This is a genomic window from Burkholderia sp. YIM B11467, from assembly GCF_052952715.1.
Window position 1 is genome coordinate 56,790 of record NZ_JBQVSQ010000005.1, and the last position, 55,383, is coordinate 112,172.

At 67.0% G+C, this 55,383-nt stretch carries 56 protein-coding genes (2 of these 56 running past the window's edge); 34 read left to right on the forward strand and 22 right to left on the reverse strand.

The features are described from left to right. Both ACTRWB_RS18425 and ACTRWB_RS18430 read left to right on the forward strand, forming a co-directional pair. A protein-coding gene (locus ACTRWB_RS18425) for an NAD(P)H-dependent flavin oxidoreductase (RefSeq protein WP_446902804.1) crosses the window boundary here: on the forward strand, nt 1-109 show its final stretch. It extends 1,082 nt beyond the left edge of the window; only the last 109 of its 1,191 coding nucleotides appear in the window; the start codon falls outside the window, past its left edge; it ends in the stop codon at nt 107-109. A 65-nt stretch (nt 110-174) separates the two neighbouring features. Beyond that, complete coding sequence (locus tag ACTRWB_RS18430) at nt 175-816, forward strand: OmpW/AlkL family protein (protein WP_129512214.1); 642 nt, start codon at nt 175-177, stop codon at nt 814-816. A 75-nt stretch (nt 817-891) separates the two neighbouring features. Here ACTRWB_RS18430 and ACTRWB_RS18435 read toward each other — a convergent pair whose 3' ends face one another. After that, nucleotides 892-1,095: a DUF1289 domain-containing protein gene (locus ACTRWB_RS18435; protein WP_006493160.1), complete on the reverse strand. Its 204-nt coding sequence runs from the start codon at nt 1,093-1,095 to the stop codon at nt 892-894. Nucleotides 1,096-1,606: 511 nt separating this feature from the next. Between ACTRWB_RS18435 and ACTRWB_RS18440 the strand changes: the two genes are divergently transcribed. From ACTRWB_RS18440 to ACTRWB_RS18455, 4 genes are all read left to right on the forward strand, one after another. Continuing rightward, nucleotides 1,607-2,701 carry a polyamine ABC transporter substrate-binding protein gene (locus ACTRWB_RS18440; RefSeq protein WP_193098457.1) on the forward strand — a complete coding sequence of 365 codons (1,095 nt, stop codon included), beginning with the start codon at nt 1,607-1,609 and terminating at the stop codon, nt 2,699-2,701. A gap of 85 nt (nt 2,702-2,786) precedes the next feature. Beyond that, on the forward strand, nt 2,787-3,947 hold the full coding sequence (locus ACTRWB_RS18445) for an ABC transporter ATP-binding protein (RefSeq protein WP_412021756.1): 1,161 nt from the start codon (nt 2,787-2,789) through the stop codon (nt 3,945-3,947). Next, nucleotides 3,944-4,870: an ABC transporter permease subunit gene (locus ACTRWB_RS18450; RefSeq protein WP_129512211.1), complete on the forward strand. Its 927-nt coding sequence runs from the start codon at nt 3,944-3,946 to the stop codon at nt 4,868-4,870. Before ACTRWB_RS18445 ends, ACTRWB_RS18450 begins: the two co-directional genes overlap by 4 nt. Beyond that, nucleotides 4,867-5,688, forward strand: coding sequence for an ABC transporter permease subunit (locus ACTRWB_RS18455; RefSeq protein ID WP_343492321.1), 822 nt, complete (start codon nt 4,867-4,869; stop codon nt 5,686-5,688). Before ACTRWB_RS18450 ends, ACTRWB_RS18455 begins: the two co-directional genes overlap by 4 nt. A gap of 96 nt (nt 5,689-5,784) precedes the next feature. Here ACTRWB_RS18455 and ACTRWB_RS18460 read toward each other — a convergent pair whose 3' ends face one another. Then, nucleotides 5,785-7,395: a ricin-type beta-trefoil lectin domain protein gene (locus ACTRWB_RS18460; RefSeq protein WP_446902805.1), complete on the reverse strand. Its 1,611-nt coding sequence runs from the start codon at nt 7,393-7,395 to the stop codon at nt 5,785-5,787. Between the two features lie 418 nt (nt 7,396-7,813). Here ACTRWB_RS18460 and ACTRWB_RS18465 point away from each other — a divergent pair, with 418 nt between their 5' ends. Together ACTRWB_RS18465 and ACTRWB_RS18470 are read left to right on the forward strand one after the other, a co-directional pair. After that, nucleotides 7,814-8,149, forward strand: coding sequence for a hypothetical protein (locus tag ACTRWB_RS18465; RefSeq protein WP_446902806.1), 336 nt, complete (start codon nt 7,814-7,816; stop codon nt 8,147-8,149). 75 nt (nt 8,150-8,224) lie between these two features. Further along, entirely contained in the window at nt 8,225-8,590 is a 366-nt protein-coding gene (locus ACTRWB_RS18470; RefSeq protein ID WP_446902807.1) for a hypothetical protein, read from the forward strand. A 54-nt stretch (nt 8,591-8,644) separates the two neighbouring features. On the opposite strand, the gene ACTRWB_RS18475 is transcribed toward ACTRWB_RS18470, so the two are convergent. From ACTRWB_RS18475 to ACTRWB_RS18485, 3 genes are read right to left on the reverse strand one after another with little or no spacing between them, the layout of a single operon-like run. After that, on the reverse strand, nt 8,645-9,451 hold the full coding sequence (locus ACTRWB_RS18475; protein ID WP_446902808.1) for a sulfite exporter TauE/SafE family protein: 807 nt from the start codon (nt 9,449-9,451) through the stop codon (nt 8,645-8,647). An 18-nt stretch (nt 9,452-9,469) separates the two neighbouring features. Next, nucleotides 9,470-11,140, reverse strand: coding sequence for a TIGR01244 family sulfur transferase (locus tag ACTRWB_RS18480; RefSeq protein ID WP_446902809.1), 1,671 nt, complete (start codon nt 11,138-11,140; stop codon nt 9,470-9,472). A gap of 30 nt (nt 11,141-11,170) precedes the next feature. Beyond that, entirely contained in the window at nt 11,171-12,055 is an 885-nt protein-coding gene (locus ACTRWB_RS18485) for an MBL fold metallo-hydrolase (protein ID WP_446902810.1), read from the reverse strand. 249 nt (nt 12,056-12,304) lie between these two features. On the opposite strand from ACTRWB_RS18485, the gene ACTRWB_RS18490 reads away from it, so the two are divergent. From ACTRWB_RS18490 to ACTRWB_RS18505, 4 genes are all read left to right on the forward strand, one after another. Then, complete coding sequence (locus ACTRWB_RS18490; RefSeq protein ID WP_446902811.1) at nt 12,305-13,687, forward strand: sigma-54 interaction domain-containing protein; 1,383 nt, start codon at nt 12,305-12,307, stop codon at nt 13,685-13,687. A gap of 82 nt (nt 13,688-13,769) precedes the next feature. Then, nucleotides 13,770-14,297 (forward strand): M949_RS01915 family surface polysaccharide biosynthesis protein, encoded by a 528-nt coding sequence (locus ACTRWB_RS18495; protein WP_193098450.1) that lies wholly within the window; start codon nt 13,770-13,772, stop codon nt 14,295-14,297. Nucleotides 14,298-14,457: 160 nt separating this feature from the next. Continuing rightward, nucleotides 14,458-15,021, forward strand: coding sequence for a DUF2975 domain-containing protein (locus ACTRWB_RS18500; RefSeq protein ID WP_446902812.1), 564 nt, complete (start codon nt 14,458-14,460; stop codon nt 15,019-15,021). Between the two features lie 8 nt (nt 15,022-15,029). Next, complete coding sequence (locus ACTRWB_RS18505) at nt 15,030-15,254, forward strand: helix-turn-helix domain-containing protein (protein ID WP_048250941.1); 225 nt, start codon at nt 15,030-15,032, stop codon at nt 15,252-15,254. Between the two features lie 213 nt (nt 15,255-15,467). Here ACTRWB_RS18505 and ACTRWB_RS18510 read toward each other — a convergent pair whose 3' ends face one another. From ACTRWB_RS18510 to ACTRWB_RS18525, 4 genes are all read right to left on the reverse strand, one after another. Further along, nucleotides 15,468-16,496: a MerR family transcriptional regulator gene (locus ACTRWB_RS18510; RefSeq protein WP_446902813.1), complete on the reverse strand. Its 1,029-nt coding sequence runs from the start codon at nt 16,494-16,496 to the stop codon at nt 15,468-15,470. 117 nt (nt 16,497-16,613) lie between these two features. Next, nucleotides 16,614-18,182: an efflux transporter outer membrane subunit gene (locus tag ACTRWB_RS18515; protein ID WP_446902814.1), complete on the reverse strand. Its 1,569-nt coding sequence runs from the start codon at nt 18,180-18,182 to the stop codon at nt 16,614-16,616. Nucleotides 18,183-18,184: 2 nt separating this feature from the next. Next, on the reverse strand, nt 18,185-21,334 hold the full coding sequence (locus ACTRWB_RS18520) for an efflux RND transporter permease subunit (RefSeq protein ID WP_446902815.1): 3,150 nt from the start codon (nt 21,332-21,334) through the stop codon (nt 18,185-18,187). After that, nucleotides 21,331-22,440: an efflux RND transporter periplasmic adaptor subunit gene (locus tag ACTRWB_RS18525; RefSeq protein WP_412021768.1), complete on the reverse strand. Its 1,110-nt coding sequence runs from the start codon at nt 22,438-22,440 to the stop codon at nt 21,331-21,333. The genes ACTRWB_RS18520 and ACTRWB_RS18525 overlap by 4 nt, the downstream gene beginning before the upstream one ends. Nucleotides 22,441-22,619: 179 nt before the next feature. On the opposite strand from ACTRWB_RS18525, the gene ACTRWB_RS18530 reads away from it, so the two are divergent. Next, a complete protein-coding gene (locus ACTRWB_RS18530) occupies nt 22,620-23,240 on the forward strand; it encodes a TetR/AcrR family transcriptional regulator (RefSeq protein WP_129514660.1) in 621 nt (206 codons plus the stop codon). 21 nt (nt 23,241-23,261) lie between these two features. Here ACTRWB_RS18530 and ACTRWB_RS18535 read toward each other — a convergent pair whose 3' ends face one another. Continuing rightward, the gene (locus tag ACTRWB_RS18535) at nt 23,262-24,995 is read right to left on the reverse strand and encodes a ClcB-like voltage-gated chloride channel protein (protein WP_446903111.1); all 1,734 of its coding nucleotides are present in this window, start codon (nt 24,993-24,995) and stop codon (nt 23,262-23,264) included. A 97-nt stretch (nt 24,996-25,092) separates the two neighbouring features. Further along, complete coding sequence (locus ACTRWB_RS18540) at nt 25,093-26,160, reverse strand: YeiH family protein (protein WP_446902816.1); 1,068 nt, start codon at nt 26,158-26,160, stop codon at nt 25,093-25,095. Between the two features lie 112 nt (nt 26,161-26,272). On the opposite strand from ACTRWB_RS18540, the gene ACTRWB_RS18545 reads away from it, so the two are divergent. From ACTRWB_RS18545 to ACTRWB_RS18580, 8 genes are all read left to right on the forward strand, one after another. Beyond that, nucleotides 26,273-27,166, forward strand: a complete 894-nt coding sequence (locus ACTRWB_RS18545; RefSeq protein WP_048250950.1) for a LysR family transcriptional regulator — start codon at nt 26,273-26,275, stop codon at nt 27,164-27,166. Between the two features lie 161 nt (nt 27,167-27,327). Further along, the gene (locus tag ACTRWB_RS18550) at nt 27,328-28,092 is read left to right on the forward strand and encodes a sugar phosphate isomerase/epimerase family protein (protein ID WP_446902817.1); all 765 of its coding nucleotides are present in this window, start codon (nt 27,328-27,330) and stop codon (nt 28,090-28,092) included. A 28-nt stretch (nt 28,093-28,120) separates the two neighbouring features. After that, nucleotides 28,121-29,113 (forward strand): sugar kinase, encoded by a 993-nt coding sequence (locus tag ACTRWB_RS18555; RefSeq protein ID WP_446902818.1) that lies wholly within the window; start codon nt 28,121-28,123, stop codon nt 29,111-29,113. Nucleotides 29,114-29,271: 158 nt separating this feature from the next. Next, entirely contained in the window at nt 29,272-30,552 is a 1,281-nt protein-coding gene (locus ACTRWB_RS18560; RefSeq protein WP_446902819.1) for an MFS transporter, read from the forward strand. Nucleotides 30,553-30,556: 4 nt separating this feature from the next. Continuing rightward, on the forward strand, nt 30,557-31,522 hold the full coding sequence (locus ACTRWB_RS18565; RefSeq protein WP_446902820.1) for an NAD(P)-dependent oxidoreductase: 966 nt from the start codon (nt 30,557-30,559) through the stop codon (nt 31,520-31,522). Between the two features lie 307 nt (nt 31,523-31,829). Continuing rightward, nucleotides 31,830-32,873, forward strand: coding sequence for a LacI family DNA-binding transcriptional regulator (locus tag ACTRWB_RS18570; RefSeq protein ID WP_419683861.1), 1,044 nt, complete (start codon nt 31,830-31,832; stop codon nt 32,871-32,873). Between the two features lie 53 nt (nt 32,874-32,926). Then, nucleotides 32,927-33,715: a YhfC family intramembrane metalloprotease gene (locus ACTRWB_RS18575; RefSeq protein ID WP_129514651.1), complete on the forward strand. Its 789-nt coding sequence runs from the start codon at nt 32,927-32,929 to the stop codon at nt 33,713-33,715. 13 nt (nt 33,716-33,728) lie between these two features. Next, on the forward strand, nt 33,729-34,091 hold the full coding sequence (locus tag ACTRWB_RS18580) for a DUF3022 domain-containing protein (RefSeq protein ID WP_048250956.1): 363 nt from the start codon (nt 33,729-33,731) through the stop codon (nt 34,089-34,091). A gap of 33 nt (nt 34,092-34,124) precedes the next feature. On the opposite strand, the gene ACTRWB_RS18585 is transcribed toward ACTRWB_RS18580, so the two are convergent. Both ACTRWB_RS18585 and ACTRWB_RS18590 read right to left on the reverse strand, forming a co-directional pair. Further along, nucleotides 34,125-34,556, reverse strand: coding sequence for a PGDYG domain-containing protein (locus ACTRWB_RS18585; RefSeq protein WP_193098439.1), 432 nt, complete (start codon nt 34,554-34,556; stop codon nt 34,125-34,127). A gap of 128 nt (nt 34,557-34,684) precedes the next feature. Continuing rightward, complete coding sequence (locus ACTRWB_RS18590; protein WP_446902821.1) at nt 34,685-35,230, reverse strand: Spy/CpxP family protein refolding chaperone; 546 nt, start codon at nt 35,228-35,230, stop codon at nt 34,685-34,687. Nucleotides 35,231-35,485: 255 nt separating this feature from the next. On the opposite strand from ACTRWB_RS18590, the gene ACTRWB_RS18595 reads away from it, so the two are divergent. Continuing rightward, nucleotides 35,486-35,950, forward strand: coding sequence for an Lrp/AsnC family transcriptional regulator (locus tag ACTRWB_RS18595; RefSeq protein ID WP_006481526.1), 465 nt, complete (start codon nt 35,486-35,488; stop codon nt 35,948-35,950). 55 nt (nt 35,951-36,005) lie between these two features. On the opposite strand, the gene ACTRWB_RS18600 is transcribed toward ACTRWB_RS18595, so the two are convergent. The 4 genes from ACTRWB_RS18600 to ACTRWB_RS18615 form a co-directional block, all read right to left on the reverse strand. Then, a complete protein-coding gene (locus tag ACTRWB_RS18600) occupies nt 36,006-37,382 on the reverse strand; it encodes a sensor histidine kinase (RefSeq protein ID WP_446902822.1) in 1,377 nt (458 codons plus the stop codon). Continuing rightward, on the reverse strand, nt 37,358-38,023 hold the full coding sequence (locus ACTRWB_RS18605) for a response regulator transcription factor (protein WP_048250961.1): 666 nt from the start codon (nt 38,021-38,023) through the stop codon (nt 37,358-37,360). The genes ACTRWB_RS18600 and ACTRWB_RS18605 overlap by 25 nt, the downstream gene beginning before the upstream one ends. Nucleotides 38,024-38,105: 82 nt before the next feature. Then, nucleotides 38,106-38,540 (reverse strand): hypothetical protein, encoded by a 435-nt coding sequence (locus ACTRWB_RS18610; protein ID WP_446902823.1) that lies wholly within the window; start codon nt 38,538-38,540, stop codon nt 38,106-38,108. Between the two features lie 38 nt (nt 38,541-38,578). Next, entirely contained in the window at nt 38,579-39,361 is a 783-nt protein-coding gene (locus ACTRWB_RS18615) for a COG4705 family protein (RefSeq protein ID WP_343492341.1), read from the reverse strand. Nucleotides 39,362-39,611: 250 nt separating this feature from the next. Between ACTRWB_RS18615 and ACTRWB_RS18620 the strand changes: the two genes are divergently transcribed. Continuing rightward, complete coding sequence (locus tag ACTRWB_RS18620) at nt 39,612-40,712, forward strand: saccharopine dehydrogenase family protein (protein WP_034181371.1); 1,101 nt, start codon at nt 39,612-39,614, stop codon at nt 40,710-40,712. Between the two features lie 101 nt (nt 40,713-40,813). On the opposite strand, the gene ACTRWB_RS18625 is transcribed toward ACTRWB_RS18620, so the two are convergent. Both ACTRWB_RS18625 and cydX read right to left on the reverse strand, forming a co-directional pair. Then, nucleotides 40,814-41,431 (reverse strand): AAA family ATPase, encoded by a 618-nt coding sequence (locus ACTRWB_RS18625; protein ID WP_446902824.1) that lies wholly within the window; start codon nt 41,429-41,431, stop codon nt 40,814-40,816. Next, nucleotides 41,428-41,586 (reverse strand): cytochrome bd-I oxidase subunit CydX, encoded by a 159-nt coding sequence (gene cydX, locus ACTRWB_RS18630; RefSeq protein WP_129514644.1) that lies wholly within the window; start codon nt 41,584-41,586, stop codon nt 41,428-41,430. Before cydX ends, ACTRWB_RS18625 begins: the two co-directional genes overlap by 4 nt. A 179-nt stretch (nt 41,587-41,765) precedes the next feature. Between cydX and corA the strand changes: the two genes are divergently transcribed. Continuing rightward, complete coding sequence (gene corA, locus ACTRWB_RS18635; protein ID WP_446902825.1) at nt 41,766-42,743, forward strand: magnesium/cobalt transporter CorA; 978 nt, start codon at nt 41,766-41,768, stop codon at nt 42,741-42,743. Between the two features lie 10 nt (nt 42,744-42,753). On the opposite strand, the gene ACTRWB_RS18640 is transcribed toward corA, so the two are convergent. Both ACTRWB_RS18640 and ACTRWB_RS18645 read right to left on the reverse strand, forming a co-directional pair. Next, nucleotides 42,754-43,041: a YciI-like protein gene (locus tag ACTRWB_RS18640; RefSeq protein ID WP_129514642.1), complete on the reverse strand. Its 288-nt coding sequence runs from the start codon at nt 43,039-43,041 to the stop codon at nt 42,754-42,756. A 305-nt stretch (nt 43,042-43,346) separates the two neighbouring features. Then, on the reverse strand, nt 43,347-43,835 hold the full coding sequence (locus ACTRWB_RS18645) for an adenosine-specific kinase (protein WP_129514641.1): 489 nt from the start codon (nt 43,833-43,835) through the stop codon (nt 43,347-43,349). Nucleotides 43,836-43,977: 142 nt separating this feature from the next. Here ACTRWB_RS18645 and ACTRWB_RS18650 point away from each other — a divergent pair, with 142 nt between their 5' ends. Both ACTRWB_RS18650 and ACTRWB_RS18655 read left to right on the forward strand, forming a co-directional pair. Continuing rightward, nucleotides 43,978-44,964, forward strand: a complete 987-nt coding sequence (locus ACTRWB_RS18650; protein ID WP_446902826.1) for a cysteine synthase A — start codon at nt 43,978-43,980, stop codon at nt 44,962-44,964. 101 nt (nt 44,965-45,065) lie between these two features. Further along, on the forward strand, nt 45,066-45,551 hold the full coding sequence (locus ACTRWB_RS18655) for an aminoacyl-tRNA deacylase (RefSeq protein WP_048250969.1): 486 nt from the start codon (nt 45,066-45,068) through the stop codon (nt 45,549-45,551). A 491-nt stretch (nt 45,552-46,042) separates the two neighbouring features. Here ACTRWB_RS18655 and ACTRWB_RS18660 read toward each other — a convergent pair whose 3' ends face one another. Continuing rightward, the gene (locus tag ACTRWB_RS18660; RefSeq protein ID WP_129514639.1) at nt 46,043-46,405 is read right to left on the reverse strand and encodes a hypothetical protein; all 363 of its coding nucleotides are present in this window, start codon (nt 46,403-46,405) and stop codon (nt 46,043-46,045) included. Here ACTRWB_RS18660 and ACTRWB_RS18665 point away from each other — a divergent pair. The 8 genes from ACTRWB_RS18665 to ACTRWB_RS18700 all read left to right on the forward strand — a co-directional run. After that, nucleotides 46,404-47,102, forward strand: coding sequence for an energy transducer TonB (locus ACTRWB_RS18665; protein ID WP_129514638.1), 699 nt, complete (start codon nt 46,404-46,406; stop codon nt 47,100-47,102). The genes ACTRWB_RS18660 and ACTRWB_RS18665 overlap by 2 nt on opposite strands. An 86-nt stretch (nt 47,103-47,188) precedes the next feature. Further along, nucleotides 47,189-48,103, forward strand: coding sequence for a MotA/TolQ/ExbB proton channel family protein (locus ACTRWB_RS18670; protein WP_129514637.1), 915 nt, complete (start codon nt 47,189-47,191; stop codon nt 48,101-48,103). A gap of 20 nt (nt 48,104-48,123) precedes the next feature. Further along, nucleotides 48,124-48,546 (forward strand): ExbD/TolR family protein, encoded by a 423-nt coding sequence (locus ACTRWB_RS18675; protein ID WP_048250972.1) that lies wholly within the window; start codon nt 48,124-48,126, stop codon nt 48,544-48,546. Between the two features lie 273 nt (nt 48,547-48,819). Then, nucleotides 48,820-49,251, forward strand: a complete 432-nt coding sequence (locus ACTRWB_RS18680) for an ExbD/TolR family protein (RefSeq protein WP_048250973.1) — start codon at nt 48,820-48,822, stop codon at nt 49,249-49,251. A 16-nt stretch (nt 49,252-49,267) separates the two neighbouring features. Next, the gene (locus ACTRWB_RS18685; protein WP_446902827.1) at nt 49,268-50,458 is read left to right on the forward strand and encodes a tetratricopeptide repeat protein; all 1,191 of its coding nucleotides are present in this window, start codon (nt 49,268-49,270) and stop codon (nt 50,456-50,458) included. A gap of 302 nt (nt 50,459-50,760) precedes the next feature. Beyond that, complete coding sequence (locus ACTRWB_RS18690; RefSeq protein WP_419683825.1) at nt 50,761-51,336, forward strand: helix-turn-helix domain-containing protein; 576 nt, start codon at nt 50,761-50,763, stop codon at nt 51,334-51,336. A gap of 339 nt (nt 51,337-51,675) precedes the next feature. After that, on the forward strand, nt 51,676-54,474 hold the full coding sequence (locus tag ACTRWB_RS18695) for a TonB-dependent receptor (protein WP_446902828.1): 2,799 nt from the start codon (nt 51,676-51,678) through the stop codon (nt 54,472-54,474). Nucleotides 54,475-54,691: 217 nt separating this feature from the next. Next, a protein-coding gene (locus ACTRWB_RS18700; RefSeq protein ID WP_446902829.1) for an extracellular solute-binding protein crosses the window boundary here: on the forward strand, nt 54,692-55,383 show its beginning. It continues 1,231 nt past the right edge of the window; the window shows 692 of its 1,923 coding nt (coding positions 1-692); the start codon lies at nt 54,692-54,694; its stop codon lies off the right edge, out of view.

The following is a 55,383-nucleotide window of genomic DNA, read 5'->3' on the forward strand; positions in this document are numbered from 1 at the left end:
GTTGCCGTTCGGCCGCGCAATCCGCAGCGTGCGCGACTTGCTCGACCTGCTGCTGACAGGCCGTGCGACCGAGCCTGCGGCAAACCGTCCCACGTTTACGCTGGCTTGACGGATATCAAGATGTCGAAAAGACCCTACGAGGAGAATGGAAACCATTCTTTGGGGGTCCGTACCATGCATAAAACGATTCGAACTTGTGTCACCGCTGCCGCCGTCGCGGCAAGCCTCGTCGCGATGCCTTCGCTGTCGCACGCAGCGTCGCCGGGCGACGGCATCAATCAGGGTGACGTACTGGTTCGACTGCGCGCGATCAGCATCCAGCCTAACGAGCGCGCGAGCGACACGCTGGGTGCGCTCAACGTCGGTGTGAACAACGCGATCGTGCCCGAGCTCGACTTCACGTACATGATCCGCGATTACCTCGGTGTCGAGCTGATCCTCGGCACGTCGCGGCACCAGCTGACGTCGAGCCTCGGCAATCTCGGCGGCGTGGGCGTGCTGCCGCCGACACTGCTGCTGCAGTATCACTTCAACCATGCGGGCAAGGTGCGTCCGTACGTCGGCGCCGGGTTGAACTACACGTACTTCTACAACAACGGGCTCAACGTCGGCGGGGAGGGCGTGTCGATCAACAAGAGCAGCTTTGGCCCCGCGCTGCAGTTCGGTGTCGACGTGCAGTTGACGAAGAAGGTGTTCATGAACGTCGACGTGAAGAAGATCTGGATGAGCACCGATGCGACGCTCGGTGACAAGGGCATCGGCACGCTGCACATCGATCCGCTGATCGTCGGCGTGGGCGTCGGGATGAAGTTCTAGACGCGGCGGGAAAAAACAGAGTTGGGGTTGGCGGCATGGCAGTCGGCATGCCGCTTTTTTTTTTGCGCGGCGGATTTACAGCTTGTCGTACTGGAAGCGCATCGCGGTGCCTTCGCGCGTGATGCGCTCCCACACAGCGCGCTTTTCGTCGTCGCTCAGGAACACCCAGTTCGATACTTCGGCGGCCGTGCGGCCGCAGCCCTTGCAGACTTCGTCGAAGAGGGTCGAGCACACGCCGATGCAGGGGCTGTCGGGCAAGTCGTGGAGATTGGAGGCCATCGGGAGGGTTCGCGCAGTTGAATCGTCAGCCGTCATTTTAATGCATCGCGGCCGCCCGGTCGGGCGGGTGCGGCCGGCATGCTGTACCGGTGCAGAGCCGTGACAGTACGACCCCACACCGGCAACGGCTGGCCGGCGGGATCGCCAGCCGGCCCCGGGCCCGGGTGCGCGCGACACGCGTCGCGATTTCACCGGCGAAACACGCGGCGTGCGCGCCCGCCGAACGGGCTGCTGGCCCGGCACGCGAACGTCGTTTTGCCACCGCCGGTTTTTCCCTGTGGACAGCCGCCGATTACCCGATAAAATTCCCCCGGAACACCCCGCCGCACGGGCGGCCTGACTGGCCGGCGGCGGGAATCTGTTCCGTTTGCGCGACACCGGCATGATTTTTTTGTGACGTAGCGCGAATGGTGGTAGTTTTCGGGGTTTTCGAGGGGCGGAGCACCAGAATGCGCCGCCATGACGAGGCAGACGGCAGCCGGACAACGCGTCCGGCCGGAGGGAGAGCGGGATGAAAGCAAAGGTAGTGGGCCGGTTCGCAGCGCTCGCGCTGTGCGTGGGTGCATCGGCGGCAGCAGCGAAGGATACGCAGCTCAATGTCTATAACTGGTCCGACTACATTGCAAAGGACACGATCCCGAACTTCGAGAAGCAGTCGGGCGTGAAGGTCCGCTACGACAACTACGACAGCGACGACACGCTGCAGGCGAAGCTGCTGACGGGCAGCTCGGGTTACGACATCGTCGTGCCGACCAGCAACTACGCGGGCAAGCAGATCGCCGCCGGCATCTTCGCGCCGCTCGACAAGTCGAAGCTGCCGAACCTCAAGTATCTCGATCCGCAACTCATGGCGCTCGTCGCCGGTGCGGACCCGGGCAACAAGTATTCGGTGCCCTGGGCGTATGGTACGACGGGTCTCGCCTACAACCTGACGAAGGCGCAGCAGGCGCTCGGCAAGGTCCCGCTCGACAACTGGGACATCCTGTTCAAGCCGGAAAACCTCGCGAAGCTGAAGACCTGCGGCGTGTCGGTGCTCGACGCGCCCGACCAGATGTTCGCGGCTGCGCTGCACTACATCGGCAAGGATCCGATGAGCACGAACCCGGCCGACTACAAGGCCGCGATGGACGTGCTGAAGAAGATCCGCCCGTACATCACGCAATTCAACTCGTCGGGCTACATCAACGACCTGGTCGGCGGCGACATCTGCTTCGCGTTCGGCTGGTCGGGCGACGTCGTGATCGCGAAGCATCGCGCGATCGAGGCGAAGAAGCCGTACAAGGTCGAGTACTACATTCCGAAGGGCGGTGCGCCGGTGTGGTTCGACGTGATGGCGATCCCGAAGGACGCGAAGAACAAGGATGCCGCGCTGCAGTGGATCAACTACATCGAGGATCCGAAGGTGCACGCGGCGATCACGAACGCGGTGTACTACCCGAGCGCCAACGCCGAGGCCCGCAAGTACGTGCGGCCCGACGTCGCGAACGACCCGGCCGTCTACCCGCCGGCCGACGTCGTGAAGACGCTGTTCCTGCTCAAGCCGCTGCCGCCTGAAATCCAGCGCCTGCAGACGCGTCTGTGGACCGAGCTGAAGTCGGGCCGCTGACGCGAGCGAAGTGAACCAGCAGTCATGAAGCCCCTGGTGCCCCCGGGGGCTTTGTTCGTCAAACGCAGGAGAGAAGCAGCACATCATGAATAGCCAGTCGGGTGCGCCGGTCGCGGGCGCGCCGTTCTCCGTTTCCTCCTCCGGCGCCGATGCGCGCGCCGAGAACTTTGTCCAGATCGTCGACGTCGTCAAGAAATTCGGCGACACCGAAGCCGTGCGCAGCGTCAATCTGACCGTGCGCCAGGGCGAGCTGTTCGCGCTGCTCGGCAGCTCGGGCTGCGGCAAGTCGACGTTGCTGCGGATGCTCGCGGGCCTCGAGACGGTCACGTCGGGCAAGATCCTGATCGACGGCGAGGACCTCGCGCAGATGCCGCCGTACAAGCGGCCCGTGAACATGATGTTCCAGTCGTATGCGCTGTTCCCGCACATGTCGGTCGAGTCGAACGTCGCATTCGGCCTGAAGCAGGAAGGCGTGCCGAAGGCCGAGCTGAGGGAGCGCGTCGCCGCGGCGCTCGAGCTCGTGCAGATGAGCAAGTACGCGAAGCGCAAGCCGCATCAGCTGTCGGGCGGCCAGCAGCAGCGCGTCGCGTTGGCCCGCTCGCTGGTCAAGCGCCCGAAGCTGCTGCTGCTCGACGAGCCGATGTCCGCGCTCGACAAGCAGATCCGCCAGCGCACGCAGATCGAGCTCGTCAACATCCTGAACAAGGTCGGCGTCACCTGCATGATGGTCACGCACGACCAGGAAGAAGCGATGACGATGGCGAATCGCCTCGCGGTGATGAGCGAAGGGCAGATCGTGCAGATCGGCTCGCCGAACGAAGTGTACGAATATCCGAACAGTCGCTTCTCGGCCGAATTCATCGGCTCGACGAACCTGTTCGACGGCGTGACCGTCGAGGATGAACCCGACCACGTGTACATCGAATCGCCGGAACTGCCGAGCCGGCTGTACGTGAGCCACGGGATCTCGGGCCCGCTCGGGATGCCGGTCACGGTGTCGGTGCGCCCCGAGCGGATCGCGCTCACGCGCAAGCCGCCCGAAGGCGCGTTCAACTGGGCGCGCGGCAGGATCAGCAACGTCGCGTACATGGGCGGTTATTCGCTGTATCACGTGAAGCTCGACGCGGGCAAGACGGTGATCGCGAACGTGTCGAGCCTCGCGATTTCCGAGCTCGACACGCCGGCGCTCGGCGACGAGATCTACGTGCGCTGGAGCGCGACCGCGGGTGTGGTGCTGACGTCATGACCACGTTCAAGTCCCTGCTCGAGTGGCCGGTGCGGCGCTTCAACCTGACGGGCGCCACGGCGGTCGTCGCCGGGCCGTTCACGTGGCTCGTGCTGTTCTTCCTCGTGCCGTTCGTGCTGGTCGTCAAGATCAGCTTCGCGGAGCTGCAGCTCGGCATCCCGCCGTACACGGAGCTCGCGTCGTACGCGGACGGCGTCGTGCACGTCGCGCTGAACCTGTCGCACTACGCGTTCCTGTTCACGGACAGCCTGTATTTCGCGACCTACGTGAATTCGGTATGGGTGGCCGCGGTCACGACGCTGCTGTGCCTGCTGCTCGGCTATCCGATGGCGTACTACATCGCGCGCTCGAACCCGGCGACCCGCAACCTGCTGATGATGGGCGTGATGCTGCCGTTCTGGACGTCGTTCCTGATCCGCGTGTATGCATGGATCGGCATCCTGAAGAACAACGGCCTGCTGAACAACTTCCTGATGGGGATCGGGCTGACCCATACGCCGATCGAGCTGTACCGCACGAACTACGCGGTGTACATCGGGATGGTGTATTCGTACCTGCCGTTCCTCGTGATGCCGCTCTACGCGCACCTCGTGAAGATGGACCTGCGCCTGCTCGAAGCCGCGTACGACCTCGGCGCCAAGCCGTGGAAGGCGTTCGTGCAGATCACGCTGCCGCTGTCGAAGAACGGGATCATCGCGGGCTGCCTGCTGGTGTTCATCCCGGCGGTGGGCGAGTACGTGATTCCCGAGCTGCTCGGCGGCGCGAACACGCTGATGATCGGCCGCGTGATGTGGAATGAGTTCTTCAACAACGCAGACTGGCCGATGGCATCGGCCGTGACCTGCGCGATGGTGCTGCTGCTGCTCGTGCCGATGGCGATGTTCCAGCATTTCCAGGCGAAGGAGCAGGGGGGCCGTCGATGAAGCCGAATCGTTACCTGCAGTTCGCGGCGCTGTTTGCCGGCTTCGCGTTCCTGTACATCCCGATCATCAGCCTGATCGTCTATTCGTTCAACGAGTCGAAGCTCGTCACCGTGTGGTCGGGCTTCTCGTTCAAGTGGTACTCGGCGCTCGTGCAGGACGACGAGCTGCTGACCGCCGCGTGGCTGTCGTTGAAGATCGGCGTGCTGACCGCGTTCGCGTCGGTGTTCATCGGCACGTGGGCCGGCTTCGTGCTCGCGCGGATGGGCCGCTTTCGCGGCTTCGCGCTGTTCAGCGGGATGATCAACGCGCCGCTCGTGATTCCCGAGGTGATCCAGGGGATCTCGCTGCTGCTGCTGTTCATCGAACTGGCGAAGTGGATCGGCTGGCCGGCCGAGCGCGGTGTCTTCACGATCTGGCTCGGCCACGTGATGCTGTGCATCTCGTACGTCGCGATCATCGTGCAGTCGCGCGTGCGCGAGCTGAACCCGTCGCTGGAGGAAGCCGCACTCGATCTCGGCGCGACGCCGCTGAAGGTGTTCTTCACGATCACGCTGCCGCTGATCTCGCAGGCGCTGATCGCGGGCTGGCTGCTGTCGTTCACGCTGTCGATCGACGACCTCGTGCTGTCGGCGTTCCTGTCGGGCCCCGGCTCGACGACGCTGCCGCTCGTCGTGTTCTCGCGCGTGCGGCTCGGGCTGAACCCGGAGATGAACGCGCTCGCGACGCTGTTCATCGTCGCGGTGACGGCCGGCGTCGTGATCGCGAACTTCGTGATGCTGCGTCAGGAGCGCAAGCGGATGGCGGGGTTCGCGACCTGACGGTTGCGTTGCCTGCGGCAATGAAAAACGCCCGGTGCCGACGATGAGTCGGGCCGGGCGTTTTGTTTGGGGGCGTTGCGTGAGCTGCAGCGCCGGTCAGTACGCGAAGCTCTTGCCGGGTGTCGTCCAGACTGCGGTGGCGGCGGTGCACGGCTGGAGGCTCAGCGTGCCGCCGGCGGCGGGCGCGAGGCAGCGGCCGGTCTGCGAGACGAGCTGCGCCGAACCCGGTGTGGTACCGGCTTTTACGCGCCATTGCTGATCGGCCGCACCGGCGGTACAGGTGCGCAGCAGCGCGCCGTTGCCCGCGCCGGATGCCTGCGCGGTGAGGCAGTAGCTGTACTTGGTCTGCAGCGTGCCGTCGCTCGCGACGACCCACAGTTGCGGATTGAAGTGCGTGCCGCCCGACGCGCGCACCGACGCGAGCGTCGGGCACGCGCCGAGCACCGCGGGATGGCCGTCGGCAAGGCCACCCGACGCAGTCAGGCACATGCCGTTCGCTTTCACGAGGCCGGCCGCCGATTGCTGCGGGCCGCCGACCAGCGTCGCGACGCCGTTCGATACGGACGCATTCGCATCGCTGGCAGGACAGGTCTTGTTGACGGTGACCGACGGTGCCGGCACGGCCACTGCGTTGCCGATTGCGTCATACGCGCGAATGTCGAACTGCGCATCGGTGTGCGCGATCGACGTGCAACTCGTGCGGCTCGAGTTCCAGTCGAAATATTCCACCCACTGGCTGATCGACGAAACCGGCATCTGCGTCTGCGTCGTGCCGACGTAGATGCTGCCGATGTCGAAGCTGTCGCCGGTCGAGCCGGGCGTCACGTCGGTGACGTTGCTCTTGAACCAGCCCGGGCCCTGGGCCGTGTCCGGCGTGATGCGGAACCGGTACGTGTGTCCGGCCTGCCAGTCGTAGCGGTAGCGGCACTGCGCGCCCGCGCTACCGTCGGTCGCCGAGCCGCTGACCGTGCAGTAGCTGCCCGCGCCGATGCCGGCGCTGGCCGGCGTGCCGGGTTTGGCGGCCGTCGCGCCCCACAGGCTGAACAGGAATTGCCGGCCGGTGCCTTCGCTGGCCGATACCAGTTCGGTCGACTGCAGGCCCGTGTAGCCGTTCAGCGAATTGACCTGGTTCGACCAGAACACGTTCGAGTTCGGGCCGGGGTCGGTCCGTGGCGTGATGAACAGATCGAGCGTGCCGACGCTGCGCACGGTCGACGGGAACCACGTGTTGCTGTACAAGCCGGGCGTGCTGCCGAGGAAACCGGACAACGTCGGCGCGGTGCTGGCGGACAGTGTCGCGAGACCGGGTGCCGGGTTGCCCGTGATCGTGAAGCTGCGTGCACCCGCCGGCGGCAGCGACGCGACGGGCGGCACGTCGAGCGTGAAGCTGAACGTGCAGGTGCCGCCGGCCGGCACGGTCGCGCCCGACAGCGCGACCTGTGTCGTACCGTCGCTGGCCAGTGCGCCGCCGCACGCGCTCATGAACCCGGTGGCGGTGAAGCCGGCCGGCATGCCGATGAACAGGCCGGCGGCGGCAGGCTCGGTGCCGGTGTTGGTGAGTTTCAGCGTCGCCTTGTCGGTCGTGCCAACCGACGGCGACAGACTGGCGAGCGTCAACGCGGCCGTGTAGGCCGGTGCGGCGAATGTGGTGAGCGGGGCGAGCATCAGCGCGGCGACTGCTGCGCGCTTGGCGGACGGAACGAGCATGGCCGGACTCCTGAATAATTATTCGTTATCGACACGCGCCGGACGAACGGGCGCGCGGCGGCGAGTCTAGCATGCGGTCCTGACAAATTCGCGACAGATGAAGGGTGTCGCGATCGCAAACTTCGTGATGCTGCGCCAGAAGCGCAAGCGGATGGCGGGGTTCGCGACGGCTGCGTAAAAGCGCGCACGCTACGCGCAGTCGCCTGAACGGGGTGATTACTCGAAAGCAGGGCCGTCCGTTTTGCTTCTCCCCCTGACTATCACGGTCGTGTCTGCTGTACGGTGCAGCGCATGACGCTGATGAATCTTGCCACTGTTCCGATGCAGTGAAGGTAATCTCATAAATTGACTTATGGAATGATTCTCGTTTAGCGTTATCGCTGTGGCCACATCAACAATCTTTCGTTATGGAGTGCAAATGATTGAACTCAAGCAAGAAGAGATCAGATGGGTTTCCGGCGCTGGATTGACTGGCGTGGTCATCGGAACTGCGGGAGGAATTGCTGCGGGGCAGGTGCTTGGTCCGGAGGTTGGCGCAGGCATCGGGGCAGTGATCGGATCCGTCGTTCCGGGAGTCGGTACCTTGGGCGGTGCATTGATCGGCGCCGGGGCCGGTGCGGCTTACGGTGCCGCCTTGGGTGGCGCAGCAGGTGGCTATATTGCGGACAAGCTACAGGAGCACGGGTGGGCCTACTTCTTCCCGAATCGAACGCCGAGATTCGAGGATTTGTGGGAGTTCACGAGCTGGTTCTGAGCTTGGTCTGACGATGTGCCGGATCTCGGGTTGCGAAGAGATCCGGCATCGCAACGACGTACGAGGTGTAACGAAATGGTTTCGACACGTGTGTTTCTCGAACGATATATTTGCCTTGTTTCGCTTTCTTTTATCGTCGTCGCATCGCTTTACTTCACGTTTGCTCCGGAACACGCAGTCGAGTATCTCGCAGGGAGTGCAGCCTGCGGGGCGTGTGTCGTTGTCGCGAAGGCGGTGTTGCCGAAGCATCGGGGTTTTGCCCGTATCCCATGGTATCGGGCAGGCCTGGCACCATCGCTGGCCATAATCGGTATCGCTTTGTCGGTCATCGGACTTGTGTCAACCATGCACGCAGGTAGCGGCGGACTCTCGTTCGTGATGCCGGGCTTGTGGGCCGCCGCACTTTACGATTACATCAGCGTCGTGACGAGCACGGATTGACACGCATCGAGAAGCTGGGCGAGCACACATCGGGTCGGGCATCAGCTTTGATCGTCACGCGCCGAATGCCGCTTTCGCCAGCAACCCGAGCGCGACGCACACGAGCACGGCCGCGAAGCCGGCCTGCACGTGCCGCGCGGCGAGGTGCCGCGATGCGCCGCGGCCGGCGGCCATGCCAAGCGCGGTCGCCACGGTGAACCACAGCGTCACGTCGAGCGGCGCGTGCGTGCCCGACACGAGCGTCGCGAACACGCCGCCGGTGCCGACCAGCGCGATCACCATCAGCGACGTCGCGACGACGCCGTGCATCGACACGTTCGTGAACTTGCGCAGCATCGGCACGATCACGAAACCGCCGCCGACACCGAGCAGCCCCGTCATCAGGCCCGTCATCGCGCCGGTCGACGCAAGCGCGACGCCGACCGGCCAGGACCATACGAGACGGCCCGTATCGGGATTCACGCGGCCGACGCACAGCGGCGACGTGTCGGCATCGGCGGGCGCGTGCCGCAGCGCCTGCCGCAGCAGGCGGCCGGCGACGACCAGCATCGTCAGCGCGAACAGCGCGAGCAGCATGCGTTGCGGCAGCACGTGCGCGAGCCGCACGCCGAGCGTGGTCAGCGGCACGCCGGCCACGGCCATCAACAGCGCCGCGCGATAGCGCACGAGCCCGCGGCGGAAGCCTTCGAGCGCGCCGAGCGCGGCGCTGCCCGCCACCGCGACGAGCGCGACGGGCGTGGCCTGCTGCATCGGCCAGCTCATGCCGACCACGAGCGCGGGCACCGCGAGAATGCCGCCGCCGGCGCCGGTCAGGCCGAGCACGGCGCCGACGAAGCCGCCCAGTACGAGGGAAATCAGCATGACGTCATCGGGCTCCGGTCAACGTGCGATCGCGGGCTTCGCGAGCCATTCGCGGCCCTTGAGCATCGCCTTCCAGTAGAGCGGCGGCAGCACGCGTTCCTTGAGCAGCCATGCGAGCCGCGACGGGCGCTTGCCGTCGATCAGCCACGCGGGGAAGGTCGGCGCGACCTTGCCGCCGTACAGGAATTCGGCGAGCACGATCTTGCCGCGCTCGACGGTGAGCGGGCACGAACCGTAGCCGTCGTACGCGGCGTCGCCGTGCGCGCGGCCGAGCGACGCGAGCAGGTTGTGCGCGACGACGGGCGCCTGCTTGCGGGCGGCCGCGGCGGTTTTCGCATTGGTCGTGTTGGTGACGTCGCCGAGCGCGTAGATATCCGGAAACTGCTTGTGCCGCAGCGTCGCCGGATCGACGTCGATCCAGCCGGCCGCGTCGGCGAGCGGGCTCGCGCGCACGAAGTCGGGCGCCTTCTGCGGCGGCACGACGTGGATCATGTCGAACGAACGCACGACGGTTTCCTTGCCGCCGTCCGGCAGCGCGCGTGCGAACGTCGCGCGGCGCGCGGGCCCGTCGATCGAGACGAGGTTGTGGCCGAACGACAGCGCGATGTCATAGCTTTTCACGTACTCCATCAGCGCGGGCACGTAGTCGGCGACGCCGAACAGCGCACCGCCCGCATTCAGGAATTCGACGTTCGCGGCGTCGAGGTGGCCCGCGCGGCGCCAGTGGTCGCACGACAGGTACATCGCCTTCTGCGGCGCGCCCGCGCACTTGATCGGCATCGGCGGCTGCGTGAAGAGCGCATTGCCGCCGCGGAACGCGCGGACGAGCTCCCACGTGTACGGCGCGAGATCGTAGCGGTAGTTCGACGTGACGCCGTTGCGGCCGAGCGTGTCGGCGAGGCCTTCGATCGCTTCCCAGTCGAGCTTGAGCCCCGGGCACACGACGAGCTTGCGATAACCGATGCGGCGGCAGCCGTCGAGCACGACCGTATGCGCGTCGGGCTCGAAGCCCGCGACGGCGGCCTGGATCCGGTGCACGCCGCGCGGCAGCAAGTCGGTGATTTGGCGCGCGGTCGTCTCGGGCCGGAACACGCCCGCGCCGACCATCGTCCAGCCCGGCTGGTAGTAGTGGACGTCGGCCGGGTCGATCACCGCGATGTCGAGCGACGCGTCGCGCGCGAGCAGGCTCGATGCGACCGCGATGCCGGCCGCACCCGCGCCGACGATCACGATGTCGTGCCGCGCGTCGACGGCCGGCGTGGCTTGCGTGCCGCCTTGAGCGATGCGCGACGCGACCGCGCGCAGGTCGTAGCCGGCTGTATTGGCCGTCGCGACGATGTCGTTCAGCGGGCGCAGGCCTGCTTGCGACAGCGCCCACAGCGTGGCCGAGCGCGTGCCGCTGCGGCAATACGCGAGCACCGGGCCTTCCAGCGACGCGACGAGTGCGCCGAACTGCGCGGCCTGGTCGTCGGTGACCTTGCCCGTATCGACCGGCAGGTAATGCACGTCGATACCGAGCGGCGCGGCGGCCGCGCGGATCTCGGCGACGGTCGGCTGGTCGGGGCCTTCGCCGTCGGGCCGGTTGCAGACGATCGCGCGGATGCCCGCCGCGTGCAGCGCGGGCAGGTCGGCCGCCGCGATCTGCGGCGAGACCGACAATGCGTCGGTCAGCTTGCGAATGGTGGTCATGTCGGGGGTCTCGGTTGGGGGCGGCAGCGCTCAGATCGCGTCGAGCGGGATCTTCAGGTAGCGCACGCCATTGTCTTCGGGCTCGGGCAGGTGGCCGGCGCGCATGTTGACCTGCACGGACGGCAGCATCAGCACGGGCATCGCGAGCGTCGCATCGCGCGCGGTGCGCATCGCGACGAAATCGTCTTCGGTCACGCCGTCCTTCACATGCACGTTCGCGCGGCGCTGCTCGGCGACGGTCGTCACGAACTGCACGTCGCGGCCGCCCGGCTGGTAGTCGTGGCACAGGTACAGGCGCGTGTCGGGCGGCAGGCCGAGCACGCGCGCGATCGAGCGGTACAGCGTGCGCGCGTCGCCGCCCGGGAAGTCGCAGCGGGCCGTGCCGTAGTCGGGCATGAACAGCGTGTCGCCGACGAACGCCGCGCGCTGCGTCGCGTCGTCGACGCAGTAGGTCATGCATGCGGGCGTGTGGCCCGGCGTGTGCAGCGCGCGGATCGTCAGCGCGCCGAGCGCGAGCGTGTCGCCGTCGTCGACGAGTAGGTCGAACTGGCGGCCGTCGTCCGCAAAGCCGGGGCCCGCGTTGAACAGCGTGCCGAACACGTGCTGCACGCGGCGCACGTGCGAACCGATCGCGATCCGGCCGCCGACCCGCGCCTTCAGGTAGGGCGCGGCCGACAGGTGGTCGGCATGCACGTGCGTTTCCAGCAGCCAGTGCACGGTCGCGCCGAGTTCGGCAACGCGGGCGATCAGCCGGTCGGCGCTGTCGGTGCGCGTGCGGCCGGATTTCGGGTCGTAGTCGAGCACGCTGTCGATCAGCGCACAGGCGCGGCTCGCGGTATCGAGCAGGAGATAGCTGACGGTGTGGGTCGCCGGGTCGAAAAAGCCTTCGACCGATAGCGTGGGGGCATGGCTCACGGTGTGTCCTCGATCGGGTTCTGCATCTGCAATCGGGATCTTTATCTCAAGAAACGTGCCAGCCGGCACCGCAACCCCGGTCGATGTGCCAGAGACTTGATTCGGCTCGGGTTTTCGGTGCGGCGTCGGCAATGCGCAGGCGTCGGCGGCACCGGGTTCAGGATATGGACTGCCATATCTGGCAGTGTCGTGGCAGAATTGGCAGTCTGCCTGGCAGTTCGTCCGGCAGCATCTTCACCGAGCGTCCGCATGAATCCGCACGACACCATCCCGATCGTTCCCGCGCCGCGCCACGACGCCATGCCCGACGTGCGCGCGCTCGTCGCGTATCTCGAGCAGGACCCGCAGCCGATGATCGTCGTCGATCCCGACTACCGCATCCTCGCGGCGAACGATGCGTACCGGCGCCAGTTCGGCGTGGCGGGCGTCGAGCACGTGGGCCGGCACTGTTTCCAGGTCTCGCATCACTACGACGTGCCGTGCGACCAGGCCGGCGAGCATTGCCCGATGAAGCAGGCGCTCGAATCGCGCGGGCTGAACCGCGTGCTGCACATCCACCACACGCCGCGCGGCCCCGAGCATGTCGACGTCGAGCTGCGGCCGATCTTCGATGCGTCAGGCAACGTGATCGCGTATGTCGAGCGGCTGACGACGGTGCGCAGCGCGTCCGCGCAGCCGAGCGCGGAGGGGCTCGTTGGCGGCGCCGACGCATTCAACGCGGCGCTCGGCGCACTGCAGCGCGTCGCGCCGTCGACGCTGCCGGTGTTGCTGCTCGGCGAATCGGGCACCGGCAAGGAGCTGTTCGCACGCGCGCTGCACGAGGCGAGCGATCGCGCGATGGGGCCGTTCGTCGTCGTCGATTGCTCGGGGATCGCCGAGACGCTGTTCGAGAGCGAACTGTTCGGCTACGAGAAGGGCGCGTTCACGGGCGCGAACCAGCGCAAGCCGGGCCTTGTCGAGACCGCGCAGGGCGGCACGCTGTTTCTCGACGAGATCGGCGACGTGCCGCTGCCGATGCAGGTGAAGCTGCTGCGGCTGATCGAATCGGGCACGTTCCGGCGCGTCGGCGGTGTCGAGGCGCTGCGCGCGGATTTCCGGCTCGTTGCGGCCACGCACAAGCCGCTGCGCGAGATGATCGACGACGGCCGGTTCCGGCAGGATCTCTATTACCGGATCAACGCGTTTCCGATTCCGTTGCCGGCGCTGCGCGACCGGCGCGGCGACGTCGCGCTGCTGGCCGAATCGATCCTGCGGCGGATCGCGAACGCGCGCACCGGCGCGGGAGACGTGAGCGCCCGGCCGTTTGTGCTGACCGAGCGTGCGCGCGCGTGTCTCGATGCGTATGCGTGGCCCGGCAACATCCGCGAATTGCGCAACGTGCTCGAACGCGCGTGCCTGTTCGCGGACGACGGGACGATCCGGGTCGAGCATCTGCCGGCGGAACTGGTCGCCGCCTCGGCGGTGCCGCAGGACCGCGCGGCGGATGTGCGCGGCGTGTCGGACGCGGAACTCGTGCGCATCGCGCGCACGTTCGACGGCACGCGCAAGGCGCTTGCCGAGCAGGTCGGGATGAGCGAGCGGACGTTGTACCGGCGAATGAAGGCACTCGGGCTCGGGTCGCGCGACCGGTAATCGGGACGGGCGCGAGGCGGAACTGGCAGCGGCAGGCGGCTTTGCCGATAATGGCGCGTTCGATCCAGCCCCCCCATCGCCCATGAAGCAATATTTCCTTTCGCCTTGCCTGTTCGTCGCAGCCGCTGCGCTGGCCAACCCGGCACCGGCCGCCGAATACACATGGACCGATGCGGCCGGCGCGCATGCGGTGACGCTCGTCAGAACCGAGTCCGGCGACGACGTCGCGCTCAAGGTCTCCGCGACGCTCGACGGCCGCCCCGACTGGACGGTGCGCGATTACGTGAAGGAATGCCCGGTCGACGTGATCCTCGACGTCGTGCCCGCGTCGATCGAAATGCGCGACCTGCTCGGCAACGGCCGCAAGCAGTTCCTGTTCGCGTACAAGATCGGCTGCCGCGGCGACATCAGCGCCGATCAGGTCAAGTACTTCCTGGTCGACGGCGGCACGAAGTACGTGATGCGCGGCGAGGAAACCGTGACGGTCAAGGGCAAGTTCACGGACGGCGGCGCGCCCCCGGTGCCGAATGCGGACCTGAAGGCCCATCCCGCGTTTCTGCACTACATGACGAAGCATTGGCGCGGGATCAGCGTGCGCAACTACGAGTAGGCGGCTGCGTGGCCGCCGCGGCGCGTGCAAAGCCGGTTCGGCTACGCGGCGAGAGTCCATTGCACGATAAAAAATCATGACGAAACGACGATTAATTATCGTTTTGCGATAATTATCGGCGTACAATCGGCGCGTGTTCAATCTCCGTCGAGGACCTCGCATGCATTCCGATCGCATCGCCCGTATCAGCCAGCGGATGGCCGCCGTCACGCTGTGGTTCATCGTCGCCATGCTGGCGCTCAACGCCGCTTGCTGGGCGTTTCCGTCGCTGAGCGCGGCCGACTCCGGGCCCGGTTTCGTATTCGGCCTGACGGACTCGGTGATGTCGAACCTGCACGTGGATGTCGCCGCATTCCCGTGGTGGCAAAAGGCGGTCGGCATCCTGCTGTCGAGCGTGCCGCTCGTCGCGCTCGCGAACGGGCTGCGTCATCTGCGCGCGCTGTTCCGGACTTACGCGCGCCGCGACTATTTCTCCGCGCAGGCGGCCGGCCATCTCGGCAAGACGGGCCGCGCGATCGGCCTGTGGGTGCTGCTGAGCCTGCTGTGCGAACCGCTGCTGAGCGTGTGGGCGACGCTGCGCGAGCCGGTCGGCCATCGCGTGGTCAGCATCGGCTTCAGCATGCCGTACGTCGTTGCGCTGTTTACCGCGGCCTGCATCGCGGTCATCGCGCACATTCTCCGGCAGGCGAGCGAGCTCGACGCCGAACATCGGCAGTTCGTCTGAGGCGCGCCATGTCGATCGTAGTCAAGCTCGACGTGATGCTCGCGACCCGCAAGGTCCGCTCGAAGGATCTCGCGGCGGCTGTCGGCATCACCGAGCAGAACCTGTCGCTGCTCAAGCAAGGGAAGGTCAAGGGCATCCGCTTCGCGACGCTCGAGGCGATCTGCCGTTATCTCGACTGCCAGCCCGGCGACCTGCTAGCGTTCAGCGATGACGGCGGCGGCGAGCCGGATTGACGCATCGTCGCGGCGCGCCGTGATACCGTCGACGCCAGGCTGGCGACGGGGATGTCGGGCGCGCGCCGCATCGACTGCCGGAACGCGCATGCAAGCGCCGGCCTTCTTGCGTTGCCGATGCCGGCACGGGATGCGTTTCGCGATACCGGCTGCAAGGGCTGACGCGGGCGGCCGGATCGGTAACCCGCATGCCGCCCGCCACGCCATTCCCGATCAGCGCGCAGGCGCAAGCTGCGCCATCGCCTCGCGCATGAAACCGAGCAGCGTCTCGTCGACCCACGTGTCCTTCGTCAGCTGCGGCTCGTTCATCATCGCGTGGCGGAATTTCGCGTGCGTGGCCGGATCGTTGCCCGCGTAACTGCAGAACAGGTCGAGCCAGCGACGCGCGAGCGCACGGCCTTCCGGCGAATCGGGCAACGCGCCCGATTCGATCGCGTCGCGCACGTCGCCCATCAGTTGCGGCCAGTCCATCGCGCGTTCGCCGTAGTGCGCCCGCATGAAGCGGATCTCGTCCGGGGCAAGATACTTCTCGAAGATCCGCATCTTCGTTTCCGAAGCCGCGCGCAGCACGTAGTCGCGCAGCGCGGTCGAAATGCCGATCTTCGACTGCATCGCGGGTTCGTGCTCGTGCATCAGGTTCAGCTTCGCCAGCAGCCGCGGGTCGTTGTTCGTGTCGCGCACGAGCATCGCCATCCAGCGACCGGCGAGCGCACGGGCGCGCTCGTCCTCGGGCGGCACGCCCGCGTCGTGCAGCGCGCGCACGTCGTCGACGAGCGCGATCCATTCCGCGTCGCCCGTCTGGCTCTTGCGGTACATCGGCATGCTGGCGAGTTCTGCCTCGGAGAAATATTTGTCGTACACGGTCATCAACTCCAGTGTGGTGAGCCAATCGGCCAGTTCCGGCTCGGTGCCCGCGGCGAGCTGCGCGTGCAGGTGCACGAGCCGCTCGCGCAGCTGCGCGGTCTGCGCGAGCTGGCGGTCGAGCGACGCGATCTGCTTCGCGACGAGATCGACGAGCGGGGCGTCGGGCTGGTTCAGGTAGTCGCCGATTTCGGTGAGCGACAGTCCGAAGCGACGCAACGCCTGGATCTGGTGGAGCCGGGCGATGTCGTGGCGGTCGTACAGCCGGTAGCCGTTGTCGGCACGCGCCGAAGGCGTCAGCAGACCGATCGCGTGATAGTGATGAAGCGTGCGGACGGTCAGCCCGCTGCGTTTCGCCAGTTCTCCCACTTTCAGTCGCATTCGTTCCTCCGTTCGGTACGCACACTGGAGTCTCGAACGTTACGCTACGTGAGGGTCAAGCGGAAGATCGAAAATCGGGCGCGCCGGGGATTGCGCGCGCCCGATCGAAAGGCCGGCTTATTGCGGCGAAGGCGGGGTGTCGGGCGTGGCGGCGCGCGCTTCCTTGCCGGTTGCGCTGTCGCCGGCCGCCTGGTCGGCGGTTTTGCCGGCTTTGTCGGCCTTGCCGGCCGGCGGCGTGCCCATCGCCTGATAGAGCCGCGCGGTATCCGCGAACCGCGCACCGGTCGCGCGGATCTCGTCGAGCCGCGCGTTGCGGTACTGCAGTTCGCTGGCGCGCGCGGCCGACGGCGGCAGCGCGCCGAGTCGCACGCGGGCGGCCGCGTCGTCGTACGCGCCACGGGCGGACAGCGCGGCGCGGGACGACGCGTCGAGCGCTTCGGCATCGTGTTCGAGCGCCGCAAGCGAATCGGCAACGTTCTGGAACGCGCCGAGCACCGCCTGCTTGTACTGGTCGACTGCGGCTTCGTAGGTGGCCTTGGCCGCGCGGCGCTGCGCGAACAGCGCGCCGCCGTGGAAGATCGGCTGGCTCAGCGACGCGCCGACGTTCCAGATCGCGCCGGCGCCCGACAGCATCGTCGGCCAGCTGAAGCCGCCCTGGCCCATCGCCGCCGACAGCGACAGCTGCGGGAACATCTGCGCGGTCGCGACGCCCACTTCGGCCGCGGCCGCCTTCAGCCCCGCGTCGGCCGCCTGGATGTCCGGGCGGCTTTGCAGCAGGTCCGACGGCACCACGACGGGTACCTGTTCGGGCAGGTGCAGATCGGCGAGCGTGAGATCGGCCGGCGGTCGGTCGGGCGTGCGGCCGACCAGCACCGCGAGCGCATGGCGCGCCGAGTCGCGCTGCTGGCGCAGCGCGGGCAGGCTTGCCGCGAACGTGTCGGCGCTTTGCCGCGCGGTCAGCGCGTCGCTGCGCGACGCCGAACCGAGCGCATAGCGGCGTTCGGCGTCGTGCGCCTGGTCGTTCGAAAGCGCGACGAGCCGCTCGGTCGTATTGATCTGTGCGTTGAGCACCGACACCGTGATCGACGCGGTGACGATGTTCGCGGCCAGCGCGCGCCGCGCGGATTCGAGCTGGAACGCGCTGACGTCGACGCGTTTCGCAAGCGCGCGGTTCGCGAAGCGGGAGACGCCGAACAGATCGATTGTGTAGCTCGCCTGCAGTTGCCCGACGAACGTGTCGTACAGCAGCGTCGGCGCGCCGAGCGCGGGAATCGGCACGCCGAGCGCGCGCTGGCGCGTGGCCTGGCCGACCGCGTCGATCGACGGCAGCATCGAGCTGCCGATCTGCCCGCGCAGCTGTTCGCGCGCGGCATCCAGCGAGTGCGACGCCGCACCGAGCGTCGGGCTGTTGCGCAGCCCTTCGTCGACCAGCGCGTTCAGCGAATCGGAGCGGTACTGCTTCCACCAGTCGGGCACAGGCTGCGCGCCGACCTCGAACTGCTGCGCGACGCCTTGCGCGGACACGGTCTGCTGGATTTGCGGCGTCGTGCCGTAATGCGCGGGCGACGGCATCGCGGGCGGCTCGCCGCTCGGCGCGAACCACGCGCAGCCGGCGAGCGGGCCGGCGAGGCTCGCGGCCGCGAGCGCCCGCACGGCTTTCGTTTTCAGGTTCATCGATACGTCCATGATCAGGCTCCCGACGGCGCGGCCGGCGTGCTGCCGCCTGGCGGCGGACCGTCCTGCGGGTCGCGTTCGTCGCGCTTCACGCGGAACCACGTCGCGTACAGCGCGGGCAGGTAGAACAGCGTCAACACGGTTGCGCTCGTGATGCCGCCCATCAGCGCGGTCGCCATCGGCCCGAAGAAGTTCGAGCGCAGCAGCGGGATCAGCGCGAGCACGGCGGCCGCGGCCGTCAGCGTGATCGGGCGGAAGCGCCGCACGGTCGCGCCGATGATCGCGTCGACCCGGCCGTGGCCGACCGCGATGTCCTGCTCGATCTGGTCGACGAGGATCACCGAGTTGCGCATGATGATCCCGAACATCGCGATCACGCCGAGCATCGCGACGAAGCCGAACGGCTGGCCGAACAGCAGCAGCGTCGCGACCACGCCGATCAGTCCGAGCGGCGCGGTCAGCACGACCATCAGCACGCGCGAGAAGCTCTGCAGCTGGATCATCAGCAGCGTGAACACGGCGATCGCCATCAGCGGCATTTGCGCATTGATCGACGTCTGCGCCTTCGCGCTTTCCTCGACCGAGCCGCCGATGTTGATCTGATAGCCGACCGGCAACTGCGCGCGCAGCGCGTTCAGCTTCGCGTCGATCGCATGCGTGACGTCGATGCCCTGCGCGCCGGCGCGCACGTCCGACTGCACGGTGATGGTCGGCTGGCGATCGCGCTCCCACACGACGCCGTATTCGAGCGTCGGCTTGAAGCGGCCGAGCGAGCCGAGCGGCACCGGGCCGTTCGGCGTCGGCAGCGCGAGGCCAGCAAGCTTCGCGGGGTCGACGCGATCGGCCCGCGGCGCGCGCAGGTCGACCGCGATCAGCTTGTCGCGCTCGCGGTACTGCGTGACGGTCGTGCCGGACAGCGTCATCGCGAGGAAGCTCGACACGTCCTGCGACGTAATGTTCAGCTCGCGGGCCTTCTTCTGGTCGATCTCGAAGCGCACCGAGCGCTCGGCGGGTTCATCCCAGTCGAACTGAACGTTCACGGCACGCGCATCGCCGCGCATCGTCGCCGCGACCTTCTCGGCGATCGAGCGGACCGTCGCGATGCTGTCGCCGCTCACGCGGAACTGCACCGGATAACCGACCGGCGGGCCGTTCTCGAGTCGCGACAGGCGCCAGCGTACCGCCGGGAACTGGTCGCGCAGCGTGGTTTCGAGCCAGGTCGCGAGCTTTTCGCGATCCTCGACCGATTTCGCGGTGATCACGAACTGCGCGAAGTTCGGCAACTGCAGCTGCTGGTCGAGCGGCAGGTAGAAGCGCGGCGCGCCGCTGCCGACGAAGTTCACCGAATGATCGATCTCGGGGCGCTTGTCGATCACCTTCTCGAGGCGTTCGGTCTCGCGCAGCGTCGCCGCGAACGACGCGCCCTCGGGCAGTCGCAGGTCGACCAGCAGCTCGGGCCGGTCGGAACTCGGGAAGAACTGCTGCGGCACCAGCGAGAAGCCCATCAGCGCCACGACGAACAGCGCGCCCGTGATCAGCAGCACGACGAAGCGCCGCTCGATGCACCAGTCGATCCAGCCGCGCAGCCGCCGGTAGAAGCGCGTGTCGTAGATGTCGTGCTCGTGGTCGTCGGGCAGGTGGGCCTCGTGCGCGTGCCGCTTGCGCTCGGGCAGCAGGTGATAACCGAGCAGCGGGATCAGCACGACGGCCGCGAACCACGACGCGATCAGCGCGATCGCCGACACCTCGAAGATCGAGCGCGTGTATTCGCCGGTGCTCGATTTTGCGAGCGCGATCGGCAGGAAGCCCGACACGGTGACGAGCGTGCCCGTCAGCATCGGGAACGCGGTGCTGGTGTACGCGAATGCGGCGGCGCGCGCGCGGCTGTAGCCCTGTTCGAGCTTTACGGCCATCATCTCGACCGCGATGATCGCGTCGTCGACGAGCAGCCCGAGCGCGAGCACGAGCGTGCCGAGCGACACCTTGTGCAGCCCGATGTCGAACAGGTACATGAAGAGGGCCGTCACCGCGAGCACGACGGGAATCGAGATCACGACGACCATCCCGGTGCGCAGGCCGAGCGACACGAGGCTCACGACCAGCACGATCGCGACGGCTTCTGCGACGGCTTCGAGGAAGTCGTCGACCGAATGCGCGACCGCGTGCGGCATGCTCGACACCAGGGTCAGCTTGAGGCCGGCCGGCAGTTGCGCCTGCAGGTTCTTCGATTCGGCGTCGAGCGCCTTGCCGAGCCGGATCACGTCGCCGCCCGGCTGCATCGTCACGCCGATGCCGAGCACAGCCTTGCCGTTCGAACGCATCTGCGTGATGACCGGATCGTCGTAGCCGCGCCTGACCGTCGCGAGATCGCCGAGCCGGAATGTGCGGCTGTTGATGCGGATCAGCGTATCGGCGATCGCGTCGACGTTGTCGAACTGGCCGCTCGGCCGCACGAACACGCGATCGTCGGCGGTCGTCAGCACGCCGGCCGACGAGATGTCGTTCTGCGCGTTGATCGCCTGCCCGAGCTGCTGCGGCGAGATGCCGAGGCGCGTGAGCTGCGCGTTGTTGACCTCGATGAAGATCCGCTGGTCGGGGTCGCCGAAATAGTCGACCTTGCCGACGCCCGGCACGCGCAGCAGCACGGTGCGCAGCTGGTCCGCGTAGTCGTGGAGCTGCGCGGGCGAGAAGCCGTCGCCTTCGAGCGTCCAGATGTTGGTGTAGACGTCGCCGAATTCGTCGTTGAAGAACGGGCCCTGCACGCCGGGCGGCAGCGTGTAGCCGATGTCGCCGACCTTCTTGCGGATCTGGTACCAGGTATCGGGCACGTCCTTCACGGGCGCCGAATCCTTCATCGTGAAGAAGATCAGCGATTCGCCGGGGCGCGAGTAGCTGCGCAGGAAATCGATGGCCGGCGTTTCCTGCAGCTTGCGGCCGATCCGGTCGGTCACTTGTTCCTGCACCTGCCGCGCGGTCGCGCCGGGCCAGAACGTGCGGATCACCATCACGCGGAACGTGAACGGCGGGTCTTCGGATTGGGCGAGCCGCGTATACGCGAGGATGCCCGCGAGCGTCGCGAGCGCGATCAGGTAGACGACGAGCGCCTGGTGGCGCAGCGCCCACGCCGACAGGTTGAACCGGCCTTCTTCGTGGGGGGTGCTCACGATGCGAAGTCCTCCGGGTGCAGCGGCGCGATCGGGCGCACCTTCTCGCCGGCGCTGACCGTATGCACGCCCTGCAGCACGACGCGTTCGCCCGGCTGCAGCCCGTGCGACACGGTCACCGTGCGTTCGTTGAAGCGCGCGACGTCGACGCGGCGCAATTCGAGCGTGTCGTCCTTTGTGCGCACGACCCACACGGCCGGTTGCGCGCCGTCGTGGAACAGCGCGGTCGCGGGCAGCGTGATCGGTTGCGCGTCGCCGGCGGCCGGCGCGCCGTCGAACGCGACGCTGGCGGTCATCCCGAGGCGGATCGCCGGATCGGGCGCGGCGAGCGTGAGCTTCACGCGATAGGTGCGGCTTTGCGGATCGGCGGCCGGCGCGATTTCACGCACCTTCGCGGCGAACTGGCGGCCCGGCAGCGACGGCAGCGTGACGGTCGCCGCGTGACCGGGCGCGAGCGACGCGAGCGCGGCCTCGGGCACGTCGCTGACGACATCGACGTCGCCGGACCACGCGAGCTGGTAGACGGCCTGGCCGGCCGACACGTTCTGGCCGGTGTCGGCCTGTTCGGCGGTGATGGTGCCCGCATGATCGGCGACGAGCGTCGCGTAGCGGAGCTGGTTCTTCGCGAGCGCGAGCTGCTGCTGCGCCTGGTCGCGTTGCGCGAGCGCCGACGTGTAGCTGTTCTCGGTCTGCTCGAGCTGAGCGGTCGCGATCAGGTTTTCGCGTGCCTGCGCGCGATCGCGGTCGAGCTGCTGCTTCGCGAACGCGAGGCTGTGCGTCGCGGCATCCAGCTGCGCCTGCGCGCTCGCGGCGTTTTTCTCGACGTCGGACGGATCGAGCAGCGCGACGACCTGGCCGACCTTGACCGTATCGCCGAGGCGCACCTTGCGCTCGACGATCTTGCCGGCGATGCGGAACGACAGCGGCGTCGCGTAGCGCGGCTGGATCTCGCCGGGGAGCGTGCGCGCGGCCGCCGCGTCGTCGGCGTGCGCGGGCAGCGCGACGACGGGGCGTGGCGCGGGCGGCGCGGATTCTTTCGGATGACAGGCGGCAAGGACAAGCGCGGCGCCGATCAGCAGCGCGGCGCGGGAACCGGAGCGATTCACGAAACCCCCAGGTGAGGTGGAGCGGAACGAAGCCGGCAAGCGCGGCGGGCGCTTGCCCCAAGCGGCGCCGGCACGGGCGCGCGGACAACATCTTTCGGAAACTGTGGCGGATTCTAATACACACCTGTATCTGAATGCAAAGATGAATCCGAAAGGGAATTGGTGCTAGACTGCGCGCCATGAAACCACAGCGCTTAACTCGCGAGCAGAGCAGGGACCAGACGCGTGAACGTCTGCTGAAAGCCGCGCACCGTATTTTTCTGAAGAAAGGCTATGTGGCCGCGAGCGTCGAGGACATCGCGGCAGCGGCCGGCTATACGCGCGGCGCGTTCTACTCGAATTTCCGCAGCAAGTCGGACCTGCTGCTGGAGCTGCTCGAGCACGACCACGCGTCGGTGCGGGCCGATTTCGAGGCGATCTTCGAAGGAGGCGGGCCGCGCGAGCAGATGGAATCGATGGCGCTCGCGTACTACCGGACGCTGTTTCGCGACGACGAATACTCGCTGCTGTGGGGTGAGGCGAAGCTGCAGGCGGCGCGCGACGCGAAGTTCCGCGTGCGCTTCAACCAGTTCCTGCACGGCAAGCGCATGCAGATGGCCGAATTCATCCAGCGTTTTGCCGAGCGCGCGGGCACGCCGCTGCTGCTGCCGGCGGACACGCTCGCGTTCGGGCTGATGTGCCTGTGCGACGGCGTGCAGTCGTATTACACGGCTGATCCGCAGCACGTGTCGGCCGACACGGCCGAAGCGGTGCTCGCGGGGTTCTTCGCGCGGGTCGTGCTGGGGCGCGCGCCGGACTGACCGGGGAAGCGGGCTCGCGCGTCAGCGCTCGCCGGTCATCCGGCGGTACGCGTCGAGCAGCGACGTCTTGTAGACCACCCCCGCGAGCGTCGGCTCTGCCTCGCTTTCGATCACCGGCAGCCGTTCGCCCTGGAATGCCATGAAGCGTTCGAGCGCGGTGGCCAGCGGCATGTCGGGCGTGAGGAGCGGAAACGGCGTATGCGCGTAGTGCGCGGCCGTCTTGTCGGTCGTGTCGCGCTTGTCGAGCAGGTCCGACGTGATGTCCTTCAGCGCGACCGCGCCGCGGAAGCGTCCGGCGTCGTCGGTCACGTACAGGTACTTCACCGGATATTCGAGAAACACGCGCGTCATGTCGGCAACGCTCGCCGTGAGCGGCACGACCGTCTGCGCGGGCTGGATCAGTTCGCGCATCTGCGTGGTGCGCAGCCGCAGCCGTTCCTGCGCGTCCTGGTAGTGGTGCAGCGTGATCTCGTACATCGACGTCGTGCCCGTCGCGCGGGCGACGAAATACGCGAACACGCACGACACCAGCAGCGGCAGCACGACCTGGTAGCTCAGCGTCATCTCGAAGATCATCAGGATCGCCATCAGCGGCGCCTGCGTGGCGCCCGCCATGAACGCACCCATCCCGACGATCGCGTACGCGAAATACGCGGACGTATGGCCGGGCCACAGCGCTTCCATCGCGAGCCCGAACAGCGAACCGAACACCGCGCCGACGAACAGCGTCGGCGTGAAGACGCCGCCGATCGCGCCCGAGCCGACCGTTGCGGAAGTGGCGATCACCTTGAACACGAGCACCGCGACCAGCGCCTGCCAGGTCCACGGCGAATGCAGGATGTTGTTCACGACGCTGTAGCCGTTGCCCCATACGTCCGGCGTCCACACCGAGATCACGCCGACCACGAGGCCGCCGAGCGCGAGCCGCATGGGCAGCGGCATCGGCAGCCGCTTGAACTGGTTCTTCGATGCGTCGAGCAGATGCAGGAACTGCGGCGCGAGCACGCCGCACAGCGCGCCGAGCACGACGAACAGCAGCACCTCGGGGCCCGTGACGGCCGGGAACACCGGCATTTCGTACGGCGGCCGGTAGCCGGCGAATTCGCGCATCACGATGTTCGCGACGACCGACGCGACGACCATCGGCCCGAAGCTTTCCATCGCGATCGTGCCGAGCACGATTTCCGACACGAAGAACGCGCCGGCGATCGGCGCGTTGTAGGCGGACGTGATGCCGGCGGCAGCCCCGCAGGCGACCAGCAGGCGCAGGCGCGGCGGGTCGAAGTGCACGAAGCGGCCGACCAGCGACGCGGCGAGCGCCGCGAGCTGCACCATCGGGCCTTCGCGGCCGATCGAGCCGCCGCTGCCGATCGTCAGCAGCGACGACACGCTGCGCCACAGGCTCTGCCGCACGGGCACGATGCCGTTGCCGAGCGCGACGGATTCCATGTAGTCGGTCTTGCCGGATGCCTTGTCGCCGCGCGTCGCGAGCAGCAGCACGCAGCCGGCGAGGAAGCCGCCCGCGGCCGGCATCCAGAACCGCACGTACCACGGCAGGCTCTTCGCCATCTGGACGAAGCTGCCGCTGCGCCCGGAGATCAGGTGCTGCATCAGGTCGATGCCTTCGCGGAACGCCATGGTGGCAAAGGCGCCGCCGACGCCGACGATGGCCGACCAGATCAGCATCGTATGGGCGTCCGACAGGCGGAACAGCGTTTGGGCGCGAGTGCGCAGCTTCAGCAGGAACGAGAGCACGGCTGAAAGAGGGCGATGGAAAACGACGCGAAGCATAGCACTGCGCCGCGCCCGCGGGACCATCCCGTCGGGCGCGGCGCGCGAAGTGTTGCGGGGCTCAGCCAAGCCAATGTTGTACCGCCCAGGTGATCCCGTAGCCGCCGGCGATCAGCCACACGTACAGGATCAGGCCGGTCATCAGCGCGCGGGGGCCGGCCGCGCGGATCTGCGACACGCGCGTTTCGATGCCGAGCGCGGTCATCGCCATCGTCAGCGCGAAGGTGTCGAGCACGTTCAGCGTGTGGGTGACCTGACCCGGCAGCACGTTCAGCGAGTTGACGATCACGAAGCCGAGGAAGCCGAGCGCGAACCAGGGCACCGCCACCTTGCGCTTGCCGTGCGCGCCGCCGGCCGTCGCACGCGCAGAACGGGCGAGCCACCAGCCGAGCACCAGCAGCACGGGGACCAGCAGCATCACGCGCGTCATCTTGACGATCGTCGCGATGTGGGCGACCTGAGGGCTGATGTCGCTCGCCGCGCCGACCACCTGCGCGACCTCGTGGATCGTGCCGCCGAAGAACAGGCCGAGGCCGGCCGGGTCGAGGTTCAGCAGCCCGGCGTGGTACGCGATCGGGTACAGGAACATCGACAGGGTGCCGAACAGCACGACGCTGCCCACGGCCATCGCGCTCTGGTGCGGCTTCGACTGCAGCGTCGACTCGAACGCGAGCACGGCGGCCGCGCCGCAGATCGCGCTGCCGGCGGCGGTCAGCAGCGCCGCGTCACGGTCGAGCTTCATCAGCTTCATGCCGGCCCAGGTGCCGATCACGAGCGTGCTGACGACGACCAGTACCGAGACCGTCAGGCCCGGCAGCCCGACCTGCGCGATTTCCTGCAGGCTCACGCGCAACCCGAAGAACGCGACCGCGATGCGCAGCAGCTTGCGCGCGGAGAAGTTGACGCCGGCCGCCCAGCTGGCCGGCATGCCGTCGCGCAGCGCATTGCCGTACAGCGCGCCGGCGACGATGCCGACGATCAGCGGCGACAGTCCGAGGCCCGCGATCGCGGGAAGCTCGGACAGGCTCGTGACGGCGGCGGCGAACAGCGCAACGAACAACACGCCGTTCAATTGGCCGCGCATCGACGGCGCGGCGTGGCTGAGATGAGGTGTCGGGGCAGTGGACATGGAAGCACCGTGATGGAGCATGTTGCGATGCTGTAATCCTAATTTTGTTATATCGATATGAAAAATTGTGATTTGTGACGTAAACTATCCGGAAAGCCGATAATTTATCCCCATGACCCCGGATCAACTGATAACGTTCGCCGCCGTCGCTGAACACTTGAACATCAGCCACGCCGCCGTGGCGCTGCATCTGTCGCAGCCGGCCGTGTCGGGCCAGTTGCGGCTGCTGCAGGACGAGTTCGGCGAGCCGCTGTACCAGCGCGACGGACGCGGCATCCGCCTGACGCCGGTCGGCGAACAGCTTGCGCAATACGCGAAGGCGCAGCGCGACACGTTCGCGCAGGCGCGCGCGTTTCGCGATGCGGTGCGCGGCCTCGAGGCCGGCACGCTGCGGGTCGGCGCGAGCACGACGCCCGCGAGCTACCTGCTGCCGTACCTGATCGCGGCATTCCAGCCGCGCGCGCCGCGCGTGGCGATCCATACGATGAGCGGCAATACGGCCGACGTGGTCGCGGCGCTGCCGTCGCTCGACATCGCGATGATCGAAGGGCCGCCCGGCGAGGCGCTGCCGCCCGGCACGGCCGTGCATGCGTGGCACGAGGACGAGATCGTCGCGATCGTGCCGGCCGGCCATCCGCTCGCGGCGCCCGGCTACGACGCGGGCGTGACGCTCGACGCGCTCGCCGCGCATCCGCTTGTACTGCGCGAGGAGGGTTCCGGCGTGCGGCAGCTCGTCGAGCGTGCGTTCGCGCACGGCGGCGCGCCGATGCGCGTCGCGTTCGAGATCGCGGGCGTCGAAGCGGTGAAGGAGGCCGTGCGTGCCGGGATGGGCGTCGGTTTCGTGTCCGCGATGTCGCTGCGTCACCAGGATGCGGCGCTCGTGCTGCGTTCGCTCGCGCCCGCGCCGCTCACGCGTCATTTCTCCATCCTCGTGCCGCACGGCGGCGCGCCGTCGCGGGTCGCCGCGCAATTCCTCGAAATGAGCCTCTCGCAAGACCTCGCCTGAGCAGCCGAAGCCGGCCCGGGAACGCGCGATGCGCGCCTTCGGGCGTGCGTTCATGCGGCAACCGGTCTTAGGGATTTCCTCTATGGCGTGGGTCTGACACGAAGCGCACCATCCGTCTCAAGCAAATGGAACCGGTTCCATTTCGGTGAAAAAGGGCAGAAATGGCAGACATCGTGATCGTGGCGAGCGCATTCGGGATGGACCGCGTGCGCCAGGAGGGCCACAGCGCATTCGTCGCGACCGTGGCGGCAGCCGGTGCGACCGGTTTCGAGGTGCGGCGCGAACTGTTCGCGTCGGACGACGATGCGGCACCCGGCGCGCTGACCGCGCTCGGCGCGCAGCTTGCCGGCCACGGGCTGTGGTCGGTCTATTCGACGCCGGCCATGCTGTACACGGAAACGGGTGCGCTCGATGCGGACGCATTGCGCGACACGCTCGCGGAGGCCGACGCGCTCGGCGCACGCTTCGTGAAATTCCAGCTCGGCGGCTTCGCCGGCGACGCGCAGGCGGCCGATATCGTCGCGCTGTCGCGCGGCGCGCGGGCCCGCGTGGTGGTCGAGAACGGCCAGCTTCCGGTCGGCGGCACGCTCGCGCAGTTCCGCGGGCTGTTCGATGCGCTGGCCGCGGCGGGCACGCCCGATGCGCTCGGGATGACGTTCGACATCGGCAACTGGCAGTGGCCGGGCGAAGCGCCGCTTGATTGCGCGCAGATGCTCGCGCCGCATGTGGAATACATTCATTGCAAGGCAGTCGAGGGCGAGGGCGCGCGCCGCTTCGCGGTCGCGCCGGCGCCGAACGACCCGCTCGTGACCGGCGTGCTCGCGGCGCTGCCGCAGCATGCGCCGCGCGGCATCGAGTTTCCGTTCGACGCGGCCGACCTGGCGGGCGATGCAGGCCGGCGCGTCGCGTGGCTCGCAACCGCGTGACGGCGGCAGGATACTGGAGAGTTCAGTCATGAAAGCAGCACTCGATGTCGTGACCTACGGCGAAGCGATGGCGATGTTCGTCGCGACCGAGCCCGGCCATCTCGCGCAGGCGGCGCAATTCACGAAGCGCATCGCGGGCGCCGACCTGAACGTCGCGATCGGCCTGGCGCGGCTCGGCTTCCGGGTCGGCTGGATGAGCCGCGTCGGCCGCGATTCGTTCGGCGGCTACGTGCTCGACACGCTGGCGCGCGAGGGCATCGACGCGTCGTGCGTGACGGTCGATCCGCGCTACCCGACCGGTTTCCAGCTGAAATCGCGCAACGACGACGGCAGTGACCCGACCGTCGAATATTTCCGCAAGGGCTCGGCCGCGAGCCAACTGTCGTGCGACGACTACGTGGCCGACTACGTGCTCGGCGCGCGTCACCTGCACCTGACGGGTGTTGCGCCGGCGATCTCCGCGACTTCATGCGAGCTCGCGTTCCATCTCGCGCGCGAGATGCGCGCGGCCGGCAAGACGATTTCGTTCGACCCGAACCTGCGCCCGACGCTGTGGCCGTCGGCCGACGTGATGGCGAAGACGCTGAACGCGCTCGCGACGCTCGCCGACTGGGTGCTGCCGGGCCTCGCCGAAGGGCGGCAGCTCACCGGGCACGACACACCGGCCGACATCGCGGGCTTCTATCTCGCGCAGGGCGCGCGTGGCGTCGTGATCAAGCTCGGCGCGGAAGGCGCGTACTTCCGGATGGCCGACGGCCGTGAAGGCACGGTCGCGGGCGAGCGCGTCGAGCGCGTCGTCGACACGGTCGGCGCCGGCGACGGCTTCGCGGTCGGCGTGGTCAGCGCGCTGCTGGAAGGCCGGAGCATCGAGCAGGCCGTTGCGCGCGGCAACCGGATCGGCGCGCTCGCGATCCAGGTGATCGGCGATTCGGAAGGTTTGCCGACACGCGACGCACTCGATCGAATCGAAAATGTCAGCAATCGTGCCGATCGCTTAGAGGAAACCGTCACCGCGCAATGAGAGGCCGGACACGGCACAATCCGCGGATTCATTTCGTGCATCGAGCACCGCTTTGCGTGGGGCCGGACGGCAAAGCAGGCGACCGGAGCGGTGCTGACGCACCGCTTCCGGCCGCGAAGCGCTGAAGTGTCAGCCCGGTCAACATAGGAGACATTCTGATGGCAACCAATCTCGCAGCCCGACGCTGGTGGACGATCATGCCGATCGTCTTCATCACGTACAGCCTCGCTTACCTCGACCGCGCGAACTACGGGTTTGCGGCCGCGGCCGGCATCAACCAGGACCTCGGGATCAGCAAGGGTCTGTCGTCGCTGATCGGCGCGCTGTTCTTCCTCGGCTACTTCTTCTTCCAGATTCCCGGCGCGATCTACGCGGAGCGCCGCAGCGTGAAGAAGCTCGTGTTCGTCAGCCTCGTGCTGTGGGGCGGCTGCGCGGCGCTCACGGGCGTGGTCAGCAACATCCCGTCGCTGATGGCGATCCGCTTCCTGCTCGGCGTGGTCGAGGCGGCCGTGATGCCGGCGATGCTGATCTACATCAGCAACTGGTTCACGAAGAACGAGCGCTCGCGCGCGAACACGTTCCTGATCCTCGGCAACCCGGTCACCGTGCTGTGGATGTCGATCGTGTCGGGTTATCTCGTGCACGAATTCGGCTGGCGCCACATGTTCATCGCCGAAGGCGTGCCGGCCATCATCTGGGCCGTGTGCTGGTGGTTCCTCGTGCAGGACAAGCCGGCCGATTCGCCGTGGCTCAACGCGCAGGAAAAGCGCGACCTCGACGCCGCGCTGGCGGCCGAGCAGGCGGCGATCAAGCCCATGCGCAACTATGGCGAAGCGTTCCGCTCGCCGGCCGTGATCAAGTTGTGTGCACAGTATTTCTGCTGGAGCATCGGCGTGTACGGCTTCGTGCTGTGGCTGCCGTCGATCGTCAAGAACGGCTCCGACCTCGGCATGGTCGCGACCGGCTGGCTGTCCGCGCTGCCGTATCTCGCGGCGACGATCGCGATGATCGCCGCGTCGTGGGCGTCCGACCGGGTCGGCTCGCGGCGCGGCTTCGTGTGGCCGTTCCTGCTGATCGGCGCGGCCGCGTTCGCCGCGTCGTACGCACTCGGCTCGTCGCATTTCTGGATCTCGTATGCGCTGCTGGTGGTCGCGGGCGCCGCGATGTACGCGCCGTACGGCCCGTTCTTCGCGATCGTGCCGGAGTTGCTGCCGAAGAACGTCGCCGGCGGCGCGATGGCGCTGATCAACAGCATGGGCGCGCTCGGCTCGTTCGTCGGCTCGTACTTCGTCGGTTACCTGAACGGTGCGACCGGGTCGCCCGTCGCGTCGTATGCGTTCATGAGCGCCGCGCTCGTCGCCGCGGTGATCCTCACGCTGTCCGTCAAACCCCAGGCGCGCGATGCGCATCCGCTCGCGGCGCCGCTGCAAGGAAAATGAAACAATGAAGCCTCGTATCGTCGCGTACAAGCCGCTGCCCGATGACGTTCTCGCGTATCTGCACGAGCATGCGGACGTTGTGCAGGCCGACGGCGCCGACGCGCTCGCCGATGCGCTCGGCAACGCGGACGGCGCGATCGGCGCGAGCCTGAAGGTCACGTCGCAGATGCTCGACCGTGCGCCGCGGCTGAAGGCCTGGTCGACGATCTCGGTCGGCTACGACAACTTCGACGTCGCGGATCTCACGCGGCGCGGCATCGTGCTCGCGCATACACCGGACGTGCTGACTGAATCGACCGCCGATACGGTGTTTTCGCTGATCCTCGCGTCCGCGCGGCGCGTGGTCGAGCTGGCCGAGTGGGTGAAGGCCGGCCACTGGCACCGCAGCATCGGTCCCGACCTGTACGGCACCGACGTGCAGGGCAAGACGCTCGGCATCGTCGGGCTCGGGCGCATCGGCGGCGCGGTCGCGCGCCGCGCGGCGCTCGGCTTCCGGATGCAGGTGCTGTACGCGAACCGGTCCGCGCATGCCGAAGCCGAGACGCAGTACGGCGCGCGGCGCGTGACGCTCGACGAATTGCTCGCGCAGTCGGATTTCGTGTGCGTGCAGGTGCCGCTGTCGCCGGAAACCCATCACCTGATCGGCGCGCCGGAATTCGCGAAGATGAAGCGCGGTGCGATCCTGATCAACGCATCGCGCGGGCCGGTCGTCGACGAAGCCGCGCTGATCGACGCGTTGCGCGCGGGCACGATCCGCGGCGCGGGGCTCGACGTGTTCGAGAAGGAGCCGCTGCCGGCGGATTCGCCGCTGCTGCAGATGAAGAACGTCGTCGCGCTGCCGCATATCGGCTCGGCGACGCACGAGACGCGCCACGCGATGGCGCGTTGCGCCGCGGAAAACCTGGTCGGCGCGCTGGCCGGCACGCTGCGCACGAATCTCGTCAATCCGAACGCGCTCGCGCGGGCCTGAGCCGCGGCGGGCAACCGGCCGACGACCGGCGGGCGGGGTGCCGGCGCCGTTAGAGTCGATGGTCTTGGTGCCGGAGGGCTGGCTGCGTTATGATCGCCCGCTCGTCGTATCGATGGTCCGGCAACGCTGCCGGCTGCGTTCGGCGACGGGCATCCGCGCCAGGTCCGGTGCGGCCGACTGCTACCAGTGCAAGCGCTAAGGCGCCAACGCTGATCGACAGGAGAGTCCGCCGGGTGGCTTACGTTTCCAACAACAAAGGTCCGTCTGCTCACGAAGCGGCGCGGATCGTACGTCGCGAGGCACGACAGTGACCGATTCGCAACCTTCCACGACGCGTCCGGCGACGATCAGCGACGTCGCGCGCGAGGCCGGCACGGGCAAGACCAGCGTTTCGCGCTTCCTGAACGGCGAGACGCATGTGCTGTCCATCGATCTGCGCCAGCGGATCGAAGCGGCGATCGCGCGGCTCAACTACCGCCCGAACCAGATGGCGCGTGGGCTCAAGCGTGGCCGCAACCGGCTGCTCGGCATGCTGGCGGCCGACCTGACCAATCCTTACACCGTCGAAGTGCTGCAGGGCGTCGAGGCCGCGTGCCACGCGCTCGGCTACATGCCGCTCATCTGTCACGCTGCGAACGAGGTCGAGATGGAGCGCCGCTTCCTGCAGCTGCTCACGACCTACCGCGTCGAAGGGCTGATCGTCAACGCGCTCGGCGCCGACGAGGACGTGCTGCGCCCGTTGCGCGGCGCCGGCATCCCGGCCGTGCTCGTCGACCGGACCGTCGAGGGGTTCGAGGCTGACCTGATCGGCCTCGACAACGCCGACGCAATCGAGATGGCGCTCGCGCACCTGGTCGAACACGGCTTCGACGCGATCCATTTCGTCGTGCAGCCGTTCGAGCGCGTCAGCTCGCGGCGCGTGCGCGAGGCCGCGTTCCGCGCGGCGCTGGATGCGCGCGGGCTGACGGTGCCGTCGACGATCGTGCTCGACCTGAACGAACCCGACGCCGTCGCCGCGGCGCTCGCCGACGTCGATGCCCGTATCGACGACGCGGCACGGCGCGGCGTGCGCGCGGCACTGTTCGCCGCGAACGCGCCGGTCGCGCTCGCGATCGCGCGCCACCTGCGCGCGCGGTTCGGTGCCGCGTGGCAGCAGAAGGCAGCACTGCTGTCGATCGACGATCCGGAATGGGCCGAGCTGATCGGCATCACGACGATCCGTCAGCCGACCTACGAAATCGGCTACAAGGCCGTCGAATTCGTGCACGAGCGGATCGACGGCGCAGCGGGCGACGTGCGCGTCGCGATGCTGCCGGGCGAGCTGATTGCGCGCGCGTCGACCGCAAGCTGAGTATCATTCGGGCACGCAGCGCGCCAGGTGCGCTGCCCCGAACAAGGAATTACATGATTGTCGCTCCCGTCACGCTGGCGGTGCTGATCGCCGCCACGTTGATCATCGCGCTGCTGCCGCTCGTCCTCTACCGTATCCTGCGCAAGCCGCTTGCGCTCAATCGTCGCGACACGATCGTCGGCGTCGCCGTCTTCACGCTGTTTGCGATGATCCTCGAACGCGCGTTCCACGGGCTCGTGCTGAGCCAGACGCCGGCGGGTGGCTGGCTGACGCAGCCGCTCGCGTTCGTCGCGTACAGCGCGCTCGCGACCGCGGTGTTCGAGGAAGTCGGCCGTTATCTCGGGATGCGCTTCCTGAACCGGCGCTACGGCGCGTCGGCCGGCGACGGTCGCGCGATCGGCTACGGGATCGGTCACGGCGGCGCCGAAGCGTGGTTCGTCGGCGTGCTCGTGTGGGGCCAATGGTCGTATCTCGCGTGGCTGGCGAGCCGCGGCCAGCTCGAGACGCAACTGTCCGACCTGCCGGGCGATACCGTCGTGCGGCTGCACGTGATGCTGGCAACGCTGTCGGCGCAGTCGATGCTGCTGTTGCTGCTCGAACGCTGCGCGGCATTCGTGCTGCAGCTTGCGCTGTCGGTGCTGGTATGGCGCGGCGTGCGCGCCGGCCGCGCGGGCGTGTTGCCGCTCGCGATCGTGCTGCATGCACTCGCGGCGGCGCCGGCGCTGCTGTACCAGGTGCGTGTGCTGCCGGCCGCATGGGTCGAGGGCGCGTATTTCGTGCTGGCCGCGATCCTGGTCGTCGTGATGGTCAAGACGTGCCGGCCGTCGCGTACGGCTGCCTGACGGGAGAGACGGGATGGACGACTATCTGATCGAATGCCAGAGCGCGGAATTCGACGCGCTCGCGCGCGTGATCTGCGATCTCTTTCCGGAGCAGACGCGCTTCGCGGAAAGCAGCGACGAGCGCGGGCGATTCCTGTCCGTGCACTGGCTCGCGATGCGTTTCGGCGCGACGCCGAAGCGGATGACGCTCGATATCCGCGTCGTGCCGGCCGCGCTCGCGCGTTATCTCGCGCTCAAGCCGATGCAGCGTGCGCGCAGCCATGCGGTACTGCACGCGTATACGGAAGCGATGCTCGGGTCGCTCGAGGAGCGCCACGCGGCCGGTGAGGCCGTCGAGCGCAACGCGGAACTCGAACTGGACGAAGACTTTGCGTGAGCGTTCGCGCCGGCGCGATGCCGGCGCGCGGCATTACGCGTCGCGGTAGACCTGCGCGAAGCGCTGCGCCTGCACGACGCCGTAGTCGCCGGGCGCGTACTGCATCACCCAGTCGCCGGCGACGCCGCGCAGCGTGTCGCCGTTTTCCGAGCGGGCGATCGTAAACGGCTCGTCCATTCGGCGGGCGAGCACGACGGCCGGCCGGTTCCGGTATGCGCCCGGGGCGCCGTGCGCGAGTGCCGGATCGGCGGGCAGGTATTTGGCGTCGAAACGCGCGCGCGACACGACCCAGCGATCGCCGGTCGAGCCCGTGATCAGCGCGTCGCCCGCGGCATAGCGGTTCGGGCCTTCGAGGCTCATCAGTTCGCCGTCGGCGTCCGCGAATGAAACCGCGACGGTTTCGTCCTTGACGACTTGGCGGGCCTGCGGGTCGGTACGCAGATCGATGTGCTTGAGTTCGAGCATGGCGAGGAAGTGCGGGAAAAGCCGGGAGCTTATCCCGAATTCGGCGCGCCGTGTGACGCGCCGATCGCCTGTCGCGGGCGCGGCGCCGTTCGGCCCGGACGGGCAGCGCGGCGCCGGCGGGGAGGGCGTCAGGGCTGGGCGGGTGCGCTTGCGGCCGGCGCGGCTGCCGCCTTGCCTTCCTTGCCCTTCGTCTTGCCCTTGCCACGGTGTTCGCCGCCGTGATTCAGCCAGCTGCGGAACGTCGTGTCGGCGAGCGCTTTCTGCTCGGCGGGGAAGCTCTCGTAGAGCGGCGCGAAGGCGTCGGCGAGCTTCTTCGCGCCGTCGGCGTTCGCCTGCGACAGTTCCGCATACTGCTTCATGTCGTCGAGCGCGGATACGTCGTGCTTGGCCATCCGGTCACGATAGAGGCGGCCCATCGTGTCGCCGTTGTCGCGCATCGTGTCGGCGAACGTCTTCCATTGCGGTTCCTGCGCCGACGTGATCTTCAGCTGGTCGTGCAGATACTTGATGCGCTGCTCGACGCGCGCTTCGTGGCGTGCGGCGCGCTGCTCGGCGCTCGGGGCCGAAGCCGCGGGCGCCATGGCCGGTGCGGCCGCTTGCGGCTGCGCCGGGGTTTGTGCGAACGCACTGGCTGCAACGACGAGCGTAGCGAGGGTGAGCGAGATTTTCTTCATGGTTGGCTCTCCGGGGTGGTGTCTTGCGAGCGGGCGCGGCGGCAACTGCCGCAAGCGCGACTCTCGCGTCGCATGCTATTAGTAGCACGTTGCGTGCGGCGCGGCAGTGAATGCGACACTTGCTTACATCCGATACGAATCGAAATTGAAAGGTTCGAATCGGCGCCGGGCGATGCCGTTTGGGCATGCCGGCGTTCGGCGCTATCATCGCGTCACCTTTCACTCAGCCGGCGCGTCGCGCACCGGCCCAGCCTCATGCGTCCACCCCGCCTCGATCAACTCGACGATCTCGACCGGCAACTCGTCGCGCTGCTGCAAGCCGATGCGCGCGCAAGCGTCGCGGATCTCGCACGCCAGCTCGACGTCGCGCGCACGACGGTCGTTGCACGCATCGCGCGGCTCGAACGCACCAACGTGATCGCCGGCTACAGCGTCCGGCTTGGGCAGGACGTGCTCGATGCGAGCATCTACGCGTATGTCGGCATCATCCTCACGCCGAAGTTCGGCAAGGACGTGTTGCGCAAGCTCGACCGGATGCCCGAAGTGCAGCTGCTGTGCGCGGTGAGCGGCGAGTACGACTACGTCGCGTGGCTGCGCGCCGATTCGCCCGAACGGCTCAACGACCTGCTCGACCAGATCGGCACGCTCGAAGGCGTCGAGCGCACGACGACGTCGATCATTCTGTCGCGCAAGATCGATCGCGGAACGATCGGCGGCTGACGTTCAAGTCCCGTGTGCGCCGCGCCGCGCGTCCTGCGCCGGCGCATCGATCCGGCTATCGGTCGGGCTGCACCGTGCCCGGCGGCCGCGCGAGCGGAATCCGCACCGATATGCGCAACCCGCGCGATTCCCGTTCGTCCGCATACGCGAGCGTGACGCCGGCACCCATCCGGTCCGCGAGGATCTTCACGATCGACAGGCCGAGCCCGGAGCCGATCTGCACGTTGCCGGGCACCCGATAGAACGGATCGAACACGCGCTCGCGTTCGTTCGGCGCGATGCCCGGCCCGGTGTCGGCGATCGTTACGTACGCGTGTGTGTCGGTCCGTTGCGTCGACAGGTCCACGCGTCCGCCGGACGGCGTATAGCGGATCGCGTTGTCGACCAGATTCATCACCAGCGACGTGAGTTCGAGCTCGTCGACCGGCACGCGGGTGTCCGGGCCGTCCTCGACGCCGATGTCGAGCGACTTCGCGTCGGCCAGCGGCATCAGGTCTTCCAGCACGCGACGATAGATCGCATGGACCGATACGGCGCCGGGCGGCGCGGCCGGCGCGCTTTGCGCACGCGCGAGCGCGAGGAGTTGCCCGATCAGGTGGCGGCTGCGTTCGAGCCCGCCGCGCAGCGCGGCGAGTCGCGCACGCGCATCGTCGGGCAGGTCGGTGTCGGCAAGGCGTTCGGCCTGCAGCGACATCGCCGTCAGCGGCGAGCGCAACTCGTGCGCGGCGTCGGCGACGAAACGGCGCTGCGCGTCGACCGATTGCGCGACGCGCGCCAGCATCCGGTTGATCGCGACGACGAACGGCCGCACCTCGACCGGCACGCGATCGGCCGGCACCGGGCGCAGGTCGTGCTCGTCGCGTGCGTCGATGCCGGCGGACAGCGCCGCCACCGGACGCAGCAGCTTGCGCACGAGATCGGCGACGAGCAGCAGCAGGATCGGCACGAGGAGCAGCAGCGGCAGTGCGGTGCGCCACGCGCTTTCGCGCGCGACGTCGTCGCGCATGCCGGCGTTCTGCGCGACCGCGATGCGTTCGCCGTTCGCGAAGGTACGGACCATCACGCGATACGCGTTGCCGCCGGCCTCGACCGTATGCAGCCCGTCGGCGAGCGTCGGCGGCAATGCGAGCGGCGGCGCGCCGTCGGTGCCCGGTTGCGGCGTGCCGCCGAGCGGCTGCACGATCACGCGCGACAGTTCGTCGCTTTCGCGTGCGGGCCCGGCGCCGGCGGCATGGGGCGACGGCGCGCGCTGATGGTCGAGCAGCGTCGCGACCTCGCGCAGCACGTCGTCCTGCAATTCGTGCGCTTCGTCGAATGCCGATGAAAACGCGAACGCGGCCGCGGCCGTTGCGACGACCAGGATCACGGCCGACAGCACGACCGACAGCCGGAACCCGATCGACTCGCTCAGGCGCTTCTTGAAACCATCCATCCCACACCCCTGACGTTCTTGATCACGGTGCTGCCGAGCTTGCGGCGCAGCGAATGGATCAGGAATTCGACCGCGTTGCTTTCGACTTCCTCTCCCCAGCCGTACAGGCGATCCTCGAGCTCGCGGCGCGACAGGATCGCGCCGGGGCGCACCAGCAGCGCGCGCAGCAGCGAGAACTCGCGATTCGACAGCGGGACCGGCGCGTGCCCGTCGACGGCGGCCTCGCGCGTCGCCGGATCGAGCGACACGATGCCGTTGCTCAGCAGCGGCGCGGCCGAACCGGCACGACGCCGGATCGCGACGCGAATCCGCGCGAGCAGTTCGGCCATCTCGAACGGCTTCACGATGTAGTCGTCGGCGCCGCCGTCGAGGCCGCGCAGGCGGTCGTCGAGCCCGTCGCGCGCGGTGACGATGAGCAGCGGTGCGCTGGCGTCCTTCGCGCGTATGCCGGCCAGCACGTCGAGCCCGTCGCGGCCGGGCAGGCCGAGGTCGAGCAGGATCAGGTCGTAGGGCTGGGCCGCGAACGCGGTCAACGCGTGGACGCCGTCGGTGACCCAGTCGGTGGCGTACGACGCGTCCTTCAGCGCGGCATGGACTGCCTCGCCGATCATCGGGTCGTCTTCGACGAGCAGTATTCGCATACGTATTCTCCGTGCCGCGCAAACGCCGCCAGCGTATGCGATTCCCGGGCGCGCGTCACGTGCCGCGCGCCCGGCGCAACGGTTATTTGCCGCTGAACCGGTCGAAGGCCGCGAGCAGGTTCTTCATCGCGGCGGCCGAATCGGCCTGGGTCGGATGATCGGCGCGCAGCGCGCTGAGCGCGCGGTCGATCTCCTGGTCGACCATGTGCCAGTCGGCGGCGGCGCGCGGCTTGAGGCCGGCCTCGGCCGCGTCCCACGCGATCTCGAGATCCTTGATGCGTGTCTTCGCGCCGGGCAGGTCGCCCTTGCCGACGAGCGTATTGACGTCGGTGGCGATCGTGCGGAACTGCGACAGGTCGCCGAGCTTCGACGCGTGGCCGGCCGCGGGCGACGCCGCGGCCGGCACCGAGGTCGATGCATTCGCATCCTGCTGCTTCGAGCAGCCGGCGGCGGCGCTCAGCAGGGCGATCGTGGCCGTGGCAACGGCGAGACGGGAAACGGAATGACGGAAGTGCATGGGGTGTCCTCGATGCGATGAACGGAAAGGAAAGGGTGTCATTCGGCGGCGCCGGCACGTGTGTGCGGGCCGCTGCCGAATTGCGCGACGGCGACGAGCAGCACGATCACGGTCAGGAACAGCAGGCTCGTCCACGCGGCGCCGAAGCCGAGCCCGCCGTATGCGCGGGCCTGCGTGAGCAGGTCGCCGAGCGAGGCGCCGAACGGGCGCGTCAGGATGTACGCGATCCAGAACGCCAGGACCGCATTGACGCCGAGCCGCCACATCACGAACACGGCCGCGATCAACCCGCCGAAGATCAGCGCGCCGAGCGTGAAGCCGAGCCCGAGCGCCTCGGTCGCGAGATCGCCGGCGGCGGTGCCGAGCGCGAACGTGCAGAGGATCGCGGCCCAGTAGAACAGTTCGCGCCGCGGCGTGACGATCGTGTCGATCGACAGCGTGCCTTCGATGCGATGCCACACGAAGAAGATCGCGGCGAGTGTGACGGCAAACGCGGCGGTGCTCGCATACAGGCTCACGTTCAGGCCGTCGGTGAGCAGGTCGGTGATCTGCGTGCCGACGATGCTGACCAGCACCACCGTGAGCCAGTAGATCCACGGTACGTAGCGGCGCGTGCGCAACTGCAGCCACAGCGCGATCGCGAGCAGCGACGCCATCGCGATGCGCGTGAAGGTCTGGCCGAGGCCCGCGTTGACCGCGAGAAAGTCCGCGCCGGTTTCGCCGACCGTGGTCGACATGATCTTGATGATCCAGAACGACAGCGCGACGTCGGGCACCTTGTTCAGCCAGTGCGACGCGCGATTGACGGGCAGGGATTGCATGCGATGTCTCCTTCGAGAGCGGGTGGTCGGCATGCAGTCTGAAACGGGAGACTTAGGCCAGCCATAGCGCAGCCGGCAGCGGGCCAAATTGCATCGTTTCGACATTTCGACGAAATGTATCGTCGTAACGTCGAAATTATCGGTCGTTTCGCATCATTCTTCGTCTTGGAACTGATTTTGCGCGTCTCTACACTGTGTTCATGGCTCAACGCCGTCCACAACACCAAACCCATCATCAGGAGATAAGCGCATGAAAATCGCCATCGTCGGCGCAGGTCTGATCGGCCACACCATTGCTCACATGCTGCGCGAAACGGGCGACTACGAAGTCGTCGCGTTCGACCGCGATGCGGATGCGCTCGCGAAGCTGTCGCGCGAAGGCATCGCGACGCAACGGGTCGATTCGGCCGACGCGAACGCGATTCGCGAAGCAGTGAAGGGCTTCGATGCGCTCGTCAATGCGCTGCCTTATTACCTCGCGGTCAACGTTGCCGCCGCTGCGAAGGCTGCCGGCGTCCATTACTTCGACCTGACCGAAGACGTGCGTGCGACCCACGCGATCCGCGAACTGGCCGACGGCTCCGATCGTGCGTTCATGCCGCAGTGCGGCCTCGCGCCGGGCTTCATCGGCATCGCCGCGCATGAACTGGTGAACGGCTTCAGCGAAGTGCGCGACGTGAAGATGCGCGTCGGCGCGCTGCCCGAGTATCCGACCAACGCGCTGAAGTACAACCTGACGTGGAGCGTCGACGGCCTGATCAACGAATACTGCCAGCCGTGCGAAGCGATCCGCGACGGCCGCAAGCAGTGGGTGCAGCCGCTCGAAGGCCTCGAGCACTTCTCGCTCGACGGCACCGAATACGAAGCGTTCAACACGTCGGGCGGCCTCGGCACGCTGTGCGAGACGCTGTCGGGCAAGGTCGAGACGCTCGACTACAAGTCGGTGCGCTACCCGGGCCACCGCGAACTCGTCCAGTTCCTGCTCGAGGACCTGCGCCTGTCGACCGACCGCGACACGCTGAAGTCGATCATGCGCCGCGCGGTGCCGTCGACGAAGCAGGACGTCGTGCTCGTGTTCGTCACGGTGACGGGCGTGAAGGATGGTCAGCTCGTGCAGGACGTGTTCACGCGCAAGATCTTCGCGAAGGACGTGTGCGGGATGCACATGAGCGCGATCCAGATCACGACGGCCGGCGCGATGTGCGCGGTGCTGGATCTGTTCCGCGAGAAGAAGCTGCCGCAGAGCGGTTTCATCCCGCAGGAAAAGGTATCGCTGAAGGCGTTCCTGTCGAACCGCTTCGGCAAGCTGTACGAAGGCGGCACGATGGAGCGCGTGCACGCGGTGGCCTGACCACTCGCCTCAGGCACGAGGGCCGTACGACGCCGGGAGCGCAGCAGCGCTTCCGGCGTTGTTTTTTGCGGGAACGGGAACAGGAAGGGCGCCGGTGCCGGTCAGGCCGGCAGCGGCGGGACGATCGTCGCGGCGGGCGCGGGCGGCACGATGCGGTACAGCAACGCGTCGACGTCCTTGTCGGACGGCGCGGTGTTGTCGAACATCACGATGCCGTCGCATTCGTGGCCGGTCGGCACGAAGCGGCGCTGCCGGTATTCGTCCCAGTGCGTGAGCTTGTACGCGTCGTTCGGGTTGCCGCGCGAGACGATCCGCGCGTGTGCGACGTCTTCCGATGTATGGACCCAGACGACCGTCAGCGCGACGTCGGGCCCGATGCCGAGCCATGCGCGGTCGAGGATGCGCCGGTCGCGCACTTCGCGCGACAGCGGGCCGACGACGATCGCGCCGATGCCGAGCGCGAGATTTTCACGGGCCGTGTCGAGCAGGCCGTGGTATTCGGGATCGCGCAGGTGCTTCAGGTAGAGCGGGCTGTCGCGGTCGTTCGGATCCTCGGTGAGCGCGCCCATCGCGGCCGAGCTGTAGCGGCCGTACAGCGTGTCCTTGTCGAGCAGGCAGAAGGCCTCGCCGGTGGCGCGCATCAGCGGCCCGATGAGCCGCTTCGCGAGCGTGGTCTTGCCGGTGCCGGCGTGACCGCAGAAGAACACCAGGTGCGTCACGAATACCGGCTCCCCGACCTCTGGCCCGACGTGTCGCCGCGCGTGTCAGCGCGCTTGTCGTCGCGCGAGAACACTTCCGCTTCCAGCCACATCGCGTTGATGATGCCGAAGCCGAGCGCCACGCAGATGCCGAGTATCCACGAGAAATACCACATGGGTCTGTCTCCTTGACGGTGGGGCCGCACGGCCGTGCGGCGGGCTTGCCGAAGTGCGTCGCTGCGCGTGCTGCGGCGCACGCAGCCCGATCATGACCAATATCGGCGTGCCGCGCAAGCCGGGCCGCCCGCGCAGCAAACCGGTAAACTGATGCGCAAACCGCAACATCACGGACAACATGCTGATCAACTGTGCTGCATACCAGGATGGCCGCAAGCTGGCCGACATCGATATCGACGCCATCAGCGACTACGTGTCGAAGCCCGAATGCTTCGTGTGGGTGGCGCTGAAGGATCCGACGCCCGAGGAAATCGACCTGATGGGCGAGGAGTTCGGGCTGCACGAGCTTGCGCTCGAGGATGCCCGCAAGGGGCATCAGCGGCCGAAGATCGACGAGTACGGCGATTCGCTGTTCGCGGTGCTGCATATGGTCGAGCTCGACGAAGACGACGAACTCAAGGTCGGCGAACTGAATGTGTTCGTCGGCCCGAACTACGTGCTGTCGATCCGCAACCATACCGAGCAGGATTTCCGCGACGTGCGCAAGCGCTGCGAGCGCGAGCCGCATCTGCTGCAGGAAGGCTCGGCGTTCGTGTTCTACGCGCTGATGGACCAGGTCGTCGACCGTTATTTCCCGATCCTCGAAACGCTCGGCGCCGAGCTCGAGGAACTCGAGGACCGCATCTTCACGAAGGCCTCGCCGGCGTCGTCGCGCGCGATCATCGAGGATCTCTATTCGCTGAAACGCCGGCTCGTGATGCTGCATCAGCACACGGCGCCGCTGATCGAGCCGCTCGCGAAACTCACCGGCGGGCGCGTGCCGCAAATCTGCAGCGGGATGGACGCTTACTTTCGCGATGTGTACGACCATCTGCAGCGGATCGTGAAGACGATCGAAGGGCGGCGCGAGATGGTCGTGACGGCGATCCAGGTCAACCTCGGCATGATTTCGCTCGCCGAGAGCGAGGTGACCAAGCGGCTCGGCTCGTTCGCCGCGCTGTTCGCGATTCCGACGATGATCGCCGGCATCTACGGGATGAACTTCGCGAACATGCCCGAGCTGCACCTGAAATACGGTTTCTACGGCTGCATCGCGGTGATGCTCGCAGCCGATCTCGGGCTGTGGTGGCGTTTCAAGCGGGCAGGGTGGCTGTAACCCCGCACGCCTAGCGCGGCGCGTGCTTGCCGATCACGACGCGCCACGGACGCACGCGCCACGATTTCACGAGACCGTTCTGCACGTACGGATCGGCGCGCGCGAACGACTCGGCCGCTTCCGGCGAATCGCCTTCGAACACGAGCACGGCCTGGTCGGCCGGATCCGACAGCGCGCCGGCGAGCATCAGTTCGCCGCGCTCGGTCGCGGCCTGCGCGAGCGCGAGGTGCTGCGCGCGAAACGGTTCGCGCCGGGACAGGTAATCGTCGACGAGCTCGTAGATCAACTGGTAATGCATGCGTTGCTCCGGGAAGGGTCGGTGGCCGTGGCCGGTGTGTCGGTGCGGCCGTCGGTTGGCCTGCTGCGGCCAGTATAGGACAGCCGGTTGGTGGCAGCGCGGCGCCAGCGGCCGCTTATCCTCGTTCTCAAAAATGCAACTAACGGTCCGGTTGACTTGCGCCCCGGAATTCCTGCCGTCATCGCGTGTTCGATGCATCGGCCTTGGCGTCTTGTGCGGCAAGGTGAGCCTGGAAGGGCTGCAGGACGGCCCGCGTACAAGCGACGCGATGACACGCGCCCCGTCTACCCCGGGGCGGCCCGCGCCTACGCCTTGTATCCGATCGTACGCAGCAGATCCTTGCGCCAGCGCACGTCGTCGTCGTTTTCGACGCCGAGCGGCGGAAAGCCGTCGACGACGCCGACGATCCCGCGTCCTTGCGCGGTTTCCGCGACGATCACGTCGGTCGGGTTCGCGGTCGCGCAGTAGATCCGGCAGACCTCCGGCACGGCCTTGATCGCATTGAGTACGTTGACCGGATAGAAGCCGTCGCCGAGGAACACGATGAATGCGTGACCGGCGCCGATCGCCAGCGCGTTGCGGCACGCGAGTTCGACGAGTTCCGCATCGGTGCCCGAACGGCGCACGAGCCGTTTGCCCGAGGCCTCGCAGAATGCGAGCCCGAAACGGATGCCGGGCACGGTGCCGACCAGTGTCTCGTGGATGTCCTCGACGGACTTGATGAAGTGCGACTGGCCGAGGATGAAATTCACGGGCTCCGGTTTATCGATGGCAATGGTGTGCAGTTGCAGCATGGCGGACCTCGTCTGGCGATGCGGCGCGCGTGCCGCAATGAACTCTCCCAGCTTAGTACGCGGCTGCCGGCGTCGAAAGCAGTGGGCGCGTCCTATCCTTCGTTGTGTAGGGCGCGCAAGCGCGAACGCATAGGAGGCGACCATGGACGTGCGGCAGGGCTTCGTGGACTGCGTGGGGCGCACGCCGCTGATCCGGCTGGCGAAGCTCAGCGCGGAAACGGGCTGCGAAATCCTGGGCAAGGCGGAATTCATGAATCCGGGTGGCTCGGTGAAGGATCGCGCGGCGCTTTACATCATCCGCGACGCCGAGCAGCGTGGGGCGCTGAAACCGGGCGGCACCGTCGTCGAGGGCACGGCCGGCAACACGGGGATCGGTCTTGCGCATATCTGCGCGGCGCGCGGTTATCGCTGCGTGATCGTGATTCCCGACACGCAATCGCCGGACAAGATGGCGATCCTGCGTACGCTCGGCGCCGACGTACGCCCGGTCCCGGCGGCGCCGTACCGTGATCCGAACAACTATCAGAAGATTGCCGGGCGGCTCGCGGACGAACTCGACAACGCGGTATGGGCCAACCAGTTCGACAACGTCGTCAACCGGCAGGCGCACTACGAGACGACCGGGCCGGAAATCTGGCGCGACACCGCGGGCACGGTCGATGCGTTCGTCTGCGCGACCGGCACGGGTGGCACGCTGGCGGGCGTGAGCCGTTACCTGAAGGAGCAGAATCCGGCGGTCCGGATCGTGCTGGCCGATCCCCACGGCAGCGGACTCTACGGTTACGTGAAAACGGGCGATCTCAGCGCCGAAGGCAGCTCGATCACCGAAGGCATCGGCTCGACGCGCGTCACCGCGAATCTCGCCGACACGCAGATCGATGACGCCGTGCGGATCGACGATGCGCTGTGCGTGAAGATGGTCTACCGGCTGCTGCGCGAAGAAGGGCTGTACGTCGGTGGATCGAGCGGCATCAACGTCGCGGCGGCGGTCTGGCTGGCCCGCCGGATGGGCCCGGGGCACACGATCGTGACGTTGCTGTGCGATCGCGGCGACATCTATCGTGCGCGGCTTTTCAATCGCGAATGGCTGCGCGAAAAGGGGTTGGAACCGGAGCTGGCGCCGGAATGACGGAGGGGCGAGGCGGCGATTTCCATTGGCCCGAATGCGACCTATGCTGAACAAATCCGGAGCGAACTCCGTTCGCCCGATTCGCCCAGACGAGGTGTGCCATGCCTGTATCTGCCACCCTGCAGGATTGCCTGCGCCAGAAGTCATCGCGGTACGAAGTCGTGTACCACCCCTATAGCCATACGAGCATGGAGACGGCCGCCGCCGCGCATATTCCCGGCGATCGTCTCGCGAAAACCGTGCTGCTCGAGGACGACGAGGGCTACGTCGCCGCCGTGTTGCCGACGACGCACGCCGTGCGCCTGTCGGACCTCTGGGTGAAGACGGGACGCCATCTCGTGCTCGCCCGGGAAGTCGAGCTGCGCGAACTGTTCAAGGATTGCGACATGGGCGCGCTGCCGCCGGTCTGCATGGCGTACGGGATGAAGACGTTCCTCGAGGAACGTCTCGCGGAGCAGCCGGAAGTCTATTTCGAGGCCGGCGACCACGAAGCGCTGATCCACATGATGCAGGACGAATTCCTGATGCTCATGGAGACGGCCGAGCGCGCGCATTTCTCGCACAAGATGCAGGGCATGCATTCCTGAGCACGCGGCGCATGCGGTGAGGCGCGCATCGGTACGCACGCGTGTGCGCCGATGCGCGGGCGGCAGGGTCGTGTACCACGTCGTCGGCTTTCACGCACGATAGTTAATTCGATATGCGAAGTAATTTTTATGGATCCCATGCGGCGAAGGAGGGTCTTGTATTTGCATCGGATTCCGTATTGATTGTTCGGGTAGCCATGCGCGTTCTTGACGTGTCGCGGAAGCGGTGCAGGCCGGTCTGGGGCAGGTAGCCAGGGGGGCGGACGATCGATGCCGGCGTTGGCGACGCGAACGGGCGAAACTGGCCGGTCGCCTCCGAATCGGGTCATTTTGCTGCGACGCAGGAAATACGCGGATGCCTATGTTGGAAGAACTTAATATCCGGTTCCGTATATACCAATACAAAACGATTACCGTTTAAATAATAAAAGATTGATTTATTCTTACTGGAATATTATTTGAATAAACCCTCCAAACTTTGTATTCGGACATCAAATAAAGTTTGACGGCAAAATTTTTTCCTTGCTATCGTCTGCACCCAAGTGAACGGCGCCATTGACATCACCGTGTAACGAACGGCGAATCGTCATACGAAATACGAGGTTGCGCCCGCCAGCTGACAATTGCCTGAACGTGCGGGTGCATGGATTTCCGGTGTGACACCGGGCCGCGCCTGCCGGAACGATTCCTTGAAAAAGAATGAATTGGAATTCGAATGTAATTCTTTCAATTCGGATTGCTAATTGAATTTGAAATGAAATTTTCGGATTGATGCGGTGGCGATGCCGACCTGGCTGCGCCGCCGGCAGCAATCCGAAACTGGGCGAATCGCTTGGGGGATGGAAGGTGGGCATGAAAGTCGAAGAACGTCTGGCTACATCGAACAGCGGACTGGCCATGCTGGGGCGTCCGCGAGAGTTCGGCAAGAAGCAGCAGAATCCGGTGCGCCGGTTCGGCGGCATCGGTATCGTCCTGGTGCTGCATGTCGTGCTGATCTACGCATTGCTCAACGGCCTCGCGACGAAAGTCGTGCAGGTGATCCAGCATCCGATCGAAACCCGCATCATCGAGCCGGTCAAGCCGCCGCCGCCACCGCCGATGCCCGTGGTCAAACTCCCGCCGCCGAAATTCGCGCCGCCGCCGCCGCCGTTCGTGCCGCCGCCGGAAGTGCCGGTGCAGGCACCGCCGCAGGCGACGATCACGCACCAGGCGGCTCCCGTACCTTCCGCGCCGGCCGTACAGGCACCGGTCGTGGCGCCCGCTCCGGCGGCCAAGCCGGTCAGCCATGACGTCGGTGTCGTCTGCCCGAACTCGGACTCGCTGCGCGCGTCGATCCAGTACCCGAAGGAAGCGCAGGAAAACAACATCACGGGTGACGTGACGATCGAATTCGTCGTGGATGCGGAAGGGAACATCACGAACGAGCGGGTGGCGCAGTCCGCTGATCCGATCCTCGATCGCGCCGCGTTCAACACCGTGAAACGGTTCAAGTGTGTCGCGCAGGGCCAGTCGGTGCGGGTCCAGGTGCCGTTCTCGTTCAATCTGAATTGATGCAGTGGGCGGCCCGGCGCGAGCCGGGCCGGGGAAAACCATCTCGAACTGACATGTTTAGTTCAACGAAATAGCAGGAGTGGGGTATGACGAAGCGTTCACTGGCCGCGCTGGCGGCAAGCATGTTGATGTCCGTCGCGGCGGTCGACGGGTTCGTTGCGCCACAGCTCGCCCACGCGCAGGCAAGCGGTGCGGCCGGCACGTCGGCGCAGGCCGCGGCGCCGTCGGCCGCGCCCGCGCCGGTTCCGGCCGCCGCCGAGCCGGCTCCGCCGCCCGCACCGGCCACGACGGAAGCGGTCGAGAATCCGTACGGGCTCGGCGCGCTATGGAAAAACGGCGACTTCGTCGCGCGTTTCGTGTTGATCCTGCTGGTGATCATGTCGATGGGAAGCTGGTACATCATGATCACGAAGTTCCTGGAACAACTGCGTGCGAATCGCCGCGCGAAGCTGGCGGACGCGCAGCTCTGGACCGCGCCGTCGCTGGCCGAGGGCGCGAAGCTGCTCGATGAGGCGTCGCCGTTCCGGTTCATCGCCGAAACGGCGATCGAGGCCGGCGAGCATCACGAAGACGCGCTGCTGGAAGCGGTGGACCGCAACACGTGGATCGACGTCTCGGTCGAACGCTCGATCACGAACGTGTCGAACCGGATGCAGGACGGACTCGCGTTTCTGGCGACGGTCGGCTCGACGGCCCCGTTCGTGGGGCTGTTCGGTACGGTCTGGGGGATCTATCACGCGCTGACGGCAATCGGCATCGCGGGCCAGGCATCGATCGACAAGGTCGCGGGCCCGGTGGGCGAGGCGCTCATCATGACCGCGATCGGCCTGGCCGTCGCGGTGCCGGCGGTGCTCGGCTACAACTTCCTGGTCCGGCGCAACAAGTCGGTGATGGAGCGGGTCCGCAACTTCGGCGCGCAACTGCACGCGGTGCTGCTGGCCGGCAACCGGCGTCCGGTACGTGCGTCGTCGCCGGCGGCAGCGGCATCGCTCGCGAACTGATCGGCTGACGGAGACGCGCGATGGCCATGAACGTCGGGCAGGACGATAGCGACGAGGTGATCGCCAACATCAACACGACGCCGCTCGTCGACGTGATGCTGGTGCTGCTGATCATCTTCCTGATCACGATCCCGGTCGTGACGCACACGATCCAGCTGCAGCTGCCGAAGGAGACGGTGCAGCCGCTGCAGACGACACCGAAGAGCATCGAGATCGCGGTGAATCGCGATGGCGATTTCTTCTGGGGCGAGCAACTGGTGGACGCGCCGACGCTGCTCGCGAAACTGAAGGGCGTGTCGCAGCAGCAGCCGCAACCGAGCGTCCACGTACGCGGCGACCAGAACACCCGCTACGAGTTCATCGGCCGGGTCGTCACGATGTGCGAGCGTGCGGGGATCGCGAAGCTGTCGTTCATCACGGAGCCACCTGCGCGCGGGGGTTAGTGTTGCTGGGGAAGCGTTGCGAGGCGGGGGGATGGAGCGGGTGCCAAGGCACTCACTCTTATCGACCGCGAAGCATGGGGCCGGCGTAAGCGCTAAGGCGCTAACGCTGGTCGACCGCGAAGCATGGGATCCGAGTAAGCGCTAAAGCGCCAACTCGGATCGACCGCAAAGCATGGGACCCGCGTAAGCGCTAAAGCGCTAACGCTGGTCGACCGCGAAGCATGGGATCCGAGTAAGCGCTAAAGCGCCAACTCGGATCGACAGGAGCCGACGATGGGAATGAATGTGCCTTCGGGTGGGGGCAATGCGGAACCGGAAGTGATGGTGGACATCAACACCACGCCGCTGATCGACGTGATGCTGGTGTTGCTGATCATGCTGATCATCACGATCCCGATTCAGATGCATTCGGTCAAGATGGACTTGCCGGTCGGCAATCCGCCGCCGCCAGCAACGCCGCCGGAAATCGTGCAGATCGACATCGACTTCGACGGCACGACGACATGGAACGGCGCACCCGTGCCGGATCGTGCGGCGCTCGAGTCGAAACTGACGCAAGTCGCGGCGGAACCGGTGCAGGCGGAGATCCATCTGCGACCCAACAAGCTGGTGCCGTACAAGGACGTGGCGGCCGTGCTGGCATCCGCGCAACGCGTGGGCGCGACCAAGATCGGCCTGATCGGTAACGAACAGTTCATGCAATGACGAAACGGACGAGCCGATGAACCAGCGACGATGGAAACGGATGATGGCGGTGACGGCGCTCGGCACGGCATGCATGCTCGGCCGGCCGGCGTTGCCGGCGGATGCGCTGCGGCCGGACGTGGCGAAACCGCTGGCGGCGGCGCAGGAGCTGTACCGGGCGCACAAGTATCGCGATGCACTCGGCAAGATCGCCCAGGCCGCGGCCGTGCCCAACCGGACACCGTACGAAACGTACATGGTGGAAGAGATGCGCGGCGCCGCGGCGATGGCGGCAGGCGACTCCGGCACGGCCGCGCAGGCCTACGAGACCGTGCTGAACTCGGGGCGGCTGTCGGGCGAGGACGAGCAGCGGACGACGGCGGCGCTGGCCGGCATCTACTTCCAGCAAAAGAACTACCCGCTGGCGATCCGGACCGCGCAGCGCTACCTGAAGGCGGGGGGAACGGATCCGGAAATGCGCACGCTGCTCACGCAGTCGTATTACCTGTCGAACGATTGCGCACCGGTCGTGAGCCAGTTGAAGGCGAGCACGGACGCGCAGGCGAATGGCGGACACGCGCCGGATGAAGGGCAGTTGCAGATGCTCGCGACCTGCGCACAGAAAGTGAAGGACGGCAACGCGTACCGCGGTGCGCTCGGGCTGCTGGTGGCCTATCACCCGAGCCCCGCGTACTGGGACGAAATGGTCACGGCCATTCGCGGCAACCCCGGGTATCTGTCGTCGCTCGACCTCGACATCTACCGGTTGCGCCGTGCGACAGGATCGCTCGCGACGGCCGACGCCTACATGGAGATGACGCAGCTCGCGCTGGTGGCGGGACAGCCCGCCGAAGGCAAGCAGGTGATCGACCAGGGGTTCGCGGCCGGCGTACTCGGCAAGGACGCGCAGGCGGACCGCGAGAAGCGGCTGCAGACGCTCGCCGCCAAGCGCGCGCAACCGGGCGCGGATGCCGCGACGCCGGTGGCGCCGCTCGATGCGGGGATGAACCTCGTCTTTGCGGGCCATGCGCAGCAGGGCTTGCCGATGATGGAGCAGGCGATCGCGAAGGGCGGGCTCGAGCATCCCGATGCGGCGCGACTGCGGCTCGGCGAGGCGTACTACGTGGCCGGCCAGAAAACGCGCGCGGTGCAGGTGCTGCGCACGGTCAAGGGGGCCGACGGTTCCGGTGACCTGGCCAAGCTCTGGACGGCAGTGGCATCCCGGTAACGCAACGGAACGGCGCGACGGCGCGCAATGCAGGCGCGGTCGGCAGGCGGCATGCCGCCGCTGTAATGCAAGTGCTAGACGGTCAGGTCCGACGAGGAAAAGGGGTAGCCTTGTTAGTTAGTAAACCGAATGAAATGTGCGAAGGCCGCATGACCGTGCCGAGCCGGAATCGCGCTGCGCCGCGTGCCGCCTTCGTGCGACAGCAGCGTGTAGCCGGGTGTCACGCCCGGCCGGTCGCGTCATCGCTTCGGTCAAGGATCGCCGACATCAAACCGATTTCGACTGCGAGGTTCCGTCTCTCCATGCCTTTGCCCCCTGATGAGTCGGTGCTCGTCGCCGTGTCGCTCGGCAACAAGATCCGGGCGCTGCGCCAGCGCCTGAAGCTCACGCTCGACGAAACGGCGACCATCGCCGGCATTTCGAAGCCGTTCCTGTCGCAGGTCGAGCGCGGGCGGGCAACGCCGTCGATCACGTCGCTGGTCCGGATCGCGAAGGCGCTCGGCGTGACGATGCAGTATTTCATCGACACGCCGACGGAAGCGCGCTCGGTGTGCCGCGGCAACGCACTGAAGTATTTCCAGTTCGCGAATTCGGCCAGCCTGTTCGCCCGGCTGACGAACCTGGTGGACGGCCGCAAGCTCGACGCAATTCTCGTGCGGGTGCCGGTGGGGCAGTCGCCGTCGGAGGTGACGACGCATGCGGGCGAGGAGTTCGTCTACGTGATGCGCGGGCAGGTCGCGCTGACGCTCGAGGATTGCACGTTCACGCTGAACGAGGGCGATACCGCGCATTACGAATCGACGATGCCGCATGCATGGCACAACACGGCGGACGAGGAGGCAGTGATCGTCTGGGTCGGCACGCCGAGGCTGTTCTAGCGGCGCGGTGCGCCGCGATGAAGAAGAAGTACCCGATCGACAGCGGATCGCACGTGGTGCGGCGCGAGAACCGTGTCGTCGTCCGCGGGAATTTCCGTTGATCGAATCGGGAGGCAGTATGCAATGCGCTCAATGCAGGTAGTTAGTATGACGAATCAAAATCAAAAAAGACGGTGGTGCTGAATGGCGCGGGTGCCCCGAGGCCGATCCGTTCGAGTCATCGCAGTCGGAAGGGTGGCAATCGCGGGTTCCGGTACACGGGCGCCCAGGACGTGCAAGGAATCCACAAGATTCCGGCGCGCAGCAGGTGGGGTCTTACTACGAGCGAGAGGGAACAAGATGAAGCAAAGAGTTTTGGCGTTGGCCATCAAGAGGATAGTCTGGGCGGAACTGGCGCTGACGGCCGTACTGGTGCCGCCGGCGTTCGCCCAGAGCCAGCCGGCGCCGGGCGCCGTCGCGGTCGCGGATGCGGTCGCGACCGGCGCGCCCGTGACCGTCGCGCAGGCGGGCGGCACGTCGGGCGCCGCCGCTGCGACGGGTGCCGCGGCGCCCGACGCGGCGTCCGGTGCGGCAGCGGAGGCCACGCCCGCGACATCCGGTGCGAACGGGCAGGGCAAGGTCGCGCAGATCAAGCGGTTCGAAGTGACGGGCTCGCTGATCCGGCAGGCCGACAAGACCGGTTTCCAGCAGGTGCAGACGATCACGCCGAAGGAAATCCAGGCCAGCGGCGCGGTGACCGTCACCGACTTCCTGCGCGATGCGGCAGCCAACTCGGCGAACAGCTGGGGCGAGGGGCAGTCGGGCAACTTCGCGGCCGGCGCCGCCGGCATCGCGCTGCGCGGCCTGTCCGAGAAATATACGCTCGTGATGATCGACGGCCAGCGCGTGGCGCCGTACGCGTTCTTCTCGAACAGCGTCGATTCGTTCTTCGACCTCAATACGATCCCGCTCAACGATATCGAGCGCATCGAAATCGTGAAGACGGGCGCCGTGTCGCAATACGGCTCGGACGCGATCGGCGGGGTCGTCAACATCATCACGAAGCACGATTTCCGCGGCCTGCAGCTCGACGGCAGCCTCGGTAGCGCGATCAACGCCGGCAATGGCGACGGGACGATAAAGTTCGGCGTGCTCGGCGGCTTCGGCGATCTGAACGCCGACCGCTTCAACGTGACGGCGGCGCTCAGCTACTACAAGTCGAACGGCTTCACGCTCGCCGACCGCGATTCGACCCGCAACCAGGACTTCACGGGCAAACCGGGCGGCTTCTCGCTGCTCGCGCCGTCCTACTGGAACATGCCCGGCGGCGTCGCGCAGGCGTTGAGCGGCGGCTGTCCGTTCGGCGGCTCGGTGCATCCGGCCGTGTCGAATTCGCTGTCGGCCGGGTCGCCGGGCACGGTCTGCGCGTACAACACCGCTGAAAGCACGTCGATCCTGCCGATGACCGAGCGCCTGAACGCGAAGATCCATGCGGACTTCAAGATCGACGACAAGACGACCGCGTTCGCGGATTTCCTCGAGAGCTACAACACGACCACGACCAACGACGGCCTGTGGAACAACGTGATCGGCAACCCGCAGAACCCGGCGCTCGTGTGGAATCCGCAAACGAAGCTGCTGTCGCCGTTCAACACGGTCGTGCCGATCAGCAATCCGTACAACACGACGGGCGCGGCCACGCCGCTCACCTATGCGTTCCCGAACACGGTCGCGCAGAAGACCTGGGCCAACTACTGGCGCGCGGCCGCCGGCATCAAGGGATCGTTCACGCTGCCGTACGGCGACTGGGACTGGGCGACGTCGGTCAGCCATTCGCAGAGCACGGTGTCGAACGTGTTCACGAACCAGCTGAACGTCAACGCGCTGAACAACATCTACCAGAACGGCACGCTGAATTTCGCGAATCCGGCGGCGACGCCGAACGGATTCAACGGGCTGTACCAGGAAGCGAACAACCTCGGCATCTCGAAGCTCGACACGATCGACGCGACGCTGTCGACGCCGAACCTGTTCCATCTGCCGACCGGTGACGTCGGTATCGGCTTCGGCGCGCAGTTCACGCACCAGAGCGAAGTGCTGACGCCGGGCTCGGAATACCTGAGCGGGGCCGTCGTCACGCCGGACCTGGAGACGGTGAACGGCCAGCGCAACGTCGCGGCCGTCTACTATCAGATCAACGTGCCGATCCTCGAGAACCTGACGTTCAGCCAGGCAGGCCGTTACGACCACTACACGGACGTGGGCGGCGCCTTCTCGCCGCGCTTTGCGTTGCGCTACCAGCCGATCAAGGCCCTCACGCTGTATACGTCGTACAACCGCGGCTTCCGCGCGCCGACCTTCGTCGAGGACAGCAAGTCGCAGACGCTCGGCATCCAGGTCGACCCGGCCACCGGCCAGAACTATACGTCGATCACCGTCGGCAACCCGAACCTCGCGCCGGAACGCACGCGCAACTTCAACATCGGCTTCCAGGTGTCGCCGAGCCGCTACACGGATCTCGGTTTCGACTGGTACAAGATCCGCATCGACAACGTGATCGGCCAGGGCACGCCGTCGCAGGTCGTGACCGATCCGACGACGGGCCAGTTGCTGTACAAGGTGATTCCGTACCAGAACCTCGGCTACCTCGACACGAACGGCTTCGAAGGCACGTTCCGCCAGGGCCTGCCGCTCAAGGGCTGGGGCACGGTCACGCTGTCGGGTGACTGGGCGTACATCAACAGCTACAAGATCGGTTTCCCGGGCGGCACGCCGGTGAACGGCGCGGGCAACAACTTCACGATCACGCAGCCGTTCGGCGGCAGCTTCCCGCGCTGGCGCGGCAACACGACGCTGGACTGGAACTACCGCAAGTTCGATGCGGCGCTGACGTGGGAGTTCACGGGCCCGTACGCGCAGAATCTGCTGCCGGCGCCCGCGCCGTCAAAAGTCGGTTCGTACAGCCAGTTCAACCTGATGATGACGTACACGGGCTTCAAGAACTGGACGATCTACGGCGGCATCAACAACATCTTCAACCGCACGCCGCCGTACGACCCGATCTTCGCGAACGGCACGCTGGACCAGAGCGGCTATGACACGTCGGTGTATTCGTACATCGGCCGGTTTGCGCAGATCGGCGCGACGTACAAGTTCTGATGGCGATTGCGATGCACTGACAGGCTTTAGACCGGCCGCTCCGCGTCCACCCCCCCCCTTTATGGAGCGGCCTTTTTTCGCCTGGCGCCAAGACGGCGCGGCTTGCAGGATCTTCTACAGCACGAACACCCAGCGGGACGCGGCGGGCACGCGGCGTCCGGCACAGGCTTCGACCGCGCGCGGGCGTCACGCCCGCACGCTTCCGGACAGACTGACCATGACACTGTTGAAATGGCGATGGACACGTGAGCCGCGCCGCGCGCGCCCGACGCGCACGCATGCGCGGATGCGCAACGGCACGCGTGCCGCGCTGCTCGCCTGCGCGGCGCTGTTCGTGTCGGGCGGCGCCATGCCACGGGCCGCGCTCGCGGTGTCGGCGATCTCGCAATACGACCAGCCGAAGTATCGGCCGGATTTCACGCATTTCGACTATGCGGATGTGGATTCACCGAACACCGGCACGCTCAATTTCGAAAACTACGACGAGCGGCAAAGCTACGATTCGCTGAATCCGTTCCTCGTGCGCGGCTCGCCCGCGCCGGACATCAAGAACCTGATGTTCGACACGCTGATGCAGCGCAGCTGGGACGAACTCGCGTCCGAATACGCGTTGATCGCCGACGACGTCGAGATCGCGCCCGACGGGACGTCCGCGACGTTCCACATCAACCCGGCCGCGCGCTTCTCGAACGGCGACGCGATCACCGCGGCCGACGTCAAGTATTCGTTCGACACGCTGACGAGCCCGCAGGCATCGCCGATCTACAACGCGCAATTTTCGATCATCAAGCGCGCGGTGGTGGTCGACAGCCATACGGTCCGTTTCGAATTCAAGCACGCGGAGCGCGACGCGGCGCTGATCGCGGGCGACCTGCCGGTGTTCTCGCCGAAATGGGGGCAACGCGCGGA

Excerpts from the sequence above, each read along its gene's own strand:
- ACTRWB_RS18540 (WP_446902816.1), bottom strand. The coding sequence starts at position 26,160 with ATGTCCACTGCCCCGACACCTCATCTCAGCCACGCCGCGCCGTCGATG.
- ACTRWB_RS18660 (WP_129514639.1), bottom strand. The coding sequence starts at position 46,405 with ATGCCCACCTTCCATCCCCCAAGCGATTCGCCCAGTTTCGGATTGCTG.
- ACTRWB_RS18690 (WP_419683825.1), top strand. The coding sequence starts at position 50,761 with ATGCCTTTGCCCCCTGATGAGTCGGTGCTCGTCGCCGTGTCGCTCGGC.
- ACTRWB_RS18675 (WP_048250972.1), top strand. The coding sequence starts at position 48,124 with ATGGCCATGAACGTCGGGCAGGACGATAGCGACGAGGTGATCGCCAAC.
- ACTRWB_RS18495 (WP_193098450.1), top strand. The coding sequence starts at position 13,770 with ATGAAGCAATATTTCCTTTCGCCTTGCCTGTTCGTCGCAGCCGCTGCG.
- ACTRWB_RS18550 (WP_446902817.1), top strand. The coding sequence starts at position 27,328 with ATGGCAGACATCGTGATCGTGGCGAGCGCATTCGGGATGGACCGCGTG.
- ACTRWB_RS18480 (WP_446902809.1), bottom strand. The coding sequence starts at position 11,140 with ATGACCACCATTCGCAAGCTGACCGACGCATTGTCGGTCTCGCCGCAG.
- ACTRWB_RS18510 (WP_446902813.1), bottom strand. The coding sequence starts at position 16,496 with ATGCGACTGAAAGTGGGAGAACTGGCGAAACGCAGCGGGCTGACCGTC.
- ACTRWB_RS18590 (WP_446902821.1), bottom strand. The coding sequence starts at position 35,230 with ATGAAGAAAATCTCGCTCACCCTCGCTACGCTCGTCGTTGCAGCCAGT.
- ACTRWB_RS18445 (WP_412021756.1), top strand. The coding sequence starts at position 2,787 with ATGAATAGCCAGTCGGGTGCGCCGGTCGCGGGCGCGCCGTTCTCCGTT.
- ACTRWB_RS18650 (WP_446902826.1), top strand. The coding sequence starts at position 43,978 with ATGGACGTGCGGCAGGGCTTCGTGGACTGCGTGGGGCGCACGCCGCTG.
- ACTRWB_RS18605 (WP_048250961.1), bottom strand. The coding sequence starts at position 38,023 with ATGCGAATACTGCTCGTCGAAGACGACCCGATGATCGGCGAGGCAGTC.
- ACTRWB_RS18670 (WP_129514637.1), top strand. The coding sequence starts at position 47,189 with ATGACGAAGCGTTCACTGGCCGCGCTGGCGGCAAGCATGTTGATGTCC.
- ACTRWB_RS18565 (WP_446902820.1), top strand. The coding sequence starts at position 30,557 with ATGAAGCCTCGTATCGTCGCGTACAAGCCGCTGCCCGATGACGTTCTC.
- ACTRWB_RS18610 (WP_446902823.1), bottom strand. The coding sequence starts at position 38,540 with ATGCACTTCCGTCATTCCGTTTCCCGTCTCGCCGTTGCCACGGCCACG.
- ACTRWB_RS18575 (WP_129514651.1), top strand. The coding sequence starts at position 32,927 with ATGATTGTCGCTCCCGTCACGCTGGCGGTGCTGATCGCCGCCACGTTG.
- ACTRWB_RS18600 (WP_446902822.1), bottom strand. The coding sequence starts at position 37,382 with ATGGATGGTTTCAAGAAGCGCCTGAGCGAGTCGATCGGGTTCCGGCTG.
- ACTRWB_RS18615 (WP_343492341.1), bottom strand. The coding sequence starts at position 39,361 with ATGCAATCCCTGCCCGTCAATCGCGCGTCGCACTGGCTGAACAAGGTG.
- ACTRWB_RS18545 (WP_048250950.1), top strand. The coding sequence starts at position 26,273 with ATGACCCCGGATCAACTGATAACGTTCGCCGCCGTCGCTGAACACTTG.
- ACTRWB_RS18500 (WP_446902812.1), top strand. The coding sequence starts at position 14,458 with ATGCATTCCGATCGCATCGCCCGTATCAGCCAGCGGATGGCCGCCGTC.
- ACTRWB_RS18685 (WP_446902827.1), top strand. The coding sequence starts at position 49,268 with ATGAACCAGCGACGATGGAAACGGATGATGGCGGTGACGGCGCTCGGC.
- ACTRWB_RS18530 (WP_129514660.1), top strand. The coding sequence starts at position 22,620 with ATGAAACCACAGCGCTTAACTCGCGAGCAGAGCAGGGACCAGACGCGT.
- ACTRWB_RS18595 (WP_006481526.1), top strand. The coding sequence starts at position 35,486 with ATGCGTCCACCCCGCCTCGATCAACTCGACGATCTCGACCGGCAACTC.
- ACTRWB_RS18640 (WP_129514642.1), bottom strand. The coding sequence starts at position 43,041 with ATGCATTACCAGTTGATCTACGAGCTCGTCGACGATTACCTGTCCCGG.
- ACTRWB_RS18645 (WP_129514641.1), bottom strand. The coding sequence starts at position 43,835 with ATGCTGCAACTGCACACCATTGCCATCGATAAACCGGAGCCCGTGAAT.
- ACTRWB_RS18665 (WP_129514638.1), top strand. The coding sequence starts at position 46,404 with ATGAAAGTCGAAGAACGTCTGGCTACATCGAACAGCGGACTGGCCATG.
- ACTRWB_RS18465 (WP_446902806.1), top strand. The coding sequence starts at position 7,814 with ATGATTGAACTCAAGCAAGAAGAGATCAGATGGGTTTCCGGCGCTGGA.
- ACTRWB_RS18475 (WP_446902808.1), bottom strand. The coding sequence starts at position 9,451 with ATGCTGATTTCCCTCGTACTGGGCGGCTTCGTCGGCGCCGTGCTCGGC.
- corA (WP_446902825.1), top strand. The coding sequence starts at position 41,766 with ATGCTGATCAACTGTGCTGCATACCAGGATGGCCGCAAGCTGGCCGAC.
- ACTRWB_RS18515 (WP_446902814.1), bottom strand. The coding sequence starts at position 18,182 with ATGGACGTATCGATGAACCTGAAAACGAAAGCCGTGCGGGCGCTCGCG.
- ACTRWB_RS18580 (WP_048250956.1), top strand. The coding sequence starts at position 33,729 with ATGGACGACTATCTGATCGAATGCCAGAGCGCGGAATTCGACGCGCTC.
- ACTRWB_RS18440 (WP_193098457.1), top strand. The coding sequence starts at position 1,607 with ATGAAAGCAAAGGTAGTGGGCCGGTTCGCAGCGCTCGCGCTGTGCGTG.
- cydX (WP_129514644.1), bottom strand. The coding sequence starts at position 41,586 with ATGTGGTATTTCTCGTGGATACTCGGCATCTGCGTGGCGCTCGGCTTC.
- ACTRWB_RS18460 (WP_446902805.1), bottom strand. The coding sequence starts at position 7,395 with ATGCTCGTTCCGTCCGCCAAGCGCGCAGCAGTCGCCGCGCTGATGCTC.
- ACTRWB_RS18490 (WP_446902811.1), top strand. The coding sequence starts at position 12,305 with ATGAATCCGCACGACACCATCCCGATCGTTCCCGCGCCGCGCCACGAC.
- ACTRWB_RS18430 (WP_129512214.1), top strand. The coding sequence starts at position 175 with ATGCATAAAACGATTCGAACTTGTGTCACCGCTGCCGCCGTCGCGGCA.
- ACTRWB_RS18680 (WP_048250973.1), top strand. The coding sequence starts at position 48,820 with ATGGGAATGAATGTGCCTTCGGGTGGGGGCAATGCGGAACCGGAAGTG.
- ACTRWB_RS18470 (WP_446902807.1), top strand. The coding sequence starts at position 8,225 with ATGGTTTCGACACGTGTGTTTCTCGAACGATATATTTGCCTTGTTTCG.
- ACTRWB_RS18585 (WP_193098439.1), bottom strand. The coding sequence starts at position 34,556 with ATGCTCGAACTCAAGCACATCGATCTGCGTACCGACCCGCAGGCCCGC.
- ACTRWB_RS18455 (WP_343492321.1), top strand. The coding sequence starts at position 4,867 with ATGAAGCCGAATCGTTACCTGCAGTTCGCGGCGCTGTTTGCCGGCTTC.
- ACTRWB_RS18450 (WP_129512211.1), top strand. The coding sequence starts at position 3,944 with ATGACCACGTTCAAGTCCCTGCTCGAGTGGCCGGTGCGGCGCTTCAAC.
- ACTRWB_RS18695 (WP_446902828.1), top strand. The coding sequence starts at position 51,676 with ATGAAGCAAAGAGTTTTGGCGTTGGCCATCAAGAGGATAGTCTGGGCG.
- ACTRWB_RS18620 (WP_034181371.1), top strand. The coding sequence starts at position 39,612 with ATGAAAATCGCCATCGTCGGCGCAGGTCTGATCGGCCACACCATTGCT.
- ACTRWB_RS18555 (WP_446902818.1), top strand. The coding sequence starts at position 28,121 with ATGAAAGCAGCACTCGATGTCGTGACCTACGGCGAAGCGATGGCGATG.
- ACTRWB_RS18505 (WP_048250941.1), top strand. The coding sequence starts at position 15,030 with ATGTCGATCGTAGTCAAGCTCGACGTGATGCTCGCGACCCGCAAGGTC.
- ACTRWB_RS18655 (WP_048250969.1), top strand. The coding sequence starts at position 45,066 with ATGCCTGTATCTGCCACCCTGCAGGATTGCCTGCGCCAGAAGTCATCG.
- ACTRWB_RS18435 (WP_006493160.1), bottom strand. The coding sequence starts at position 1,095 with ATGGCCTCCAATCTCCACGACTTGCCCGACAGCCCCTGCATCGGCGTG.
- ACTRWB_RS18560 (WP_446902819.1), top strand. The coding sequence starts at position 29,272 with ATGGCAACCAATCTCGCAGCCCGACGCTGGTGGACGATCATGCCGATC.